This is a genomic window from Pantoea sp. SS70 (assembly GCF_029866845.1).
Lineage (GTDB): Bacteria > Pseudomonadota > Gammaproteobacteria > Enterobacterales > Enterobacteriaceae > Pantoea > Pantoea leporis.
The window spans coordinates 57672-115342 of record NZ_CP117199.1; the positions used below are offsets into that span (position 1 = coordinate 57672).

General features: G+C 56.9%; 52 protein-coding genes, 1 tRNA gene and 1 riboswitch (2 of these 54 cut by a window edge). Of the genes, 19 read left to right on the forward strand and 34 right to left on the reverse strand.

What is annotated here, in order from left to right; genetic code table 11:
• The 7 genes from PO881_RS00280 to PO881_RS00310 all read right to left on the reverse strand — a co-directional run.
• On the reverse strand, positions 1 to 1025 hold the 5' portion of the coding sequence (locus tag PO881_RS00280) for an amidohydrolase family protein (protein WP_280172281.1). Its footprint begins 352 nt before the window's first position; only the first 1025 of its 1377 coding nucleotides appear in the window; it begins with the start codon at positions 1023 to 1025; the stop codon falls past the left edge of the window.
• Positions 1022 to 1948 (reverse strand): ABC transporter substrate-binding protein, encoded by a 927-nt coding sequence (locus PO881_RS00285; protein WP_280172282.1) that lies wholly within the window; start codon positions 1946 to 1948, stop codon positions 1022 to 1024. The genes PO881_RS00280 and PO881_RS00285 overlap by 4 nt, the downstream gene beginning before the upstream one ends.
• On the reverse strand, positions 1948 to 2991 hold the full coding sequence (locus PO881_RS00290; protein ID WP_280172283.1) for an alpha-hydroxy acid oxidase: 1044 nt from the start codon (positions 2989 to 2991) through the stop codon (positions 1948 to 1950). The genes PO881_RS00285 and PO881_RS00290 overlap by 1 nt, the downstream gene beginning before the upstream one ends.
• Positions 2975 to 4504 (reverse strand): amino acid ABC transporter permease/ATP-binding protein, encoded by a 1530-nt coding sequence (locus tag PO881_RS00295; RefSeq protein ID WP_137384856.1) that lies wholly within the window; start codon positions 4502 to 4504, stop codon positions 2975 to 2977. The genes PO881_RS00290 and PO881_RS00295 overlap by 17 nt, the downstream gene beginning before the upstream one ends.
• Positions 4505 to 4559: 55 nt before the next feature.
• Positions 4560 to 5456, reverse strand: coding sequence for a transporter substrate-binding domain-containing protein (locus tag PO881_RS00300; protein ID WP_110867865.1), 897 nt, complete (start codon positions 5454 to 5456; stop codon positions 4560 to 4562).
• Between the two features lie 200 nt (positions 5457 to 5656).
• Entirely contained in the window at positions 5657 to 6628 is a 972-nt protein-coding gene (locus PO881_RS00305; protein WP_192414337.1) for a D-2-hydroxyacid dehydrogenase, read from the reverse strand.
• Complete coding sequence (locus tag PO881_RS00310; RefSeq protein ID WP_192414340.1) at positions 6628 to 7020, reverse strand: RidA family protein; 393 nt, start codon at positions 7018 to 7020, stop codon at positions 6628 to 6630. The genes PO881_RS00305 and PO881_RS00310 overlap by 1 nt, the downstream gene beginning before the upstream one ends.
• A gap of 347 nt (positions 7021 to 7367) precedes the next feature.
• On the opposite strand from PO881_RS00310, the gene glyQ reads away from it, so the two are divergent.
• On the forward strand, positions 7368 to 8279 hold the full coding sequence (gene glyQ / locus PO881_RS00315) for a glycine--tRNA ligase subunit alpha (RefSeq protein ID WP_008105242.1): 912 nt from the start codon (positions 7368 to 7370) through the stop codon (positions 8277 to 8279).
• 9 nt (positions 8280 to 8288) lie between these two features.
• Complete coding sequence (gene glyS / locus PO881_RS00320) at positions 8289 to 10358, forward strand: glycine--tRNA ligase subunit beta (RefSeq protein ID WP_192414342.1); 2070 nt, start codon at positions 8289 to 8291, stop codon at positions 10356 to 10358.
• A 64-nt stretch (positions 10359 to 10422) separates the two neighbouring features.
• Here glyS and PO881_RS00325 read toward each other — a convergent pair whose 3' ends face one another.
• The 9 genes from PO881_RS00325 to fdnG all read right to left on the reverse strand — a co-directional run bounded on the left by PO881_RS00325 (position 10423) and on the right by fdnG (position 20585).
• Positions 10423 to 10710 (reverse strand): type II toxin-antitoxin system RelE/ParE family toxin, encoded by a 288-nt coding sequence (locus PO881_RS00325; protein WP_246862543.1) that lies wholly within the window; start codon positions 10708 to 10710, stop codon positions 10423 to 10425.
• Positions 10694 to 10981, reverse strand: coding sequence for a type II toxin-antitoxin system ParD family antitoxin (locus PO881_RS00330; RefSeq protein WP_137386832.1), 288 nt, complete (start codon positions 10979 to 10981; stop codon positions 10694 to 10696). The genes PO881_RS00325 and PO881_RS00330 overlap by 17 nt, the downstream gene beginning before the upstream one ends.
• Positions 10982 to 11092: 111 nt before the next feature.
• Positions 11093 to 12946 (reverse strand): selenocysteine-specific translation elongation factor, encoded by a 1854-nt coding sequence (gene selB, locus PO881_RS00335; protein WP_280172284.1) that lies wholly within the window; start codon positions 12944 to 12946, stop codon positions 11093 to 11095.
• The gene (gene selA / locus PO881_RS00340) at positions 12943 to 14322 is read right to left on the reverse strand and encodes an L-seryl-tRNA(Sec) selenium transferase (RefSeq protein ID WP_192414344.1); all 1380 of its coding nucleotides are present in this window, start codon (positions 14320 to 14322) and stop codon (positions 12943 to 12945) included. Before selA ends, selB begins: the two co-directional genes overlap by 4 nt.
• 8 nt (positions 14323 to 14330) lie before the next feature.
• The gene (locus tag PO881_RS00345) at positions 14331 to 14942 is read right to left on the reverse strand and encodes a glutathione S-transferase (protein ID WP_101763839.1); all 612 of its coding nucleotides are present in this window, start codon (positions 14940 to 14942) and stop codon (positions 14331 to 14333) included.
• Positions 14943 to 15059: 117 nt separating this feature from the next.
• Positions 15060 to 15986: a formate dehydrogenase accessory protein FdhE gene (gene fdhE / locus PO881_RS00350; RefSeq protein WP_280172285.1), complete on the reverse strand. Its 927-nt coding sequence runs from the start codon at positions 15984 to 15986 to the stop codon at positions 15060 to 15062.
• Positions 15986 to 16627 (reverse strand): formate dehydrogenase cytochrome b556 subunit, encoded by a 642-nt coding sequence (gene fdoI / locus PO881_RS00355; protein WP_101763837.1) that lies wholly within the window; start codon positions 16625 to 16627, stop codon positions 15986 to 15988. The genes fdhE and fdoI overlap by 1 nt, the downstream gene beginning before the upstream one ends.
• Entirely contained in the window at positions 16627 to 17526 is a 900-nt protein-coding gene (fdxH, locus tag PO881_RS00360) for a formate dehydrogenase subunit beta (RefSeq protein WP_101763836.1), read from the reverse strand. Before fdxH ends, fdoI begins: the two co-directional genes overlap by 1 nt.
• A gap of 11 nt (positions 17527 to 17537) precedes the next feature.
• Complete coding sequence (gene fdnG / locus PO881_RS00365; RefSeq protein ID WP_280172286.1) at positions 17538 to 20585, reverse strand: formate dehydrogenase-N subunit alpha; 3048 nt, start codon at positions 20583 to 20585, stop codon at positions 17538 to 17540.
• A 171-nt stretch (positions 20586 to 20756) separates the two neighbouring features.
• Here fdnG and fdhD point away from each other — a divergent pair, with 171 nt between their 5' ends.
• Entirely contained in the window at positions 20757 to 21548 is a 792-nt protein-coding gene (gene fdhD, locus PO881_RS00370) for a formate dehydrogenase accessory sulfurtransferase FdhD (protein ID WP_280172287.1), read from the forward strand.
• Here the strand turns inward: fdhD and PO881_RS00375 are convergent.
• Positions 21545 to 22321, reverse strand: coding sequence for a DeoR/GlpR family DNA-binding transcription regulator (locus PO881_RS00375; protein ID WP_222234988.1), 777 nt, complete (start codon positions 22319 to 22321; stop codon positions 21545 to 21547). The genes fdhD and PO881_RS00375 overlap by 4 nt on opposite strands.
• Before the next feature lie 174 nt (positions 22322 to 22495).
• On the opposite strand from PO881_RS00375, the gene PO881_RS00380 reads away from it, so the two are divergent.
• Complete coding sequence (locus tag PO881_RS00380) at positions 22496 to 23836, forward strand: aspartate aminotransferase family protein (protein WP_110867874.1); 1341 nt, start codon at positions 22496 to 22498, stop codon at positions 23834 to 23836.
• A gap of 77 nt (positions 23837 to 23913) precedes the next feature.
• Here the strand turns inward: PO881_RS00380 and alsE are convergent, their stop codons facing one another.
• Genes alsE through PO881_RS00400 form a run of 4 tightly spaced genes read right to left on the reverse strand, consistent with a single transcriptional unit; the run spans position 23914 to position 26673 of the window.
• Positions 23914 to 24594 carry a D-allulose 6-phosphate 3-epimerase gene (gene alsE, locus PO881_RS00385; protein ID WP_101763830.1) on the reverse strand — a complete coding sequence of 227 codons (681 nt, stop codon included), beginning with the start codon at positions 24592 to 24594 and terminating at the stop codon, positions 23914 to 23916.
• Positions 24595 to 24644: 50 nt separating this feature from the next.
• Complete coding sequence (locus tag PO881_RS00390) at positions 24645 to 25904, reverse strand: PTS ascorbate transporter subunit IIC (protein WP_110867875.1); 1260 nt, start codon at positions 25902 to 25904, stop codon at positions 24645 to 24647.
• Positions 25905 to 25947: 43 nt separating this feature from the next.
• Positions 25948 to 26214: a PTS sugar transporter subunit IIB gene (locus PO881_RS00395; RefSeq protein ID WP_101763934.1), complete on the reverse strand. Its 267-nt coding sequence runs from the start codon at positions 26212 to 26214 to the stop codon at positions 25948 to 25950.
• Between the two features lie 15 nt (positions 26215 to 26229).
• Positions 26230 to 26673 (reverse strand): PTS sugar transporter subunit IIA, encoded by a 444-nt coding sequence (locus PO881_RS00400; RefSeq protein ID WP_137384868.1) that lies wholly within the window; start codon positions 26671 to 26673, stop codon positions 26230 to 26232.
• 295 nt (positions 26674 to 26968) lie between these two features.
• Between PO881_RS00400 and PO881_RS00405 the strand changes: the two genes are divergently transcribed.
• The 3 genes from PO881_RS00405 to PO881_RS00415 all read left to right on the forward strand — a co-directional run bounded on the left by PO881_RS00405 (position 26969) and on the right by PO881_RS00415 (position 29923).
• Entirely contained in the window at positions 26969 to 27994 is a 1026-nt protein-coding gene (locus PO881_RS00405) for a LacI family DNA-binding transcriptional regulator (protein ID WP_101763827.1), read from the forward strand.
• A 160-nt stretch (positions 27995 to 28154) separates the two neighbouring features.
• A complete protein-coding gene (sodA, locus tag PO881_RS00410) occupies positions 28155 to 28772 on the forward strand; it encodes a superoxide dismutase [Mn] (RefSeq protein WP_101763826.1) in 618 nt (205 codons plus the stop codon).
• 188 nt (positions 28773 to 28960) lie between these two features.
• On the forward strand, positions 28961 to 29923 hold the full coding sequence (locus PO881_RS00415; RefSeq protein WP_101763825.1) for a VirK/YbjX family protein: 963 nt from the start codon (positions 28961 to 28963) through the stop codon (positions 29921 to 29923).
• Positions 29924 to 29930: 7 nt separating this feature from the next.
• On the opposite strand, the gene PO881_RS00420 is transcribed toward PO881_RS00415, so the two are convergent.
• The 12 genes from PO881_RS00420 to PO881_RS00475 form a co-directional block, all read right to left on the reverse strand.
• Positions 29931 to 30293: a YibL family ribosome-associated protein gene (locus tag PO881_RS00420; RefSeq protein ID WP_007893377.1), complete on the reverse strand. Its 363-nt coding sequence runs from the start codon at positions 30291 to 30293 to the stop codon at positions 29931 to 29933.
• Positions 30294 to 30469: 176 nt separating this feature from the next.
• The gene (mtlR, locus tag PO881_RS00425) at positions 30470 to 31015 is read right to left on the reverse strand and encodes a mannitol operon repressor MtlR (RefSeq protein ID WP_206098224.1); all 546 of its coding nucleotides are present in this window, start codon (positions 31013 to 31015) and stop codon (positions 30470 to 30472) included.
• Positions 31016 to 31075: 60 nt separating this feature from the next.
• Positions 31076 to 32224 (reverse strand): mannitol-1-phosphate 5-dehydrogenase, encoded by a 1149-nt coding sequence (gene mtlD, locus PO881_RS00430; protein ID WP_101763824.1) that lies wholly within the window; start codon positions 32222 to 32224, stop codon positions 31076 to 31078.
• A 94-nt stretch (positions 32225 to 32318) separates the two neighbouring features.
• Positions 32319 to 34253, reverse strand: a complete 1935-nt coding sequence (locus PO881_RS00435; protein WP_101763823.1) for a PTS mannitol transporter subunit IICBA — start codon at positions 34251 to 34253, stop codon at positions 32319 to 32321.
• A 457-nt stretch (positions 34254 to 34710) separates the two neighbouring features.
• A complete protein-coding gene (locus PO881_RS00440) occupies positions 34711 to 35424 on the reverse strand; it encodes a DUF3053 domain-containing protein (protein ID WP_222185673.1) in 714 nt (237 codons plus the stop codon).
• Between the two features lie 173 nt (positions 35425 to 35597).
• Positions 35598 to 37196 (reverse strand): gamma-glutamyltransferase family protein, encoded by a 1599-nt coding sequence (locus PO881_RS00445; RefSeq protein WP_101763821.1) that lies wholly within the window; start codon positions 37194 to 37196, stop codon positions 35598 to 35600.
• A 9-nt stretch (positions 37197 to 37205) separates the two neighbouring features.
• Positions 37206 to 38087, reverse strand: coding sequence for an ABC transporter permease (locus PO881_RS00450; protein WP_101763820.1), 882 nt, complete (start codon positions 38085 to 38087; stop codon positions 37206 to 37208).
• A gap of 2 nt (positions 38088 to 38089) precedes the next feature.
• Positions 38090 to 39031, reverse strand: coding sequence for an ABC transporter permease (locus PO881_RS00455; protein ID WP_137384873.1), 942 nt, complete (start codon positions 39029 to 39031; stop codon positions 38090 to 38092).
• A 17-nt stretch (positions 39032 to 39048) separates the two neighbouring features.
• Complete coding sequence (locus PO881_RS00460; protein WP_192236854.1) at positions 39049 to 40566, reverse strand: ABC transporter substrate-binding protein; 1518 nt, start codon at positions 40564 to 40566, stop codon at positions 39049 to 39051.
• A 16-nt stretch (positions 40567 to 40582) separates the two neighbouring features.
• The gene (locus PO881_RS00465) at positions 40583 to 41644 is read right to left on the reverse strand and encodes an oligopeptide/dipeptide ABC transporter ATP-binding protein (protein WP_101763817.1); all 1062 of its coding nucleotides are present in this window, start codon (positions 41642 to 41644) and stop codon (positions 40583 to 40585) included.
• On the reverse strand, positions 41641 to 42636 hold the full coding sequence (locus tag PO881_RS00470) for an ABC transporter ATP-binding protein (RefSeq protein WP_210081031.1): 996 nt from the start codon (positions 42634 to 42636) through the stop codon (positions 41641 to 41643). The genes PO881_RS00465 and PO881_RS00470 overlap by 4 nt, the downstream gene beginning before the upstream one ends.
• The gene (locus tag PO881_RS00475; RefSeq protein ID WP_101763815.1) at positions 42633 to 43355 is read right to left on the reverse strand and encodes a FadR/GntR family transcriptional regulator; all 723 of its coding nucleotides are present in this window, start codon (positions 43353 to 43355) and stop codon (positions 42633 to 42635) included. The genes PO881_RS00470 and PO881_RS00475 overlap by 4 nt, the downstream gene beginning before the upstream one ends.
• Before the next feature lie 407 nt (positions 43356 to 43762).
• Positions 43763 to 43857, forward strand: a riboswitch (guanidine-I (ykkC/yxkD leader).
• A 63-nt stretch (positions 43858 to 43920) separates the two neighbouring features.
• Between PO881_RS00475 and PO881_RS00480 the strand changes: the two genes are divergently transcribed.
• The 7 genes from PO881_RS00480 (at position 43921) to PO881_RS00510 (ending at position 52140) form a co-directional block, all read left to right on the forward strand.
• Positions 43921 to 44979, forward strand: a complete 1059-nt coding sequence (locus PO881_RS00480) for a putative urea ABC transporter substrate-binding protein (protein ID WP_192236858.1) — start codon at positions 43921 to 43923, stop codon at positions 44977 to 44979.
• 14 nt (positions 44980 to 44993) lie between these two features.
• Positions 44994 to 45806 (forward strand): ABC transporter permease subunit, encoded by an 813-nt coding sequence (locus PO881_RS00485; RefSeq protein WP_101763813.1) that lies wholly within the window; start codon positions 44994 to 44996, stop codon positions 45804 to 45806.
• A 10-nt stretch (positions 45807 to 45816) separates the two neighbouring features.
• The gene (locus PO881_RS00490; RefSeq protein ID WP_277974345.1) at positions 45817 to 46563 is read left to right on the forward strand and encodes an ABC transporter ATP-binding protein; all 747 of its coding nucleotides are present in this window, start codon (positions 45817 to 45819) and stop codon (positions 46561 to 46563) included.
• Positions 46564 to 46574: 11 nt separating this feature from the next.
• Positions 46575 to 47282, forward strand: a complete 708-nt coding sequence (locus PO881_RS00495; protein ID WP_101763811.1) for an urea amidolyase associated protein UAAP1 — start codon at positions 46575 to 46577, stop codon at positions 47280 to 47282.
• Entirely contained in the window at positions 47282 to 47917 is a 636-nt protein-coding gene (locus tag PO881_RS00500; protein ID WP_277974346.1) for an urea amidolyase associated protein UAAP2, read from the forward strand. The genes PO881_RS00495 and PO881_RS00500 overlap by 1 nt, the downstream gene beginning before the upstream one ends.
• Before the next feature lie 79 nt (positions 47918 to 47996).
• Entirely contained in the window at positions 47997 to 51596 is a 3600-nt protein-coding gene (uca, locus tag PO881_RS00505) for an urea carboxylase (protein WP_280172288.1), read from the forward strand.
• A gap of 247 nt (positions 51597 to 51843) precedes the next feature.
• Entirely contained in the window at positions 51844 to 52140 is a 297-nt protein-coding gene (locus tag PO881_RS00510; protein ID WP_008104629.1) for an HTH-type transcriptional regulator, read from the forward strand.
• Between the two features lie 43 nt (positions 52141 to 52183).
• Here PO881_RS00510 and PO881_RS00515 read toward each other — a convergent pair whose 3' ends face one another.
• A complete protein-coding gene (locus PO881_RS00515) occupies positions 52184 to 52777 on the reverse strand; it encodes an HD domain-containing protein (RefSeq protein ID WP_101763808.1) in 594 nt (197 codons plus the stop codon).
• 62 nt (positions 52778 to 52839) lie between these two features.
• Here PO881_RS00515 and PO881_RS00520 point away from each other — a divergent pair, with 62 nt between their 5' ends.
• The 5 genes from PO881_RS00520 to dppA all read left to right on the forward strand — a co-directional run.
• On the forward strand, positions 52840 to 53304 hold the full coding sequence (locus tag PO881_RS00520) for a MarR family transcriptional regulator (protein WP_110867890.1): 465 nt from the start codon (positions 52840 to 52842) through the stop codon (positions 53302 to 53304).
• A 99-nt stretch (positions 53305 to 53403) separates the two neighbouring features.
• The gene (locus PO881_RS00525) at positions 53404 to 53832 is read left to right on the forward strand and encodes an organic hydroperoxide resistance protein (protein ID WP_101763806.1); all 429 of its coding nucleotides are present in this window, start codon (positions 53404 to 53406) and stop codon (positions 53830 to 53832) included.
• A gap of 269 nt (positions 53833 to 54101) precedes the next feature.
• Positions 54102 to 55793, forward strand: a complete 1692-nt coding sequence (gene eptB, locus PO881_RS00530) for a kdo(2)-lipid A phosphoethanolamine 7''-transferase (protein ID WP_192236864.1) — start codon at positions 54102 to 54104, stop codon at positions 55791 to 55793.
• 104 nt (positions 55794 to 55897) lie between these two features.
• A tRNA-Pro gene (locus PO881_RS00535) sits at positions 55898 to 55974 on the forward strand.
• Positions 55975 to 56931: 957 nt separating this feature from the next.
• Positions 56932 to 57671, forward strand: the 5' portion of a protein-coding gene (dppA, locus tag PO881_RS00540; RefSeq protein WP_137384883.1) for a dipeptide ABC transporter periplasmic-binding protein DppA. Its footprint extends 871 nt past the window's final position; only the first 740 of its 1611 coding nucleotides appear in the window; it begins with the start codon at positions 56932 to 56934; its stop codon lies off the right edge, out of view.

A 57671-nucleotide genomic window follows, 5' to 3' on the forward strand; every position in this document is an offset into this window, starting at 1 on the left:
CCGGTGAGGCCCATGCCCGCCTCCCAGATGCTGGCTTCACCCGCCTGTTTTTGTGCGGGCGTGTACGGACAATGGTCAGACGCGATCATGTCGATATCGCCGCGCAGCAGCACCTGCCACAGCGCATCCACCACCGGACGCGGGCGGATCGGTGGGCCGCAGCGCGCGTTGGGGCCGATGCGCACCAAATCGTCTTCGTCGAGCAGTAAATAGTGCGGACAGGTTTCGAAGCTGGCGCGTACGCGGGTTTTGGCAGCGACAATGGTTTCCGCCGCGCGCGCCGAGCTGACGTGCACGATATGGCAGCGCGCGCCGGTCTCTTCGGCAATCGCTAACACGCGTCCCACCGCTTCGATCTCGGCAATTTCCGGCCCCGCCAGCGCATGAGCGCGCGCATCTTTGCGTCCGGCGCGGCGCTGTTCGCTGCTGGCACCGATCAAAATCTCGTGATTCTCAGCGTGTACGCCAATCAGCCCGTCGAACGTGGCCAACTCGCGCATGGCGCGCAGCAGGCCGTCATCGTCGAGACGCGGCAAACCTTTCTCGTCGGTGGCGTCGCCGTTGGGTGCGCCGCTGCACAGGAAAGCTTTGAAGGCCAGCGCACCGGCCTGATTCAGCGCCGCCAGTTCATGCACGTTATTTCCATCTAACCCAGCCCACAGGGCGTAATCCACCGAGCAGTTGTCTGCCAGCCAGCTTTTTTTGGCGCTGAAGTTAGCCAGCGATGTGGCCGGTGGCAGAGAATGCGGCATCTCGACGATGGTGGTAACGCCGTGCGCCGCCGCACCGCGTGTGCCTTCACGCAGCTCCTGTTCGGGAAAATCGTGCGAGCCGGTGAAATGGGTATGCACGTCAATCGCGCCGGGCACGATGATCAAGCCACGTGCATCGATCACCTCGTCAACGCCGTCGGTAAGCGCGCCAGGCGTCAGCAGGCCGCTAATTTTGCCGTTTTCCAGTAACAGATCGGCAGGCGCCGCGCCATTTTCACCGACCACCAAACCGTTAATGATTAGCTGTTTCATTGCTCTGCTCCTGCCTGCGTCACCAGCGCCGCGTATGGCACCGGCTGTGAAGAGTCGAGCCAGCCGATAGCAGTTAACAGCTGGCTGAAATGCGTAAACTCAGCGCGCGGAATCACGCCATCTGGCGCAAACACGCCGGCCTGTTGATAGGCCGCGAGGCCGCGCACCAGCGCCTCACGCGGATAATCGGGGTAAAACGCCTGCACCTGTTGCGCCAGTGCAGTGGCGTCATGGTTGGCGATCCACGTCAGCGCCTGGGCAATGGCGCGGGAGAAGGCGGCGAAAGCGGTGGCTTTCTCCTGCAATACATCGGTGCGGGCGATGTAGGCGCTCCAGGGTACGTGGCCGCACACGCTGGCGAGGCTGCTGATGTTGTGGAGTTGTCCGGCGGCGATGGCGGGCGCCAGCATATGCATGGCGTGCAGCGCATAATCGGCTGCACCCTGGGCCACGGCGGTGAAATCCCGCGCCTGATCGCCGCTGCCAGCGATCAGCTCAACGTCATCCTGCAAACCGTGACGCGCCAGCAGCCAGCGGAACGTCAGCGTGGCGGTGCCGACATTACCGACATCCAGCACACGTTTGCCGCGCAGATCGCTGAGCTGAAAATCGGGCTGCGCCTGCGCCGCCGCAAGAAACCACGGATTGGCCGCCACCGAGGCGCAGAAACACTGCAACTCTGCGCCGTGCTGCTGAAAATGCTTCATCACCACCATCGGGCCGCCCAGCGTGAGATCGGCGTCGCGATTCAGCACTGCGGGAACCTGGCCGCCTTGTACCGTATGCCCGCCTGATTCGCTGGTGGTGAAGATCACCTGCAGCTGCTGTTCAGCGAACAGGCCGAGGCTGTGCGCCAGATAGTGCGCGCAGTAATAGATGCGGGATTCGCTGGCATCGCCTTGGTTGAAAATCAGTGTCTGCATCAGTAGCGCTCCTCGGTGATAAAGCTGCCGTTCAGCGCCGCCATATCGCTGACGCCGCACCAATGACTAATGGCCGTAACTTCATTGATCCAGCCGGAAAGCAGATCGAACACCGCACTCTCGCCACCGGCGACTAAAGCACTGATGATCGGGCGCACGCTGAGCGACAGCGACGCGCCAAGACAGCGCGCCACCACCGCATCGCTGCCGCAGCGTACGCCGCCATCCAGCAGCAGCGGCAATCGCGTCACCGCCTGCAAATCGGGCAGCTGATCGACCGGCGTAGCCCAGCGCGCGCTCTGGCGCAGGCCGATGTTTGAGGCAATCACTCCGCTGACGCCGTGCTGCGCGGCCTGCGCCGCATCGTCATGATGCAGAATGCCTTTTAGCCACAGCGGAAGCTGGCGATCGGCGCAGTGCGCCGCCACCTCATCAATCTCCTGCCAGCGCCACACCGGGAAAGCCGGCAGCGGCGCAACACCCGGCTGCGTGCCGCCGATGGTGTGCCAGCCGCGCTGTTTCAGGGCGTCGCCGATAGAGAAGCCGCCGGGCTGTAACCCGGCCACCGGATGCACCGGCGCCAGCACCGTGAGCACGATATTTTTGAATCCGGCCTGCGCGGCCTGGTCGATCAAAGCGTTGATGCGGCCGACATCGCCCGCCGCACGCAGTTGCAGCCAGCAGCGGTCGTATTCGGCACCAATCTGCTCCAGCGGCGTGACGCTCTCTTCGGAGATCACCAGCGGCAGTTGCAGACGTTTGCAGGCGCGCGCAATCGGCAGCACCCCTTCTTCATGGAAAATACGGTCACCGGCAAACGCGCCGACGCCAATCGGCGCGGACCAGTTTTGCTGGTGCAGGGAAATCTGCGTGTCGATGCTTTCATTGCCCTGCAGCACGCGCGGTAACAGACGAAAGCGGCGTAGCGCCTGCTGATTGGCATCGGGTTCATTACCCAGCGCATCGGCCGGTTGGCCCTGCATATAGCGGAACAGCGCCTCGCCGAGGCGCTCGCGTGCCGTGAGTTCAAAGCGCGTTGGCATGTGGCGCCTCCGCAGCATTTTCATGTTCAAGGAAGGTGGCAAACGCTGGCGTTTGCGGATTTTGCAGAATCGTCGGCGGGCCTTCTTCAATCAGCGCGCCATCCTGCAGGAACACCACCCGATCGGCAACGCCCGCCGCAAACGCGATGTCGTGGGTGCTGATGATCATGGTGATGCCGGTCTGTGCCAGGCTGCGCATGGTTTGGTTCACTTCGCGCACCAGTTCGGGATCGAGCGCGGAAGTCGGTTCATCAAACAGCAGGATTTGCGGTTCTGCCGCCAGCGCGCGCGCAATGCCGACGCGCTGTTTCTGTCCGCCAGAGAGTTCGTGCGGCAGCGAGGCGGCGAAATCACCGAGTCCTACCATTTTCAACGCGCGCATCGCTTTGCCGCGCGCGATTTCCGGCTGTGCGCCCTGCACGCGCAGCAGAATGCTCATCACGTTTTCCAGCGCGGTAAGGTGATCAAACAACGCGAAGTGCTGGAACACGATGCCAATGCCCGACTTGGCGCGGTTGACCGGCAGATGTCGCGGCGCCAGCGCGCGACCGTTTTCGTCGCTGCCCATGAAGTGGCCTTCGGTCTGAATGGTGCCGCTGCTGCGTGGCGTCAGCGCCAGAATCGATTTCAGCAGCGTACTTTTGCCCGAACCGGAGCGACCAAGCAGCACCACCACTTCGCCGCGACGGACGGTTAACGACAGCGATTTCAGTACCGCTTTACCGGCGTAGTCGACGCACAGCTGATTCACTTCCAGCACCGGCGCAGCGGTTTGCGTATCCCAGCGCCGTTTTGGTAGCTGCATCGGCATCACGTCTGCTTCCGGCGGCAGTTTCGCCAGGCGCGCGCGTGCCCGTCGCGCACGTTCATCAAGGTTGTAGAACTTCTCCAGCCACCACTGACCGCCCGCCAGCAGCGTGGAAAGAATCAGATAGATGCCGCCCGACGCGACCAGCACCGGAATAAACAGGAAGTTTTGCGACACAATCGCCTGGCCGCGCATCGTCAGCTCATTGACGCCCACCACCGAAGCCAGCGAGGTGGATTTCAGCAGCCCGACGGTTTCATTGCCCATGGTGGGCAGAATGGCGCGCAGCGCCTGCGGGATCACCACGTGAATCATCTCTTTGCTGCGCGAATAACCGAACGCCTGCGCCGCCATGCTTTGATCGCGATCGGTCGCCATAATGCCGCCGCGAATGATTTCGGCGCAGAAGGCGGTTTCGTTGATCATCAGGGCGATAAGCGCGCTGGTGAATGGGCTCAAACGCAGACCAAATTCCGGCAGCACGTTGTACAGCAAAATCAGCTGCAGCAGCACCGGCGTGCCGCGCAGCGTATAGATGTAGATTTTCACCGGCACGCGAATAAATCCGTGCTTTGAGCTGCTGGCTAACGCCAGGAAAAAGCCAATCACAATGCCGCCCGCCAGCGCGCCAATCAGCAGCTGCACGGCGATAACAGCGCCTTCCCACAAGTAGGGGAAAGTCAGGTACTTAAGAAAATCATCCAAGGCGTTATCCTCCTCAACGCCTCGGATTAGTCACCGAGGCGGCTGAGTTTATGCATTAACCACGCGCAACCACTGGACGCTCGGCAGCGCTGCCCTGGCCCCAGTAATCCAGCAGTTTTTTCTGTGCGCCGCTCGCCTGAATCACCTTCATCGCGTCCAGCACCGCCGCGCGCAGCGTGGCGTTGTCTTTGGCGATCGGGAAGCCCACCATGATCGGCAGATCCACGGTGAAGCCGCTTTGCAGCGATTTATCCGCTTTGGCGATAGCAACGGCGGAACCGGCTTCGGTCAGATAGACGTCCGCGCGACCGCTTTTCACCGCCTGAATGCTGTTGTCGGTGTTCTGCACCATCAACATGCTAACTTCGGGCTTACCGGCGGCGCTGCATTTGGCGCTTTGTTCCGGCACCAGTTTGTTGGCTTCGTACGAACCCGCAGCGGCGGCGACGGTTTTGCCGCACAGATCATCGACGCTGTTAATTTTCTTCGGATTGCCCTGTGCCAGCACCGAACCGTCCTGCACCTGCATCGAGGCGACGAAGGCGATCTGCTTCATGCGTTCTTCGGTGACGTACAGCATCGGACCGATATCCGCGCGTCCGCTGGCGATCGAGGTGAGCAGCACGTTGAACGAGCCACTTTGGTAACTGTGTTTCGCGCCGAGGCAGCTGCTGATGCGCTCGAACAGGGAAGGATCGAGACCTTCAATGATGCTGGGATCTTTTTCCGATGGCGCTTCAAAGCCTTTGGTGTAGCCGCCGAGGCCGACGACCAGATCTTTGCCTTTCAGCGAGGGATATTTGGTTTGCAGTGCTTTGCACTGCGCCATCGCCGCGAAGTCACTGGCGGCAGGCGTGATGGGATCGGTGCTGGCTGCGTGGGCGCTGGAGAGGCCCGCCAGTAAGCTGCCGCTGAGACCAGAGATTAATAAAGCAGTGCGTGCGAATTTCATAATAAGGTTCCCCTGATGCTGGTGAATGAGAAAGCGATGACCTTGTGATTTATGAACGTCTTTGGTGTTTGGGTGCTGCTGGTCCCTCACTCCAGCCCTCTTCCGCAAGCATGAGAGGGGGCCGATAGTGCGGGCTGGAAATCTCTTCATCCCCTCACCCATTTATGGAAGAGGGCTAGGGTGAGGGGAAAAGCGCACCCTTAATAACCGCGTGCCGGATCAACCTGATTACGCAGCGGTTGTCCGTGGCGGAAGCGCGCCAGGTTATCGATAAACACGTCAAGGCAACCGGCGAGGTAGGCGCTGTGATCGTCGAGGCTGCAGTGCGGTGTCATCACCACGCCGGGCGTGTGCCACAGCGGGTCGTCGGCCGGTAGCGGCTCTTGCGGATAGACATCCAGCACCGCGCCGGCCAGTTCGCCTACGTTGAGTTTTTCGCGCATCGCGCTGTAATCAAACACATCGGCGCGTCCAACAATCACGATACCAGCGCGTGCGGGCAGCAGATCGAGACGGCGGCGATCGAACAGATTGCGGGTTTGTGGCGTCAGCGGCAGCGTCGATACCACCACATCCACCTGCGGCAATACCTCGTCTAGCGCATCAATACGGATGCAGCGCGCCACGTTGGCATCGCACTGGCCGCTGCGCGTCACGCCAATCACGCGATAGCCTTGCGCCGTCAGCAGAGTTGCCGCTGCGGCGCCAATGCCGCCCACGCCCAGCAGCAGCACGATTTTGCCGCGTGCGCAGCCGCCAAAGGTCGGACGCCACACACGCTGCGCCTGATCCTGCAGAAAACCGGGAATGCCGAAGTTGAACATCAGCGCCGCCATCAAAATGAACTCGGCACCTTTATCGCCGTGTACGCCAGAAGCATTGGTGAGGGTCACGCCTTGCGGCCAGTGCGCCAGCCACTGCTCAACGCCAGCGGACATCACCTGCACCCAACCCAGACGCGGCGTGCTGAACTGATCGAGCGCCAGCTTACGTCCGCTCCACAGAATGTCGCAGCGGGCGAGAAAGTCGGCGGTCTGCGCCGGATCGCGGTTTTCGCTCAGCGTGAAGTGGCTGCGCAACGGCGGATGCACGTCGAGCTGCAGTTGCAGCTGCTCAACAGAGAGATGGAGTGCGCGCGGTGCGCTGGCGTCGTTCTCGATGTGAATATGCATCAGCGCATCGCCGTCACTTCCATCTCGACCAGCAGGTCAGGATGGTTGAGTTGAATGCCCACGGTGGCGCGCGCCGGGAAGGGGAACCGGAAGAATTCACTGTAAGCGGCATTCATCGCGCTGAACGTGCTGAGATCGGTCAGGTAAACAGTGACGCGGACCACGTTGTCGAAGGTCATGTTCGCTTCGCTCAGCAGATCGCCGACGTTTTTCAACACCTGACGCGTCTGGCTGGTGATGTCGTTGCCCATAATCTCGCCGCTGTAGGGATCAATCGCCACCTGGCCGGAAATGAACAACATCGGTTCATGCAGCACGGCGGCGGAGAGCGGCGCAGGCCCCATTGGGCGGTCGCTGGCGTTCATGCCGGGATAACTCAACGCAATCTTCATGGTGAAATCTCAAGCAAAACTGTTTCACCGCAATTTCGTATACGATTATACGAGTGTCAACGCGCGATTTTTAACCATTGGGTCAAAAAGGTGATATTCATCACGTAATAGGATTTGCTGATATATCGATCAAGCTTATGATATGTAAGATTTTAATGAAAATTTTATGTTGAGTGCTCGCGATGAGTGTGAATCGTATACGATTTTCTTATTGTTCTGTTTTTGCCCGCTAAACCTTGCCGTAATCGCCTGCGCATTGGCCTGGATTTCCGGCTGCACAATCCGCGGTCAAAGGGTATACTGGCGCACTCTTTTTTTAACCGATCCGTATCGCGTGCGAATTCAACATGCAAAAGTTTGATACCAAGACCTTTCAGGGCCTGATCCTGACCTTGCAGGATTACTGGGCGCGTCAAGGCTGCACCATTGTCCAACCGTTGGACATGGAAGTGGGCGCCGGCACCTCACACCCGATGACCTGTCTGCGTGCCTTAGGCCCAGAGCCGATGGCGACCGCTTACGTGCAGCCATCTCGTCGTCCAACCGATGGACGTTACGGTGAAAACCCGAACCGTTTACAGCACTATTACCAGTTCCAGGTGGTGATTAAGCCCAACCCGGACAACCTTCAGGAGCTGTACCTTGGGTCGCTGAAAGAGCTGGGTATGGATCCCACCATCCACGACATTCGCTTTGTCGAAGACAACTGGGAAAACCCAACGCTGGGCGCGTGGGGACTCGGTTGGGAAGTGTGGCTGAACGGCATGGAAGTGACGCAGTTCACTTACTTCCAGCAGGTTGGCGGCCTCGAGTGTAAGCCAGTAACCGGCGAGATCACCTACGGCTTAGAGCGCCTGGCGATGTACATTCAGGGCGTAGACAGCGTTTACGATCTGGTGTGGAGCGACGGTCCGTTCGGTAAAACCACCTACGGCGAAGTGTTCCATCAGAACGAAGTGGAGCAGTCGACCTATAACTTTGAATACGCTGACGTTGACTTCCTTTTCACCTGCTTCGAGCAGTATGAGAAAGAAGCGCAGCAGCTGCTGGCGCTGGAAAAACCGCTGCCGCTGCCGGCTTACGAGCGCATTCTGAAAGCGGCGCACAGCTTTAACCTGCTGGATGCCCGCAAAGCGATTTCGGTTACCGAACGCCAGCGTTATATCCTGCGTATCCGCACCCTGACGAAAGCCGTGGCGGAAGCCTATTATGCGTCCCGTGAGGCGCTTGGCTTCCCGATGTGCAATAAAAACAAGTAAGAGGCAGCCATGACCGATAAAACTTTCCTGGTGGAAATTGGCACCGAAGAGTTGCCTCCGAAAGCGCTGCGCAGTCTGGCGGAAGCCTTTGCTGCGCATTTCACTGCTGAACTTGATAGCGCCGGTCTGGCGCACGGCGAAGTGAGCTGGTTTGCTGCTCCGCGCCGTCTGGCGCTGAAAGTGGCCCAGCTGGCTGCCGCGCAGCCGGATCGCGAAGTTGAAAAACGTGGCCCGGCTATCGCCGCCGCGTTTGATGCCGATGGCAACGCCACCAAAGCGGCCGAAGGTTGGGCGCGTGGTAACGGCATCACTGTGGCGCAGGCCGAACGTCTGAGCACGGATAAAGGTGAATGGCTGGTGCATCGCGCTGCCATCACCGGCGAAAGCGCGCAGGCGCTGCTGCCCGCTATGGTGGCTACCGCGCTGAGCAAGCTGCCAATTCCTAAGCTGATGCGCTGGGGCGCGAGCGACGTGCAGTTTGTGCGTCCGGTGCACACCGTTACGCTGCTGCTGGGTGACGAGCTGATTCCCGCGAAGATTCTCGGTATTAAATCCGATCGCGTGATTCGCGGTCATCGCTTTATGGGCGAGCCAGAATTCACCATCGACAACGCCGATCAATATCCGCAGCTGCTGCTGGAGCGCGGTAAAGTGGTGGCGGATTACGCCGCGCGTAAAGCCAAAATCAAAGCGGATGCGGAAGCGGCAGCGCAGAAAATTGGCGGCATCGCCGATCTGAGCGAAAGCCTGCTGGAAGAAGTGACCTCGCTGGTGGAGTGGCCGGTGGTGCTGACGGCGAAATTCGAAGAGAAGTTCCTCGCGGTGCCAGCTGAAGCGCTGGTTTACACCATGAAAGGTGACCAGAAGTACTTCCCGGTGTACGACGCGGCGGGCAAGCTGCTGCCGAATTTCATCTTCGTCACCAACATCGAATCCAAAGATCCACAGCAGATCATCGCCGGTAACGAGAAGGTGGTGCGCCCGCGTCTGGCGGATGCCGAGTTCTTCTTCAACACCGACCGCAAAAAGCGTCTGGAAGATAATCTGCCGCGTCTGGAAACCGTACTGTTCCAGAAAGAGCTGGGTACGCTGCGTGATAAAACCGATCGCATTCAGGCGCTGGCTGGCTGGATTGCCGCGCAGATTGGCGCTGATGTGAACCACGCTACCCGCGCGGGCTTGCTGTCGAAATGTGACCTGATGACCAACATGGTCTTCGAGTTCACCGACACCCAGGGCGTGATGGGCATGCACTACGCGCGCCACGATGGCGAAGCGGAAGATGTGGCGGTGGCGCTGAATGAGCAGTATCAGCCGCGCTTTGCCGGTGACGATCTGCCGTCAAATCCTGTGGCCTGCGCCGTGGCGATTGCCGACAAAATGGACACCCTCGCGGGTATCTTCGGTATCGGTCAGCATCCGAAAGGCGACAAAGATCCGTTCGCACTGCGCCGTGCTGCGCTGGGCGTGCTGCGTATCATCGTGGAGAAAAATCTGCCGCTCGATCTGCAAACGCTGACCGAAGAAGCGGTGCGTTTGTACGGCAGCAAGCTGAGCAACGCCAAAGTGGTCGATGAGGTGATCGACTTTATGCTGGGCCGTTTCCGTACCTGGTATCAGGAAGAGGGCCACAGCGTTGACACCATTCAGGCGGTGCTGGCGCGTCGTCCAACCCGTCCGGCTGATTTCGATGCGCGCATGAAGGCGGTTTCGCACTTCCGTACGCTGGAAGCGGCCGCCACGCTGGCTGCTGCCAACAAACGTGTGTCGAACATCCTGGCGAAATCGACCGAAACCCTGAACGACAGCGTGCAGGCTTCCCTGCTGAAAGAGAACGAAGAGATCCAACTGGCGACCTTCGTGACCGCGCTGGGCGACAAGCTGCAGCCGTACTTTGCAGAAGGTCGCTATCAGGATGCGCTGGTTGAACTGGCGCAGCTGCGCGAAGCGGTAGATAACTTCTTCGATAAAGTGATGGTGAACGCTGACGATCAGGCGGTGCGTATTAACCGTCTGACGCTGCTGGCACAGCTGCGCCAGCTGTTCCTGCAGGTGGCGGATATTTCACTGCTGCAGTAATTGGCGTGGTCGCCATGAATGGTGATGCTATGAAAGAAAGGGGACGAGAGATCGTCCCTTTTTTTTAAAGCCAGTGAAGCTGAGTAAAATGAACTAAGACGTCTTGCGAATGATGTAGCACACGCACAATAAATACCTTTTCAACTTCCGAGCGGTAATAAATGACATGTTCCCGGTGCGGTAGTGCAAATACATTTTTGCCCAACTCTGCGCGCTTACGGCCTAACTCATTTGTGGCCAGCTGACTAAAACGTTGATGCAGCATGAGCACATATTGCTTCGCTTTTTTGCTGCCGAAGTTCCAATAGCCGTAAAACCAGATCGACTCTAAATCTTCATCGGCTTCCTTCATTATCTTGATCATCCTTTTCATCAATGCCTACCCTGGCTCTCATTCTGTTAAGAAAAACGTCTATGTCCCAGTCTTCAGCTACGCCACTATCCAGCCCTTGTTGAATCAGTTTTTTTAAATTCTCCAGCTTTGATTCAGCCTGCTTCTCACGCAGCAAGCGCAGCGAGTCGCGCACCACTTCGCTTTGCGTACGGTAGTCGCCGGATTCAACCAGAGATTCAACAAACTCGCGCAGTTCATCGCCTAAATCGATCGTCATGGTACGTGCCATCATCGTCATCCCGTGTAAGAGTATTTCTTACATTCTGGCACTTTTTTGCGCAACAGGGAATGCGCGTTGCAGCGCAGTTACAGGCTGAACTGCGAGGCAACACGAGAGATTTTAGGCAGATGAGACGGGAAACAGGCGGTCGTCGCGCAGCAGATGATCGTTACCACGGCGGCGGGTGAAGCCGCTGCGGTCGAAGAATTCCAGAATCTGTATCGCCACTTTGCGCCCGGTGCCAAGCTGGTTGCGGAAGTCGGCGGCGCTGGTGCTGCCCTCTTGCGCGGCACGGCTCCGAATCAGATCGGCGAAGATCTGGATCTGGTCGCTGCGATAGTAGCGATCGCGTACGATCGCGGTGATATGTCCGAGCCGGGCAGCAGTGAGCAGCAGCGAGCGAATCGCCTGTTCATCCTGCTGCAGCGCCAGCGCGATATCGCGCACCCACAGCGGCTGATCGCCAAACAGCGGGCCGACCTGCTGCCAAAGAGCTTCTTCCTGCGGATTAAAGCGCGGTTCGAAGTCGGGCAGATGCAGCCAGCCTTGTCGCTGTTGTAGCTGACCTTGCGCCAGCAGTTGATCAATCAGCGCTAACACCCATTCCGCAGGCTGATGCGGCATTGCCACACGACGCAAACGATCGTGGCCGATGCCTGGCACCTCGGGATGCTGCTGATGAAAATGCGCCAGTGATTCCAGCAGCTTTTGCCGCCATTGTGCTGCCTGCGCGGCACTCATTAGCGCGTTATCAAGCTGCACCGGCGCTGCATTCTTGATCAGTGCATCCAGCGCGGGCTCGGTAAGCTGGCGCGCCCACGCCAGGTCACGCCGTTCTGTCGGTTGATAGGCCAGATGCGCCTGCAGGCTGGCGTCATCATCTTGTGCTGCGGCCAGCTGCTGCAGCCAGGCAAGATACTCCGCCTGACGTTTGCCGCGCTTTTTACTGTTGAGCAGCAGCACGCGCGCGCCGCCCAGCGTGTGCTGTGCGTTGCTGTCGCGGATAATCAGCCGATCGTTTTCGGCCAGCCACAGCGGCTGATTCAGCACCAGTTCCGCGACATCATCCGCCAGCAGCGTAATGCGTCCAGTGACGTGGCTGGCGGCGTGGTGGAGATGAATCGGCTGCGACGCGCTCTTCAGCGGCTGCAGCAAGCGCAGCGCCACGGTTAAGCGCATGGTGCCTTCCGCTCTGGCCTGTGACAGCAGCCAGTCGCCGCGCGCGATCTGCGCTTTTTCCACATCGCCGACGATATTCAATGCGATACGTTCACCGGCCTGCGCGCGCGTCACCGATTGGTTCTGCGCATGCAGCGCGCGCACGCGCAGCGGCAGATTCAGGCTGCTAAGCCAAAGAGTATCGCCGACGTTCACTTCGCCCGACAGCGCGGTGCCGGTGACCACCAATCCGCTGCCTTTCAGCGTGAAGGCGCGATCAATAGCGAGACGGAAACGGTAACGAGAGTCGAAGGCCGGTTCCGCCAGCGTGCTGAGATGCTGGCGCAGCGCGTCGATGCCTTGCTGGGTGTGGCTGCTGGTAACAAATTGCGGCACCGCCGGCCAGCCGAGTTGCTGCGTGAGCTGCGCCACCTGCCGCTGGACTTCCGCGATGCGCGCTTCATCCACGCGATCGGCTTTGGTCAGCGCCACGCTGAGCGGCGGCTGTCCGGCCAGGCTCAGCAATTGCAAATGTTCGCGGGTTTGCGGCATCACGCCATCGTCGCAGGCCACCACCAGCAGCGCATGATGAATGCCGCCAATGCCCGCCAGCATATTGGCGAGAAATTTCTCGTGGCCCGGCACATCAATAAAGCCGAGCACGCGACCATCCGGCTGCGGCCAGTACGCGTAGCCGAGATCGATGGTCATGCCACGCCGTTTCTCTTCCGGCAGGCGATCGGCATCCACGCCGGTTAATGCCTGTAGCAGCGCGGTTTTGCCGTGATCGACGTGTCCAGCGGTGGCAATAATCATGACGCTAAGGCCTGAATCAGCGCGCTTTCATCATCAAGGCAGCGCAGATCCAGCCACAGTTTGCCTTCCTGGATGCGGCCAATCACCGGGCGCGCTAAGCTGCGCCAATGCTGTGACAAATTGACGAGCTGGCTACCGCGCCCATCGCTCGGCGCAAAGGTGATAGCGAAACTGGGAATACGTTCAACTGGTAGCGATCCGCTGCCGATTTGGGATGAACAGGGCGCAATCGCTAGCGAAAAATCCTCTCCATAAATCTGTTGTAACGCGGGCAGCAATCGTTCAGCTTGTTGCTGAATATCCTGCGCTGGACGGGTGAGCAGCCGCAGCGTCGGCAGGGCTTCACGCAGCGTTTCCGGCTGACGATAGAGCTGTAGCGTGGCTTCCAGCGCCGCGAGCGTCATTTTGTCGACGCGCAGCGCGCGTTTCAGCGGATGCGACTGGAGCTGATCAATCAGCGTCTGCTTGCCGACGATAATCCCCGCCTGCGGACCGCCGAGCAGTTTGTCGCCGGAGAAACTTACCAGACTGACGCCTGCGGCGATCAGCTGCTGCGGCATCGGTTCAGCCGGCAGACCAAATTCGGTCATATCGATCAGCGATCCGCTGCCAAGGTCGGTGATCACCGGCAATTGATAAGCGTCACCCAGCGCAACCAGCTCTGCTTCCGTTACCGCATGGGTAAAGCCCTGAATCTGATAATTGCTGGTGTGCACCTTCATCAGCAGGCCGCTGTTTTCCGCGATGGCGGCGCGATAATCTTTCAGGTGCGTGCGGTTGGTGGTGCCCACTTCCACCAGTTTGCAGCCCGCCTGGCGCATCACGTCAGGAATGCGGAAGGCGCCGCCAATTTCTACCAGCTCGCCGCGCGAGACAATTACTTCGCGCCCCGGCGCTAACGCGGCCAACATCAATAACACGGCGGCGGCATTGTTGTTAACGATACAGGCCGCTTCCGCGCCGGTTAACTCGCACAGCAGCGCGCTGACCGCACGATCGCGGTGGCCACGCGCCGCTTCATCCAGCGCGTATTCCAGCGTGACCGGCTGACGCAGGCAATTCACCACCGCGTCGATAGCGCGATCGCTCAGCTGTGCGCGGCCAAGATTGGTGTGCAGTACGGTGCCGGTGAGATTGAACACCGGACGCAGCGCACTTTGCTGCTGTTGCTGGATACGGCGCAGCGCTTCATCCGGCCAGTTCAGGTGCCACTCTGGCAAGGTTTGGTGCTGCTGAATGTGGTCGCGCGCTTCCTGCTGCATGCTGCGCAGCTGGCGCGTAGCGAAGGCGGTTCCGTGATCGGCAAGCAGCGGCTGCAGCGCGGGATCGCGCAGCAGGCTGTCGATAGCAGGTAATTGGCTGTACAGGGTTTTCATCGGGTGACTTACAGAGAGGGCGGAACGGTGCGGGCAAAGCTTTCGCGCGCAAACAGGTTTTCGGCCAGCTTCACCAGCGCCGGGCGATTTACGCACCAGTTTGGCAGCACGCGGCGGAAGTTGAGGTAACCAATCATGCAGCCGGTGGCGATATCGGCCAGATTGAGCGTGCCGCTATTGAGCCATTCGCCTTGGGCGGCGGCGGTTTCTAGCGCATCGAGGCCGCGTTGGATTTTGTCACGGTTGCGCAGCAGCACCTCTTCAGATTGCTGATCGCCGGGACGCATCTGCTCGCGCACGATCATCACCGCCGCATCGTTGATGCCGTCGGCCAGTTTTTCCAGCTGACGGATGTGCAACGCATGCAGCGCATCATCGGGCAGCAGCGCAGGCGCATCGCCGCGCAGTTCAATGACTTGCGCGATGATCGAAGAGTCGAACCAGGTGAGCTGGTTGTCGTCAATCAGCGCCGGTACTTTGCCCAGCGGATTGTACTGCGGTACATCGCTGTCATCGATCCACGGAGAGTGATTAACGAATTCGAAAACCAGGCCTTTTTCCAGCAATATCACTGATATTTTGCGGACAAAAGGGCTGGTGTAGCTGCCAATCAGTTTCATCGTGCGCCTCCGTGTTGAATGAAAATACGCGATAACAAACCGCACATATCCCTGGCGGCGCGCTGGCACAATGCGCGATAAATCGCGCCGCTGCGGACCGCAGAAACATGGGAAAAGCTAATCGCCGGGGAACATAAACGGATTTAGACTGCTGCGGGCGAATCCTTCCTGCTCCATGCGGGCATCCAGCACCAGCGAGGCCAAATCATCGGCCACCGGCTCTACGGCGGGATCCTTCTCCTGATACAACATCTTCAGGTAGGTACCGCAATCGCCGCAGCTCTCTGCTTTCACCGCCGCTTTTTCGCTGTCCAGCGACCAGTAATGCAGATCGCCGGTTTGTTCACAGTTGGAGCACTTGCTGCGCACCACATACCATTCGCTTTCACACAGATTGCAGTGCAGATAGCGCAGACCTTGCTGACCCACGCTCATGTGCACCACGCTGGTGACCGGCACGCTGGCGCATACCGGGCAGAACTGGCGATGCTCACCGTATTCGGCGCGCGCTTTGCCGGGAATTAATGCCGCCATCTGCGCCCAGTAAATCGACAACGCCGCCCAGATGAACGGCGATTTGTCGCTGCTCACCTGTGCGAAATCGCCTTCCAGCAGCGCATGTGCCAGATTTTCCAGTTCGGTAGTGGAGGATTTTTCCAGATTCTCCAGCACTGCCAGCGCCTGGCCGCTCATCTCTGGCTTCAGCTCGGCGATCAGCGAATGCAGCAAACGCTGCCAGTGCGCATCGCGCGGATAGGTGTGGATATCGAGCGGCGGTTTGCCCTGCTCGGCGCTCTGCGTCAGCCGCTGCTGCAGATCGAGCTGCAGCGGATGGTCATACAGCACGATCTCCTGCGCCTCGGCGATCACCGCGGCAAAGCGCAGGTAATCACCCAGCGGATTCTTCGCGGCCAGGTCGCGCAAACGTGCCGCACGGCGGCTATACAGATTTTTCAGCCGGGGGAAAAGTAACGGCGGAACTTGCTCCGCCGTGTGCTTTTCCCTTTTCTCCAGCTGGTCCTGCGGGATGATGCGAATACTCATCAGGGACGTTTTTCCTGTTGTGTTTGGCGTTGGCGCTGCTCGCGATACCAGCGTGGGTGATGTTTCTTCGCCCACGCGGCCGGAACCCAGCCCTCAACCATGGCGGTAATGGTGCCTTTTACCCACAAGGCGGCGTAAATGTGCACCATAATCACCACGATCAGCGCCACAGCTGAGACCGAATGCACCACTAGCGCGATGCGAATCAGCGGAATAGTAAAGGCACCGGCAAAGTACGGGCGCCAGATAACAATTCCGCTCACCAGCAGCAAGACTAAGCTGATGATAGCAGCCCAGAACACACACTTCTGCCCGAAGTTGTATTTGCCGGTATCGCCGACCTCTTCGTTTTGCACGATTTTGTGGATGTTTTTCGCCCACACCAGGTCTTCGCGATTGATCAGATTATGTTTCCAATAGCGTAAGAACATGATGATAAAGGCGGCAAACATCACCGTGCCAACAAACGGATGCAGGATACGCGCCAACTGCGGCGTGCCGAGCACGTGCATCAGCCAGTTAAATGACGGGAAAAAGAAACCCAGTCCGCTCAGCGCGGCGAGCACAAAACAGAACGCCACAATCCAGTGATTGATGCGTTCCGGTGCGCTGTAGCGCACCAGACGATCGCGTTTTTTCATTATTCGCGCTCCTCTTTTTCGTGCAGGTTCTCGTCCTCATCCTCTTCCACGCGGTTTGGCCCTACGCCAACGTAGTGGAACACGGATGCAGCAAAGGTAGCGGCAAAACCGATCGCCGCCAGCGGTTTCCAGATCCCTTTCCAGAACGTTACCGCCGGGCTGATGCTCGGATTATCCGGCAAACCGTGATAGAGCTGCGGTTTGTTGGCGTGGTGCAGCACGTACATCACGTGCGTACCGCCGACGCCTTCCGGATCGTACAAGCCGGCGTTGGCATAGCCGCGCGTGTTGAGTTCGGCCACGCGTTCACCGGCCAGCGCCTGCATATCGCTTTTGCTGCCGAAGTGAATCGCGCCGGTCGGGCAGGTTTTCACGCACGCCGGTTCCTGACCGACATTGACACGATCGACGCACAGCGTGCATTTATACACGCGGTTGTCCTCTTTATTCAGACGCGGCACATCGAACGGACAGCCCGCAATGCAGTAGCCGCAGCCAATGCACTGTTCTGACTGAAAATCGACGATGCCGTTGGCGTACTGAATAATCGCGCCTTCAGACGGACAGGCTTTCAGGCAGCCGGGATCGGCGCAGTGCATGCAGCCATCCTTGCGGATCAGCCACTCTAACTTGCCGTTCTCCTCCACTTCTGAGAAGCGCATCACCGTCCAGGATTTGGCGGTCAAATCGGCGGGATTGTCGTACACCCCAACGTTATGTCCCACTTCATCGCGGATATCGTTCCACTCCGAGCACGCCACCTGACACGCTTTGCAGCCGATGCAGGTGGTCACGTCGATCAGTTTCGCCACTTCCTGCTGATGGTTACGCGCCTGCGGGGCAGGCGTGAGTCCATTGGTGGCGGAGCGGCGGATAATGTCTTGAGATTGATAAGCCATATTCGTTCTCCTTACACCTTCTCGACGTTGACCAGGAACGCCTTAAATTCTGGCGTCTGCGTGTTGGCATCACCGACAAACGGCGTCAGAGTGTTGGCAATAAAGCCTTTTTTCGCCACGCCCTGATAACCCCAGTGAATCGGAATGCCGATGGTATCGACGATTTTGCCGTCAACGTTAAGTGGACGGATGCGCTTAGTGACCACCGCTTTGGCTTTGATGTAGCCGCGATTGGAGCTCACTTTCACTGTGTCGCCCTGCGCGATGCCAAGCTTATTGGCCAGCTTCTCGCCGATTTCAATAAACTGTTCCGGCTGTGCGATGGCATTGAGCCGCGCGTGTTTGGTCCAGTAATGGAAATGCTCGGTGAGGCGATAAGTGGTGCCGACATACGGGAACTGCTCCGCCTGGCCCATCGATGCCAAATCGTCCTTGAACACGCGCGCCGCCGGGTTGGATACCACGTTCGGATGCAGCGGGTTGGTGCCGATTGGCGTTTCAAACGGCTCGTAGTGTTCCGGGAACGGACCTTCGGCCATTTTATCGAGCGCAAACAGGCGGCCCATGCCTTCCGGCTGCATAATGAACGGCCCGACATCGCTGCCGGGTGCGGCGGCGCTGTAGTCCGGCACATCCATGCCCCCCCATTTGCTGCCATCCCACTTCAGGATCTGACGTTTCGGATCCCACGGATTGCCTTGCGGATCAGCCGAGGCGCGGTTGTAGAGAATGCGGCGGTTGAGCGGCCAAGCCCAGCTCCAGTTCAGCGTGTTGCCCAAACCGGTAGGATCGGTGTTGTCGCGGCGCGCCATCTGGTTGCCGTCCGGCGTCCAGCTGCCGGCGAAAATCCAGCAACCGCTGCTGGTGCTGCCGTCATCTTTCAGATGGGCAAAGGTACTGAGCTGTTGGCCTTTTTTCACCAGCAGCGTGCCTTTGTCATCGTATACATCCGCCAGCGCTTTGCCGTTGTTCTCCATCGCCACTTCTTCCGGCGCCGGATTTTCTGGCGTCAGGTAGTTCCAGCTCATGTTCAGCACTTGCTCAGGCAATGCACCGCCTTCACTGGCGTACATTTTGCGCAGGCGTGAATAGATGCCGGAAAGAATCTCGCCGTCATTCAGCGCTTCGCCCGGTGCATCCTGACCTTTCCAGTGCCACTGCAGCCAGCGGCCGGAGTTAACGATTGAACCGTTCTCTTCGGCGAAGCAGGTGGAAGGCAAACGGAACACTTCGGTCTGAATTTTTGACGGATCAACATCGTTAAACTCGTCGTGATTCTCCCAGAAGGTGGCGGTTTCGGTGTTGAGCGGGTCGATGGTGACGAGGAACTTCAGCTTCGACAGCGATGCGATCACTTTGCGCTTGTTCGGGAACGACGCCACCGGGTTGAAGCCCTGGCACAGATAGCCGTTGACCTTGCCTTGCGACATCATCTCGAAGTACTGCAGCACGTCGTAACCTTTATCCCACTTCGGCAACCAGTCGAAGCCCCAGCTGTTTTCCGCCTGGGCTTTGTCACCGAAGAAGGCTTTCATCTGGCTGACAAAGAATTTCGGGTAGTTGCTCCAGTAGTTTACCTGGCCCGGCAGCAGCGCTTTCGGCGTGTTAGCAGCAAGATAACTCTGCAGATCGGTGTGTTTTTCCGACGGCAAAGTCATGTAACCCGGCAAACTTTGCGACAGTAAACCGAGATCGGTCAGACCCTGAATATTCGAGTGACCGCGCAGCGCATTGATGCCGCCGCCAATCATGCCCATGTTGCCGAGCAGCAGCTGAATCATCGCCATGGTGCGGATGTTCTGCGCGCCGACCGAGTGCTGCGTCCAGCCGAGCGCATACAGGAACGAAGTGGTGCGATCGCGCGCGCTGGTTTCGCCAATCAGTTCACACACGAGCAGGAAGTCCGCTTTTGGCGTGCCGCAGATGCGTTCAACAATTTCTGGCGTGTAACGGCTAACGTGCTGCTTCAGCAGGTTCCATACGCAGCGTGGATGCGTGAGCGTGGTGTCGCGTTTGGCGAAGCCGTCGGCGTCCAGCTCGTAGTTCCAGCTGGTTTTGTCGTATTTGCGATTCTCTTCGTCGTAGCCGCTGAACAGGCCATCTTCAAAATGATAATCCTCGCGCACGATCAGGCTGGCATTGGTGTACGCCTGCACATATTCATGCTGGATTTTGTCGTTTTGCAGCAGCCACAGCAGGACGCCCGACAGGAAAGTGATGTCGGTGCCCGAACGAATCGGCGTATAGAAATCGGCTACCGATGCCGTACGCGTGAAGCGCGGATCGATAACAATCAGTTTGGCTTTGTTGTGAATCTTGGCTTCCATCGCCCAGCGGAATCCCACAGGATGCGCTTCAGCGGCGTTCCCGCCCATCACAACGATCAGATTGGCATTACGGATGTCGACCCAGTGATTGGTCATCGCACCGCGACCAAATGTTGGAGCAAGACTTGCTACCGTTGGTCCGTGTCAAACGCGTGCCTGGTTGTCGACCGCTAACATGCCGAGCGATCGGGTAAATTTCTGGGTTAAGTAGCCGGTTTCGTTGCTGGATGCGGAAGCACACAGCATGCCGGTGGAGAGCCAACGGTTTACCGTCACGCCCGCAGCGTTTTGCGCCACGAAGTTAGCGTCGCGGTCCGCTTTCATCAGCCTGGCGATGCGATCAAAGGCATCGTCCCAGCTAATGCGCTGCCATTTATCGGAGCTTGGCGCGCGGTATTCCGGGTATTGCAGGCGACTTTCACTGTGGATGAAGTCGAGCAGGCCTGCGCCTTTCGGGCACAATGCGCCGCGGCTCACCGGATGATCCGGATCCCCTTCGATGTGGAAAATGGTCTCTTTGGCGTTTTTCGCGCCGTCACCGAGGCTGTACATTAACAAGCCACAGCCAACTGAGCAGTAAGTGCAGGTGTTACGGGTTTCGCGTGCGCGCAGCAGTTTATACTGTCGCGTTTCCGCCAGCGCTACCTCTGGCGCAAAGCCAAGCAGCGCTGCCGTTGTCCCTGCCATACCGCCAGCACAGACCTTGAAGAATTTTCTTCGGCTGACGTTCATGGATTATCCTTTCAACATGAATGATTTTTACTTTTGCAGAGCAGTGAATCGGGCGTCACAATAACCCGACGAATATTGCGGCAATAGCGACCTAATATTACCACTACTTTAGTAAGGTTGTTATGTGAGGCGAAAAAAGTGACAGAGAATGAGCAGGAAAGTCACATTAATGTGAATAAGATCTCAGGAGCGGTGCAGGCGCAGGTGCATCAGCGGCGTGATATCAGCCTTGCGGAAACAGACTGGCTGGCGCAGGAAGTACCGGTAGCGCTGGTCTATAACGGCATTTCGCACGTTGTGATGATGGCGACACCCAATGATTTGGAAGCTTTTGCGATAGGTTTCTCGCTCTCGGAAGGCATTATTGCGCGCCCGGATGAAATCTACGGTATCGATGTGGTTTCGGGCTGTAATGGCATTGAAGTACAGATTGAACTCTCCAGCCGCCGCTTTATGGCGCTGAAAGAGCAGCGCCGCGCCATGGCTGGCCGCACCGGCTGCGGCGTGTGTGGCGTGGAGCAACTCGATCAAATCGGTAAGCCATTACAGCCGCTGCCGTTCAGCCAAACCTTTGATTTAGCCAATCTGGATAAAGGCCTGGCGCAGCTGCGCGATTACCAGCCGATCGGCAATCTCACCGGCTGCACGCACGCGGCGGCGTGGATGTCACCGCAAGGCGAATTGCAGGGCGGGTATGAAGATGTCGGTCGCCATGTGGCGCTGGATAAATTGCTGGGGAATCGCAGCCAGCAGCCGTGGCAGCAGGGCGCGGTGCTGGTTTCCAGTCGCGCCAGCTATGAGATGGTGCAGAAATCCGCCATGTGCGGCGTGGAGATTCTGTTCGCGGTGTCAGCTGCGACACAGCTCGCCGTTGAGGTGGCCGAACGCTGCAATCTCACGCTAGTCGGCTTTAGTAAACCGGGCCGCGCCACGGTTTACAGCCATCCGCAGCGGCTGCGTTAAACCACCTGCACCTGCGGCAGCGCCTGTTGCAGCGCCGTCAGCGCGCCGGGTTTTGCCGCGCCGCTGTCGCAGATCAGCAGATCGATTTCCGCAATCGCTGCATAAACGGTGCGGCTCATCACGCCGAGTTTGCTGTGATCCGCCAGTAAAATGGTGCGGTTCGCCTGCTGCACCATGGCGCGGGCAATCGCCGCTTCGTGGGGATGAAAACTGCTGGCACCGTTTTTAGCGTCGATGCCGACCGGCGAAAGCAGCGCCACATCGGCGCGATAACGATAAATTTCCCCAATCGTCATCTCCCCGCGCGTTTGCTGCGCGCCTGCCATCATCATGCCGCCAATTAAAATCACCTGATTATTCAGCGTCTCATGCTCTTCCGCTGCGCTCAGCGCCAGCGCGGCCTGCAGGCTGTTAGTGATGATGGTTAAACCTGACATGGTGCGCAGTTGTTCGGCCAGCATGGTGGTGGTGGTGCCGGCATCAAGGAACAGCGTTTGGCCGGGCTGGAGATGTTGCGCGGCAGCAACCGCAATTGCGCGTTTCTCTTTCGCCTGCGCGTTACGGCGCACCTGCAGCGGCGGCTCTGGCTGGCTATCGACGGCGACCAAACCGCCATGCACCCGCCGCGCCAATCCCTGCGCTTCCAGCTCAATAATGTCGCGCCGCGCGGTTTCGCGCGAGATGCCAAGCTCATTGATGATGCGTTCGGTGCTGAGCTGATGTTGCGTGGTCAGCAGCGCGCGAATGCGGTGTAAGCGGGTTTCCTGCAGCATGACTTTTCCCTGTGGCGTGTTCAACCTGGGCCTAAGCTTACCTGAGTGTCATTGCGCCGTCATGTGTATTTGGTTGTATTTGTGTATTTGGTTGCATTTGTCGCCAAAGCAGGCATGATATTGGCAAACGGCGATTTCGCATGCACCCCTTTCACCTTCGCAACGGGAGTTACCATGGCTACACGTTCTACCATCATGGATACCAACAGTTTTCGTGCTGAGCACGCCGACGGACTGGATGCGGCAACCCGCAAGCTAACCGACAAGCGCAGCAAAGTGTTGGGCGAGTCGTATCGCCTGTTTTACCGCAAGCCAGTGCATTTAGTGCGCGGCGAAGGGCAGTATGTGTGGGATGCCGCCGGTGATAAATATCTTGATGTGTACAACAACGTGGCGAGCATTGGTCACTGCCATCCGGCGGTGATTGAGGCGGTGAATCAGCAGATGAAGATGCTGAACACCCACACGCGCTATCTGCACGAACGCATTCTCGATTACACCGAAGAGTTGCTGGCGACCACGCCAGATGCCATCGATCGCGCCATGTACATGTGTACCGGTTCGGAAGCCAACGATTTGGCGATCCGCGTGGCGCGGGCTTTCAGCGGCGGCACCGGCATTATCGTGTCGCAGGAGGCGTATCACGGCACCAGCGATCTCACGTCAGGTGTGTCGCCCGCCCTCGGCAGCGGACAGCCGTTGGCGGCAACCACGCGTCTGGTTTCACCGCCGGATGCCTATCGCGTGAATGCGCCCGATCTCGGCGAGTGGTTTGCCAATGAAATCCAGCAGCAGATTGACGATATGAAAGCGCACGGCATTAAGTTTGCCGGCTTCCTCGCTGACTCGATCTTCTCATCCGATGGCGTATTGCCGAACCCGCGCGGTTTCCTGCAAAAAGCGGTCGATGTGGTGCATGCCAACGGCGGGATTTTCATTGCCGATGAAGTGCAGCCGGGCTTTGGTCGTACCGGCGATGCGTTCTGGGGCTTTGCGCGTCACGGCGTGGTGCCTGATGTGATCACCACCGGCAAGCCAATGGGCAACGGCATTCCGGTTTCGGGCCTGCTGGCGAAAAGCGATGTGCTGGCGGCGTTCAGCGATGAGATTCCTTACTTCAACACCTTTGGTGGTAATCCGGTGGCGATGGCCGCCGCGCAAGCGGTGCTGACGGTAATTAAAGAAGAGGGCTTGCAGGAGCACAGCCGCGTGGTGGGCGCCAGGCTGTTGAGTGAACTGCAGAAACTAATGGATCGTCACGAGTCGATCGGCGACGTGCGCGGTGCGGGCCTGTTTATTGGTTTCGAACTGGTGCAGGATCGCGCCAGTAAAACGCCGGATAAAGCGCTGGCGCTGGATTTGATCGAGAAACTGCGCGAACACCGCGTGTTGACGTCAGTGGCGGGACCTTACGGCAACGTGCTGAAGTTGCGTCCGCCGTTGGCGTTCCAGGAAGCGGATATCGATTGGCTGGTGGGCGCGCTGGATAAATCGCTGAGTGAGCTGGGGCGTTAACAGATCATTGATTGTGCACATTTTGTCGCGGCGCGATTTATCGCGCAATAAATTGCGCCGCTACGATATGTGCAGGTTTACGCAGCTGCGGTTTCCTCGGCGAAAATGCTCTCCATCTTCTGCCACGCCTGCGCGACATCGTCATCCAGATTAAACAAACCTGACGTGCCCACAATAAACACATCCACGCCTGAAGCAGCAATCTGCCGGAAGGTGCGCGCATTGCATGAACCATCAATTTCGGTCAGATAGTGATAACCGTGCTCTTCGCGCATGGCGATTAACTGGCGAATCTTATTGAGCGTTTGCGGGATAAATGTCTGCCCGGCGAAACCCGGATCCACTGACATCACCGTGACTTTATCCAGCAGGTGCGCATATTCACGAATAGTTTCTGCCGGTGTGGCCGGATTTAACACCACGCCGCAGCGACGGCCTGCGTCTTTAATTTGCGTCAGCAGGCGGAAAATTTTGTTATTAGCGGTTTCCGGGTGGAAGCTAATAATATCTGCGCCGGCCTCAATGCACATTGGGATAATATCTTCCGGATGATTTACCATTAAATGCACATCAATTGGTACATCAGTAATTTTACGCAGGTTCTCAATAAAGAACGGCGACAGCGTAATATTCTTCACATAGCTGCCATCCATAATATCGACATGATAAAAGGCAGCGGTGCTATTCATCGCTTCAACCTGCTCGCGAAAACGCGTGAGATCCATGCACATTAAGGAGGGGGAGAATTTGGCTTGCATAACTTATTTCCTCATTACAACAACAGCGCCCGCAGGCGCTGTTGATGACATCAATGGAAGAACGAAATAATGTGGCCGAGCACAATACCAACAATGCCGAAGTCGGCATCACCGAAGGTGGTGGAAGCGAAGCCGAGGTCGCCCATCAGCGGCAGCAGAATCGCTGGCAGGAAGGAGATCAGCAAGCCTTGCACAAAGGCGCCGATCACTGCGCCGCGACGTCCGCCAGTGATATTGCCGTAGACGCCGGCGGTCGCACCGCAGAAGAAATGCGGTACCAGACCCGGAACAATAACGCTTAGACCAAACAGCGGACACAGGAACATGCTGATCAAGCCGGCGGAGAAGCTCGACAGGAAGCCGATGATTACCGCGTTCGGCGCGAACGGGAACACGGTTGGGCAATCCAGCGCCGGTTTGGCGTTGGGTACCAGCTTATCGGCGATACCTTTAAAGGCCGGCACGATTTCGGCAATCACCATGCGCACACCGGCGAGGATGATATAGACGCCCGCAGCAAAGGTGATCGACTGAATGATGGCGAACACAATGTAGTTTTGGCCGCCACTGATGCTTTCGGTGAATTCTTTACCGGCAACCAGAACCAGCGCGATAAACAGAATCATCATGGTCAGCGAAATCGCTACCGATGAGTCGCGCAGGAAGTTGAGGGTTTTTGGCACCTTAAGCTCTTCAATCGACGGGCTGCCTTTACCGACCATTTTGCCCACTAACGCGGAGAGCAGATAACCGGTTGAGCCAAAGTGGCCGAGCGCCAGATCGTCCGAGTTGGTGATTTTGCGGGTGAATGGCTGCAGAATCGCCGGGCAAACCACCATCATGGTGCCGAGAATCAACGAACCAATCAGCACCAGCCAGAAGCCGTGAATGCCGCCTACCGACAGAATTACCGCCAGCATCGCCGACATATACAGCGTGTGGTGACCGGTCAGGAAGATGTATTTCAACGGGGTAATGCGCGCCAGCAAGATGTTCACCAGCATACCAAACACCATAATCATGGCGGTTTCGGTGCCGTAACTTTTCTGCGCCAGCGCGGCCATTGCATCCGTATTTGGCACTACGCCCTGAATATTAAAAGAGTGCTCAAACAGCTGACTGAAGATGGTCAGCGTGGCCGCAATTAAATTGGCCCCGGCGATGAGAATAACAAAACCCATGATGGTTTTAAGCGTACCGGAAATAACATCAGAAACCGGTTTCTTTTGCAGTAATAAACCAAACAGGGAAAAAAGGCCGACAAGTATAGCGGGTGTTCCAAGAACATCCTTAATTATAAACTGCAGCATAACTTACTCCATAGTGAGTAAAGTTTTTCGGGATAAACTGTTGTTAGATATTTTCAGCCAAAATTTCTTTAATCTTTGCATTATCCAGCAGGTTTGTCAGACCAACGACTTTCGCGCTGTGCCCGGCTAATTGGTCGGCAATATCTTTTGCGGCAATGATTAAATCAGCCTGTTCAGATTTCGCAGAGGTTAAATCGGTGTGGCCCACTTCCGCTTCTTTGCCTAATTCCGCCACAATCTTCTTCACGTTCATTTCAACAATAAAGCTGCTACCTAAACCATTTCCACACACAATCAGGACTTTTTTCATCATAGGGTTCTCTGGTTATTTATTCTCAATGACAGCTTCAATCGCTGACAGGGTAGAAGCCGACAGCAATTGCTGCAGGCGGGATTCGTCGCTGAACACGTCCGCTAAGGCGGTGATCATCTGAATGTGATCGTCACCAGATACCGCGCACAGCATGATGACCACATAAACCGGATCGTTTTCATCGGCCTGAAAATTCACGCCATTTTTCACATGCAGCAACGACAGGCCGTTTTTGCGCGCGCCTTGTTCCGGGCGGGCATGCGGCATCGCCAGGCCCGGCGCCAGCACGTAGTAAGGACCGAGTTCGGCATGCGAGGTGAAGATGGCATCGAGATAAGCCGGGCTGATCGCCCCAGCGGCCAGCAGCGGTTCGGCAGATAATCGCACTGCTTCCTGCCAGTCGCTAACCTGCTCGACTACCCGAATATGTTGCGGCGTTAGCCATTGAGTGAGCATCAGTCATTCCTGTTTATTCGTCGATGGAGTGCAATGTAGGTTATTTTCTCAGCGGTTTTCTGTGATGATTGTCGCAAAAGTTAGCGCTAACACCGTTATTGTTAAAAAACGTGTTATCGCTAACATTTCCTTGCTGTGCGTTTGTCTTGGTTGCAAGCACCTGACATGCTCAATCATTCTGAAAAGATCGCGGGGTGAGGCATGCCCGAAACTGTGGTTTTTCACATGGCGCGTTGACAGATTTGGTTTTAAGCTGCGTCCTGGCAAAAAAGTAGCGAGTAATGCAGGAGATCGCATGACAGAAAAAAAACGGCGCGGTACCGGTAAAAGCACTTTAGCCGATGTTGCCCGTTTGGTGGGCGTAAGCACCATGACAGCGTCGCGCGCGCTACGCATGCCGGAGAAAGTGTCGCCTGAAATTCGCGCCAAAATCGATGCGGCGGTGATTGAGCTCTCCTATGTGCCGAATGTGCAGGCGAGCAATCTGGCATCGGCCACATCACGCCTGATCACCATGGTGGTGCCATCTTTTGCCACGCCGGGCAGTGCAATTGTGTCCGAAGCGCTACAGGAAGTGCTGCGGCCGCAGGGCTATAACATGATGCTGGCTGAAGCCAACCATTCGGCGGCAGAAGAGAGCGAGCTGATCGAAATGTTGCTCTCCTATAATCCGGCGGCGATGGTGCATTTCAATTTCGATAACGCCGCCGAAGCGCATCGTCTGCTGAGCAATTCCGGGCTGCCGGTCATGGATATTGGCGGCGTGCATCAGGATTCGGCGGGGATCAGCATTGGTGTCGATTACGCCAAAGCGATTCGCCAACTGGTGCAAAGTCTGGTCGAGCGCGGCTATCGCAATCTCGGTTTGCTGTGCACGCAGAGTAATAACACCATCTTCCGCCAGCTGCTGAATGGCTGGCACAGCGGCATGCTGGCGATGAATCAGGCGCCGCATCGCGTGGTGACCTCGCCGAAAATGCCGACCTTTGCCGCCGGGCACAGCTTGCTGGCGGAAATTCGCCTGACCTGGCCGGAGCTGGATGTGCTGATTTGCACCAGCGACGAAGTGGCCTGCGGCGCCATCATGGCGTGCCATGCGGCGGGGATTGCGATTCCCAGCCAGTTGGCGATTGCCAGCATTGGCGGCGGTCCGCTAGCGGCAGTGTGTTCGCCGCCGCTTACCAGCATTGTGCTGCCGTATGAAGAGATGGGGCGCATGGCGGGTAAGCGTCTGCTGGCGGCGCTCAAAGGTGATGAGCCGCCAGCCATCAATGAACTGCCGGTGCAGCTTAAACTGCGCGCCAGCAGCCACAAGGTGTAGCCGTGCGTGCGCACCTTTTCCCAGATTCATCAAATCCTTATCAATTCTAAGGCATTGATAACCCTTTTACGGATCATGTTTTTAACTATAATGATCCGACTGCTTACGCGGCACACCCAGTGAGGTGGTGCTGCAAAACACTAAAATGGAGAGGAAGAACATGAGTTATTCACTGCCATCCCTGCCGTATGCGTACGACGCACTGGAACCGCACTTCGACAAGCAGACGATGGAAATCCATCACACTAAACACCACCAGACCTACGTTAACAACGCTAACGCTGCGCTGGAAGGTACCGAATTCGCTGACCTGCCGGTAGAAGAGCTGATCACCAAACTGGATCAGCTGCCAGCAGACAAAAAAGGTCCACTGCGTAACAACGCAGGCGGCCACGCTAACCACAGCTTCTTCTGGAAAGGTCTGAAGCTGGGCACCTCGCTGCAGGGCGACCTGAAAGCCGCCATCGAAAAAGATTTCGGTAGCGTTGAAGCTTTCCAGGCTGAGTTTGAGAAAGCCGCGACTACTCGCTTCGGTTCAGGCTGGGCGTGGCTGGTGAAAAAAGGCGACAAACTGGCTGTGGTTTCAACCGCAAACCAGGATAGCCCGCTGATGGGTGAAGCCGTTGCTGGCGTTTCAGGCACGCCGATCATCGGTCTGGACGTGTGGGAACACGCTTACTACCTGAAGTATCAGAACAAACGTCCTGATTACATCAAAGCATTCTGGAACGTAGTGAACTGGGATGAAGCTGCAGCACGTTTCGCTGCTGCGAAGTAAGTTCAGGCGATAGCCGCAACGCACTAAACCGGTGATCTCTTCACCGGTTTTTTTTCGCCTTTATAAACCCTTGCTAAACGACCTGAATATTCCCGCACACGACTATTCCGCTGCGAAAGCTATTAACCTGCCGTTGATAATTTGGGGCATATAGTGGCGATAATTTGTCTCGCCAAGCCTAAATAATCATGTCTACTATCACAACTTCTGTGACGAATAATGATTCGTCAGCACCGCTATTTTTGCCGTTAATAAGCGGAAAGTTCAGGCCAAATAAATTATGGAATAGCGGAAGATTTCGCGCGAAATTTGCCTTAAGATCGCTGGTCTTTCCTGTAACTACCTTTAATTACCTGCACCAGTTGGCGCAATTATCTGCGTTACCACAGCTGCTGACCATGCAGGGTTTGCTGCCGGCGAAGCCACATCGTCCTTATCTGCGTGCGGGATTCAGCGTGGCGCAGCGCGCACAGGCGATCATCGATCACTATACGTTGATGGATCAGTTAGATAATGCGGCGCTGCGTCAGCTGTTGCAGAGTCCGGGTGATAATTTACTGGCCAGCCTGAGCGGCAAAAATGATGAGACGTATGTGATTCACTGCTGTCCGGGCCGCTTTGACCGTGAAGGTGAAATTACTTTGGAATTGCGCTATGAAACGCAGTTAATTGCGTCGCTCTCTTTCTCAATTATTCGCGAACAGCAGAAGCGCACGTTATTAATTGGTGGATTGCAGGGGCCGCGTAAGCATATTTCTAACGATGTGATTCGCGATGCCACCAAAGCGGCGCACGGCGTATTCCCAAAACGCCTGCTGATGGAAGTAGTATTTAATCTGGCGGAACAGTGTGGCGTTGAGGCGATCACCGCCGTTGGCGATACCACGCACGTGTTTCGCAGCCTGCGCTACCGTCACAGTAAAGGTGATAAGTTCTTTGCCAGCTACAGCGAGTTTTGGTTGTCGTTGGGTGGCGTGGCGCGTGGCGATGAGCTATTTACGTTGCCGTTACGCGCGGAGCGTAAAGATTTGGAAGAGATTGCCAGCAAGAAGCGCGCCGAGTATCGCCGTCGTTATGCCTTGCTGGACAGTCTGAATGAACAAGTTCATCAGGCGGCGGGCATCCTACGCGACGTTTCACACGCCGCGTAAGTCAAGATTAGAACGGCTGCTTCGCGTAGCCGGTCATCACTTTCAGTCCCATCTCACGTCCGAGCGCGGTCATTGGGTGTACCACCACCAGGCCGCGCACGCTTTTCTTGAATGCGCCCATGTTGGCTTGTTCTTTTTTGGTGATTTCGCGGCTAAAGCCCAGCTTCTGCAGCTGTTGCGCTTCTTTGCTCAGCTTCTCGGTGCGCACACCGCGCAGGCGCTCAATTTCCAGCTCCAGCTTCTCTTTTTCACGCAGCAGTTCACCGAGCTTTTCGGCATCGCCAGAGGCTAACAGCGGGGCTTCTTTGCGGTTGAGCGCATCGAGCTGATCGCTCAGAAGTTTGATCTCGGCTTTTTCTTGTTCTTTCATTGGGGGAAAACTCGTTAAGGAAAACAGGCAAAGGATACATCAAATTCAGGCAACTTTGCAGCGCATGACTTCGCGCGATAAATCGCGCTGCGACAATGCGTGCTGATTTAACACGTAGATGCCTCACGCGCACTTATCCGCAGCGGCACGCTTCATCGCGCTTGTTCATACAAAAACTACAGCGCAGGCTTTTTAAACACCTGCTTATGCGAAATCCGTGAAATCAGCTCGGTGAGCGACAGCACCATGGTTGAACGCACCATCTGCAGATAGCGCTGTTGCTGCATGGAGCGCAGTTGGTCGTCGTCGCGGTTGAAGTCTGGCTGCGGTGGCCAGGCGGCCACGCAGTGCAGTTCGCCAAACGGGCCGAGGATCTCATCGTCGATAAAACGATAATCGCTGATATCGTGATTCAGCTCCTCACGCAGCGCCAGCAGCAGTTCACAATCTTCGTACTCATGCCGGTTGATCACGCCCAGGCCGTAAATCAGCTTGAGGCGAACCGAGAGTTCGCCCAGCGGACCATCACCCAGCAGCAGCGGTTCTACCGCGTATTTAACCGCGTAATCGTCCTTGCGAAACACTTGCAGCACCAGCAGGTTAACCGCTTCGGTCAGCAGCTCAACGGCGGCGATCAGGAAGCTTCTCACCGAACGACCGGCGTTCAGGCGCTCAAGCACCCGGTTTTCAAAAGCCTGCTTCTCTTCCATCATTGCCTGCATCGTTCAGCTACCGCCAGCGGGCACGCAAGCGCGCCCGAGTTAACCACTAAAGGGCGCGCATTATGCCATAGCGTTGTAAGCGCTCACCACTGAGGTGACCACTTCGCTGTTGGCATCCAGGCCAGAAATTTCCGCCAGCGTGGCTTGCGGGCCTTTTTCTGCCAGCAGCGCGACCAGTTCCTGCGCCTGCGGATCGGCTTCGCTGCGATAGTGCATCGCGGCGGCAATGCCCTGAACCAGATTATCGTGCGGCAGCTGATACTCCAGCGTGCCCAGCGTTGGCTTGATCAGGCGATCGCCCGCGCTCAGTTTACGCAGTGGCTGACGACCGACGCGCTCAACGTCATCTTTCAGGTACGGGTTTTCAAAGCGGGTGAGGATTTTCTGGATATAGGCAGCATGTTTATCGGCTTCAAAACCATAACGCTTGATCAGCACGGCGCCGCTCTCCTGCATCGCGCCTTGCACTACCGCACGCACGTTCTCATCGAGAATCGCGTCACGAATGGTAGCGTGACCAGCCAGCTGGCCGAGATACGCGGTGATGGCGTGACCGGTGTTAAGGGTGAACAGCTTGCGCTCAACGAATGCCATCAGGTTGTCGGTCAATTCCATGCCAGGAATGTTCGGCAATTCCCCTTTGAACTGGGTTTTATCAACAATCCACTCGCTGAAGGTTTCAACTGTCACTTCCAGCGGATCGGTGGTGCCCGCTTCGGACGGCGGCACGATGCGGTCTACCGCGGAATCCACGAAGCCAACATGCGTTTCAACCCATGCGTGATACTGCTCTGGCAGCGCTTTTAGCACGTGCTGTTTCAGCTGGCTGGTACCGCGCACCATGTTTTCACAGGCGATGATGTTGAGTGGACGCACATTACCGCTGTCGCTGCGTTTGGCCAGACCTTTCGCGACGCCACCGGCGATGCGCTCCAGAATCTGCGGACCAACCGCCGTGGTCACGATATCAACCTCAGCAATCAGCGTAACGATGTCATCGCTGGTGCTGTTGACGGCGCTCACGCCTGTTACGATTTCGACTTTTGCCTGTTCGCCAACCACATGAACCGGATACTCATGACGGGCGTTAAGGGCATCAAGTACCACCTGATTGACGTCAGCAAACACCAGCTCGATGCCGGCATCTGCCAGTAACTTACCGATAAAACCGCGACCGATGTTACCTGCTCCAAAATGTAACGCTTTCATAAATTTGACCCATATCAAATGACGAAAGGGCGGGCAAGTCCGCCCCGGAAATGTGGGACGGGCTTACCCGCCCCAGGGAAGGTAAAACGGGGTATTACGCTTTGACGGTGCTGCCCGAGAGCAGATCCAACACGTCCTGCACGCTGGTGGTATTGGCCAGCTTCTCAATCACGCTGTCATCATCCAGCGCGTTGGTCAGGCTGGTAATCACCTGAATGTGCTCGTTATTGCGAGCGGCGATACCAATCACCAAACGCGCCACGTCTTCTGGCTCATCACCAAACTGCACGCCCGCCGGATACTGGCAGAACACCACGCCGGTTTTGAGCACGCGGTCTTTCGCTTCTACAGTACCGTGTGGCACAGCAATGGATTCACCGAGGTAAGTTGGCGTCAGCTTTTCGCGTTCCAGCATCGCGTCAACATATTCCGGCTGCACGTAGCCGCCTTTCACCAGCTGCTCACCCGCAAAGCGAATCGCCTGCTCTTTATGGGTGGCACTCAAACCGAGGAACACGTTGTCTGCACCCAGTTTGAACAGGTGCGCGTTGCCTTCGTCGTAGCTGTCAGCCAGCGTGGTCTGCACGGTTTCACGACGCGCTTCGCTGCGGTTAGCGGCCACCAGACGTTCGGTCAGGTTGCTGTACAGCGCGCTATCAAGGAAGTTGTTCAGCGAAATGTGCTGCGCCTGCGGTGCCTGACGCATCGCACGTTCGGTCAGATCGCGGTGGGTAATCACCAGATCGACGTCGCCCGGCAGCGAGTTAATCGCCGTGTTGGTGACGGAGATATTGCTCAGACCTGCGTCCTGCACTTTCTTACGCAGCACGCCCGCACCCATCGCACTTGAACCCATACCGGCGTCACAGGCTACGATGATTTTACGCACGTGGTTCAGGTCAACGCTCATCGCATCGCCAGCAACTGGCGAACCGGCAACAGCCTGACCTTTTGACTGCGCTTTCATATCCTGCATGCGCTGTGTCGCCGCTTCGATATCGTCATCTTCTTTCACTTTGCTGGTTTTCAGCAGGATAGCTGAGACCACAAAGGAGACGGCAAACGCAGCGATAATGGCAGCGATATTCGCGAAGTAAGCGCCTTTTGGCGTCATCGCCAGCACCGCCAGTATGGAACCTGGAGAAGCCGGAGAGACCAGGCCGCCGTTCAGCAGTGTCAGGGTGAATACGCCAGTCATACCGCCGAGAATAACCGCCAGCAACAGACGCGGCGCCATCAGCACGTATGGGAAGTAAATTTCGTGGATACCACCAAGGAAGTGGATGATCGCTGCACCGCCTGCAGATTGTTTGGCGCTACCGCGGCCAAATACCATGTAGGCAACCAGCACGCCCATACCCGGACCAGGGTTGGCTTCAATCAGGAAGAAGATTGATTTGCCCGCCTCGCTCGCCTGCTGGATACCCAGCGGAGAGAAGATACCGTGGTTAATGGCGTTATTGAGGAACAGGATTTTCGCCGGTTCAACAAAGATTGAGGTCAGCGGCAGCAGGTTGTTCTGCACCATCAGATTCACGCCCGCGGCGAGAATGTGAGACAGGCCTTCAACCAGTGGACCGATAGCGACAAACGCCAGCAGCGCCAGCAGCATACCGATGATACCGGCCGAGAAGTTGTTAACCAGCATCTCGAAGCCGCTTTTGATCTTGCCATCAACAACGCGGTCAAAGGATTTGATTGCCCAGCCGCCCAGCGGACCGGCAATCATGGAGCCGAGGAACATCGGCATATCGGCACCGACGATCACGCCCATGGTGGTGATCGCACCGACCACGCCACCGCGATCGCCGCCAACCAGACGTCCACCGGTGAAACCAATCAGCAGTGGCAGCAGGTAGGTGATCATTGGGCCGACGAGTTTCGCCAGCGTTTCGTTTGGAATCCATCCGGTTGGGATGAACAGCGCAGTGATGATACCCCATGCGATAAACGCACCGATGTTAGGCATCACCATATTACTCAGAAAGCGACCAAAGCTCTGAACCTTGACCTTTACTGATGAGGACATAAACCCACCCCTTATTGAGACGCGCTGCAATAAGAGAGCGCGTTTGTTTTTGTTTGAACGTTACGGCGGGGGCCGTGGCATTACTGTATGCACGCGGACTCTAGCACTAGTTTATTACGCTGCGTAGAGCTGCACCTAAGTGTGATGCAGATCACGCTAATCTGGGGTGATTGGGGGGCGATAAGGTGACATCGATCACAAAAAGGCGCTGTAAGAAAGCAACGATGCTGAAAAATTAAGCAAAACAAGGCGATGAATGTGACTAAAGTCACCTTTTAAGGTGGGCGCTTTGTTGTGTAAGTGTGATCAATGTCACAAACTATTTTTGGTCGAAAATGCGCCAGATCACAATATGCTGCAGCAGATAAGTGAGCTGTAAGGAAGTGACGAAATTCTGAAAAGGGACAACAGACTTTCAGGGTCGCCAATGATGGCGACCACTAAAATAGTTCGACTGTTACAACCCGCCTTGCACCGCATTTTGCGCTTGCGTCAGCGCTTGCGCGTTGCTGGAGAGATTGCTCATCAGCGTGTTGTATTGCGTTGCCTGATCCTGGGTTGGGAACTGTACGCCGCCATCGTTGAAGGTTACGCGCGCGCCTTGCGATTGCAGATAGTCGCCGGTTTGCACGGCTGCCTGGCTCAGCGCCTGCAGCTGTGGCAGCAGCGGAATCAGCGTGCTCGCTGGCTGCGTCACGACTTTGACGTAGGCCGCGTCATACACTTTCTTCAGGTCATCCGGCTGCTTCAGGGTGGCTTTGCTGCTGTCCGCCTGCATTTTGGCGCTCTGAATCTGCTGGGTCAGCACGCTCAGATTGCCGCTGGCCTGGCGCAGGCTATCGCGACGCGTGAGGTAATCCTGCGGTACACGAATCGCTGCTAACTCATCAACCACCGGGCGCATACCTTGCTCAATCGCCTGATTGGTCTGCTGCGAGAAGCCATAAAGGATGGCGTAGTCGCTGGCGTAGTTGCCGAAGGTTTGCTTTTGGTTTTCACTCAGGCTTGGCAGATGTTCGCCGCTGCGCATCACCGTGTTCTGAAGGAAGTCACTGAACGCTTTACGCTGATCGCCCTCTTTGTCACCGCAGGCTGTGAGTTGCAGCACCACTAACGCGCTGACCATCAGCATGCCGGTACGCATCCAGATGCGAGAAATTCCTGACGCCATGATGAACTCCTGTTATGGCTAATTCGATTCGATGGGAATGGTCCTAAAGAATAGTGCAATGGCCTGACGGGTACAACGGGCGGCGTTTGCCTGGTGCGCATAAATGCGCACCCGATAAGGAAATGGCGAAATTCCAGGGTCACCCATTATGATGACCGTTTTAACACGTTAAATCAAAACACCAGCGCCTGCCCATCCTTACGGCTTTCAGTGGCGGCGATATAGAAGCCTTGCGGATCGCGCACAATCGCCTGCGCACCGCCGAAGTTATAGCCGAGCAAAGGATCTTCCAGCGTGATCTGGTGCCCCATCTCGCGCAGCTTCGCCAGCACGTTACGGTCGATGCCGGGTTCAACCACCACCGCACGTCCTTGCTCAACGCGCCAGCGCGGTGCATCAATCGCTGCCTGCGGGTTTTGCTTATGCTGCATGATGCGCAGCGCCATCTGCAAATGACCTTGCGCCTGCATCGGGCCGCCCATCACGCCAAACGACATCAGCGGCTGGCCGTCACCGTCGAGGGCAAACGCCGGAATGATGGTGTGGAACGGACGTTTGCCGCCGGCGACCACATTGGGATGCTGCGGATCGAGCGAGAAACCGCAGCCACGATTTTGCAGGCTAATGCCGGTGCCCGGCACCACTACGCCAGAACCGAAGCCCATGTAGTTTGACTGTATAAAGGACACCATCATGCCGCTGGCATCAGCGGTAGAAAGATAAACCGTGCCGCTCTGCTGCGGGGAGCCAAAGGTAAAATCTCCGGCCCGATCGGGATTAATCAACTGCGCGCGCTGTTTTAAATACTCATCACTGAGAAGCAATTCTGCCGGGAACTCGAGGTGATCGTAATCGCTGACATAGCGATCCAGATCGGCCAGCGCCAGCTTCATCGCTTCAATCGACAGATGCAGCCACGGCACCGAATCCGGTTCATAGCGACCAATATCCCACTGCTCAAGAATGCCCAACGCAATCAGGGTGGCAATGCCCTGACCGTTCGGCGGCAATTCCTGCACCGATCCGCCCGCAAACGGACGCGATAACAATTCTACCCAGTCGGCGCGATGATTTTTCAGATCATCAAGGCTCAGCGCCGCACCATGCTGCTCAGCAAACGCCACTATCTTTTCAGCCAGCTCGCCACGATAGAAGGCTTCACCGCGCGTTTCGGCGATTTTTTGCAGCGTTTCGGCTTGCGCCGGATTACGGAACAGCTCGCCGGCACGCGGCGGTCGTCCATCGGGCGCAAAGCACTCGACGAAGCCGGGCTGATCTTTCAGCTTGTGGTAGGCGCGCTGCCACAGATGACCAATCAGCGGTGAAACCGGGAAACCATCGCGCGCGTATTCGATGGCCGGTTGCGCTAGCGTGGTGAGTGGTAGCGTGCCAAAGCGTTCGGCCAGCTCCACCCACGCCGAAACCGCGCCCGGCACGGTGACCGCTTCCCAGCCAATTTCCGGCATGGCATCGCGCCCGGCAAAGCGTTCCGGGTTCCATGCGGCGGGCGAGCGGCCCGAGGCATTCAAACCGTGCAGCTGTTTGCCATCCCAGATAATCGCAAAGGCGTCACTGCCGAGTCCGTTGCCGCTAGGCTCCAGCACGGTCAACGCCATTGCACTGGCAATCGCCGCATCTACCGCATTGCCGCCCTGTTGCAACATACGCATCCCGGCCTGCGCCGCCAGCGGCTGCGAAGTGGCAACCGCGTTGCGTCCCATCATCGGTACGCGGTGTGAGGCATAGCTGACGTTAAAATCCAGTTCACTCATGATCGTTCCTTAGTGTGAGTCATCACGTGGGTCGAGCGCGTCGCGCAAACCGTCGCCCAGCAGGTTGAAGCCCTGCACGGTGAGAAAAATAGCCAGGCCGGGGAAAATCGACATCCACGGCGCCTGTTCGAGAAAGCCTTTGGCGGTATTCAGCATCGCACCCCATGAAGGCGAGGGCGGTTGCTGGCCGAGGCCAAGGAATGAGAGGCTGGCTTCGGTAATGATCGCCGAAGCAATCGCCAGCGTGGCCTGCACCAGAATTGGCGATAGCACATTGGGCAGCACGTAACGCAGGATGATCCAGCGATCGGGTAAGCCAATCGCTCGCGCGCCGTCAATGTACTCTTCGTGGCGAATGGCGATCACCTGGCCGCGCGTCAAGCGCGCGAAAATCGGCATCGCAGATAAACCGATGGCAATCATTGCATTTGATAAGCTCGGGCCGAGAAACGCTCCCAGCGCGATTGCCAGAATCAGAAACGGGCATGCCAGCAGCGCTTCGATAAAGCGCGAAATAATGCCGTCGCACCAGCCTTGCCAGTAACCGGCAATCAACCCAAGCGGCACACCAATCAGAATGGCGATCAGCACCGAAATGCAACCCGCCAGCAGCGAAGTACGCGCGCCCCACACCAGGCGAGACAAAATATCGCGCCCCAGCTCATCGGTGCCAAACCAGTGCAGCACCGTAGGTGCTTTACGCACCGCAAGGAAATTGGCTTTGATGGGATCAAACGGTGCCAGCCACGGTGCCAGCAGCGCCACGGCGACAAACAGCAGCACAATCACCGCACCAATCAGCGCACTTTTATTACGCAGGAACTTTTTCAGCACCCGACGATTCGGCTTTGCCACTGCAGGCAGTGCGCCAGCGGTTAATACCTCGCTCATGGTCAGCCTCGCATTTTCGGGTTAATGATCATATAGAGCACATCGGCCAGCAGATTGAGCAGCAAGAAGCCAATCGCCACCACCAGCACCACGCCTTGCACCACGGCGTAATCACGGTTGAATACCGCATCGACAATCATCTTGCCAAAGCCGGGCAGCGTGAAGACCTGCTCGGTCAGCACCGCGCCACCCAGCAACTCGCCAAACAGCAGCGTGGTAAGAGTAACAATCGGCATCAGCGCATTACGCAACGCATGCTTGAGCACCACTTTCTTTGCCAGCAGCCCTTTGGCGCGTGCGGTGCGAATGTAATCCGCTTTCAGCACGGCGATCATTGAAGCGCGAGTGTGGCGCATTAACGTGGCGGCCAGTCCGGTACCAAGCACCAGCGCCGGCAGCAGCAGCGTTTTCAGGTTCTGCGCCACATCCTCGCTAACCGGCACAAAACCCGATGCCGGCAGCCATTGCAGGTGTACTGAGAACAGCAGAATCAGCAAAATACCGAGCCAGAAGTGAGGCACTGAAATCCCGGAAAGCGCGACAAAGTTGGTGGTGTGATCGACCCAACTGTCTTTGCGCACCGCGGCGATGATGCCCATGCTGATGCCAATCACCAGCGCGATAATCATCGCCAGCAATGACAATTCCAGCGTGACCGGCAATTTGCTGGCGATCAGCGCCGTCACCGGCTCTTTGGTGCGCAGCGACATGCCCAAATCGCCGGTTAGCGCATTACCCATCCAGGCGAAATATTGCGCGGGAATCGGATCGTCCAGATGATATTCCGCCCGCAGCTGGGCGATAACCGCCGGATCGCGCTCTTCGCCCGCCATCGCCAGCACCGGATCGCCCGGCAGCAGCTTTTGCAGTGCGAACACCATAATGCTCACCAGCAGCAGCGTCGGAATGGCCAGCAATAGCCGTTTTACAATCAGTTCCAGCATCCTCGCTCCTTAGCGGTTTACTGCGCCAGACTTACGCCAGCCAAACGTACCAATCCGTCCGGCCAGGCTTTGAAGCCCTGCAGTTTTTTCGACATGCCAAAAATGCGTGGCTCAAAGTAGAGGTACGCAATCGGCATATCGCTTTGCAGTTGGTTCACCACTTGGGTGTAGAGCGCCTGACGCTGTGCCTGGTCGTTGGTGAGACGCGCGGCATTCAGCCACTCATCGACCTGCGCATTGCTGTAGCGTCCGTCATTGAGCGTGCCTTTGCTGTTAATAAACGAATAGATGCTGCCGTCCGGATCCGGACGACCAGACCAACCCGACAGGCTAAGCTGATAATCCCCGCGCTGCTGGCGATCCAACAGGGTAGCGAACTCACTCATTTGCAGATTGAGGTTGAAACCGGCTTCACCGACCATCGCCTGAATCACCTGGCCCACCTGCTGCGCGGTCGGGTTATTGCTGACCAGCAGCGTCAGATTCAGCGGTGTGGTAACACCCGCAGCCTTCAGCAGTGCTTTGGCTTTCTCAACATCGCGCGGTGCGATCGGTGTTTTGACGTGATACGCGCTGACCGGTGAAAACGCCTGATTGGCTGGCGTATATAAGCCTTCAAATGCCACCTGATTCAGCGCATCACGGTCAATCGCCAGTGAGAACGCTTCACGCACCCGCGCATCTTTCAGCGGACTATTAGCATCGACTTTGCCGTTGTTGATATTGAAAGTGATGCCCTGATAACCAAGACCTGTGACTTTTGCCAGCGCCAGTTTGCTATCGGCTTCAACGGTTTTCACATCGCTGGCGGCCACGCCTTCGGTGAGATCCAAATCGCCGGCACGCAGGTTTGCGAGGCGCACTGAAGCATCCGGGATCGGCAGGAAAATCACCTTATCGAAGTGATAGGCGCCTTTATTCCAGTAATTGTCATAGCGCTTCAGCACGATGCGATCCTGCTGAACACGGCTGTCGAACTGATACGGGCCAGAGCAGACCGGATGAGCGGCGAAATCGGGCTTTTTCGCCGCTTCCGGTGCCAGCATGGCTCCGGCGCGGTCGGTCAGCTGGCTCAGCAGCGCCGCATCCGGGTTTTTCAGGTGGAACTTCACCTGCATCGGGCCGCTCACTTCCACGCTTTCAATCGAGGAGATTTCACTTTTACGCAGCGAACCCGGCAGCGTTTGCGCACGTTCGATATTGAATTTCACCGCTTGCGCATCAAATTTTTCGCCATCGTGGAAGGTCACGCCACTGCGCAGATTCATGGTCAGCGTTTTGCCGTCCTCGCTCCACGCCCAATCGGTGGCGAGACCTGGCACCACTTTGAGATTTTGATCGACATCGACCAAACGATCGCACATGGCCGCAAACACAAAACGGCCGTAATAGGTGCGCGCCAGATGCGGATCGAGCATGTCGGGATCGGCGCCCAGGCCGATGCGAATCACGCTGTCAGCCTGGCTGTGGGCGCTAGCCCCGAGCAGTAACAGACCGCTGAGGGCGGTTAATAACGTATGACGAGCTTGCTTCACGGTGTATCTCCAGAGGTTAGGCTTGCTGATTCACCGCCTGCTCAAACAGGGCGCGGCGACGTAAAAAAGCGGCGGAAGGTGGCGCAAGGGTGATGACGCTGCGATCGCGATTAATCTCCTGCCAGCGGTGACAGGCAATTTGACGGCCGCCGCTCAGCACCTGATTAATCGGTTCAAACTGGCGACATTCCGCTGTGGCATAGGGACAACGGGTATGAAAACGGCAGCCGCTAGGTGGATCTGCTGGGTTGGGCAAATCACCCTGCAGCATGGGGATGGTGCGACTGACGCCCGGCTGCATTTGTGGCGCGGAGGCAATCAACGCTTGCGTATAAGGATGGAGCGGCGCATCAAAAATCTCATCGACGCTGGCCAGTTCGACAATCTGACCGAGATACATCACCGCCACGCGATCGCTCATATGGCGGATCACCGCCAAACCGTGCGCCACGATCACCATCGTCAGGCCAAACTGCTGTTTCAGGCTCTCAAGCAGATTCACCACCTGCGCCTGCACGGACACATCCAGCGCTGAAACCGGCTCATCGCCGAGCAGTAATTTCGGCTGTGAGGCCAGCGCGCGAGCAATACCAATGCGCTGGCGCTGACCGCCTGAAAACTCGTGCGGGTAACGTTCGGCCCAGGCCGCAGGCAGGCCAACGGTGCGCAGCAGTTCGGCGACGCGCGCGTGGCGCTGATCGCGGCTCATCTTTTCGTGCAGCCACAAAGGTTCGCCCACAATCTGCTGCACCGTCATGCGCGGATTGAGCGAGGCAAACGGATCCTGAAAGATAATCTGCAATTCGCGACGCAGCTGATTGAGTCGCGCGCCGCTGGCATCGGTGATGCTTTCGCCCTGATAGAACACGTCGCCGGCGCTGGCGGCTAATAAACGCAGCAGCAAACGTCCCAGTGTCGATTTACCGGAACCGGATTCGCCGACAATCGCCAGCGTTTCGCCCGGCATCACCTGTAGCGCAACGCGATCGACCGCCGTCACGCCGCGATTGCGTGAAAACAGCCGGTTGCCGGTGGAGAAGGTTTTGCTTAAATCGCGGCACTCTAAAATCGGCTTCATGCACTTTCTCCCAGCGTGACGTGTTGCTCTAACGGAGCGCGGAAACAGGCCACCTGATGATCGTTCGCCAGTGCGCGCAACGCCGGACGATGCTGGTGGCAGCGTATTTCGGCGAAGGGGCAGCGCGTGGCAAAGCGGCAGCCAGCCGGCATGTTTTCCGGCAACGGCACCTGGCCGGGAATGGTGGCTAACGCCCCTTCACGCGCGCTCAGGCTGGGAATTGAGCCCATTAGGCCAATGGTGTACGGATGCTGCGGATCGTTGAAAATACGCTCCACGCTGCCGCTCTCCACCACCTGACCGGCATACATCACCGCCACGCGCTGCGCCACTTCCGCTACCACGCCGAGGTCATGCGTGATCATCAATACTGCGGTGCCAGTGTCCTGTTTTAGGGTGTTCAACAGCGCCAGAATTTGCGCCTGAATGGTGACGTCGAGCGCGGTAGTGGGTTCATCGGCAATCAACAGTTTTGGCTGGTTGATCAGCGCCATGGCAATCATCACGCGCTGGCGCATGCCGCCGGAGAGCTGATGCGGATAGGCTTTCAGCCGCTGTTCCGCTGCTGGAATTTGCACTTTTTGCAGAATCGCCAGCGCCGCGTCCATTGCCTGGCGCTTACTCACTTTGCGATGGCGCATCACCGCTTCGCTCAGCTGATCGCCAAGCGTGAAGGCTGGATTAAGCGAGGTCATCGGTTCCTGAAAAATCATCGCCAATTGGTTGCCACGCAGGCTGGCGTATTCACTGCTGCTGAGTTGGCGCAGATCGCGGCCATCAAACAGCATGTCGCCCTGCAAGATTTGCGCACTGTCAGGCTGCAAACCCATCAACGTGAGTGAGGTGATGCTTTTGCCGCAGCCCGATTCACCGACCAGCGCCAGCGTTTCTCCCGCCTGTAGCTCCAGAGAAATATCATCCAGTACCGTGACCGGCGAGCCGCGAAACTGCACGCGCAGATTGCGCAGCGATAAAACGGGATGTGCGGTCATGGCGCTTCCTCCTGACGGGAATAGAGCGTTTCCATCAGCGCCTGTTGCAGCGCAAGCAGATGCTCACGCATCGCCGCTGCCGCTTCATGGGGCTGGCGCTGGGCGATGTGCATCACCAGCCGCTGATGATGGGTGTCATAGTTATCCAGGCGTGCCGGGGTACGCGCCTGCACCCGCAAATGCTGCCAGCCGGGATCGCGGCGCACCGCATCGACGGCATCAAACAGCCCGAGCATCAGGCGATTGCCCGCCGCTTCGGCGATGGCGCGATGGAAGGCGCTGTCCCACAGTTCATGCTGATCGCCATCTTCAGGCGGCGTGATGGCGTGCATGCGCTCCAGCAGGCGTTTCATTAAGGCGATTTGTTCTTTGGTGGCGCGCAGGGCGGCAAGACTTGCCAGCCCCGGCTCCAGCTGCAAACGCGCTTCCATCACTTCAAGCAGATTCGATTGTTGCGGCAGATCCTGTAGCACCAGCGGTTGCACTGGCGCGGAGGGCCCAACAAAGGTGCCTTTGCCCTGTTTACGCCAGATGCGGCCCTCTTCTTCCAGCACATCTAATGCCCGGCGAATTTCACGACGACCGATGCCAAACCGCTCGGCTAACTCACGTTCGGTGGGCAGCGCGCGATCGGGCGTGTGCTCCTGCTGCTGAATCAGCTGGCGCAGTTGCTCAAGTGCGGTGCTGGAGTTGCGGCTGGTTTCTGGCGTGTCATTCATAATTGGTTCGCCTGTTTATGCATCAGAAAAAGATCGGTAATCGCCGCGTATCCAGCACTTTTCCTGATGAAAGGCGAATTCGGCAGCTTTATTAGCCTAGGCAAGAAGTGAACCAATATTTAATTGGTTCGGATTGGCGTGTCATCAATGTGTAATAACCACATGATCGCAAAGCAAAAGTTTTTTCAGTGCCGGTTGTGAATTGCGAGAAGCGTCAACGTCCTCACCGGCATACTGCTTCACGGTGGTGCGCGCGCGCTGCTTATCTGTGCAATGCCAGCAGTGCGGCGACGCACGGTGGGTGAATAACCGATGGTTTTCAGCGGGATATAACCTTGGCATCTATTTTGTATGTGTTAACACAGATGCAGGAGCGATAGCGGGCAACCGAGGTCGCCAGACAATTTGCAATGGGTCACTAGGGTTCCGGTCGAAAGATGCTGGTCCGAGAGTGACCGACCGTCCTCTGACGGTTACACGGCGGGAAAAAAGCCCGGGAGGAAAGCGAGAACGTTGCTCGCCGCCTCCTGCTTTTTTTTCGTCCGTTAACGCCAGAGGAACCATCATGATCAAAGCCTGCCTTCGCCTGCTGTTGCTTTGCACCATCACGCTGTTCAGCGTCAACACGCTGGCCGCCGACAAACCCTCCTTTAAGATTTGCTGGTCGATCTACGCGGGCTGGATGCCGTGGGATTACGCGCAGCAGAGCGGTATCGTCAAAAAATGGGCCGACAAATACGGCATCGATATCCAGTTTGTGCAGGTTAACGACTACATCGAGTCGGTGAATCAATACACCGCCGGGGGTTTTGCTGGTTGCACCATGACCAACATGGATGCACTGACCATTCCGGCCACCGGCGGCGTGGATAGCACGGCGCTGATCGTTGGCGATTACTCCAACGGTAACGACGGCATTCTGCTGAAAGGCGCGGGCAACCTTTCAGCGCTGAAAGGCAAGCCAATCAATCTGGTCGAACTCTCGGTTTCGCATTACCTGCTGGCGCGGGCGCTGGAGAAATCCGGCATGAGCGAAAAAGACGTCAAAGTGGTGAACACCGCCGATGCCGATTTGGTGGCAGCGTTTGGCACCGCCGACGTCAACGCTATCGTTACGTGGAATCCGCTGCTCGCCGAAGCGGAGAAGCAGCCGAACAGCCATCTGATTTTCTCTTCCGCGCAAATTCCGGGCGAAATCCTCGATCTGCTGGTGGTCAACAGCGCCACGTTGCAGAAGTATCCGCAGCTCGGCAAAGCGCTGACCGGCGCATGGTATGAAACGTTGAAAACCATGTCCGGCCCAACCGACAGCGCTAAAGCGGCACGTACACAAATGGCGCAGGCTTCCGGCACCGATCTGGCGGGTTTTGACCAGCAGCTGGCCGCCACGCATCTGTTTAGCGATGCCAAAACCACCCTCGATTTCGTCCAAAGCCCACAGCTCAAAGCCACCATGCAGATGGTCGCCGAGTTCTCGTTCAAGCACGGTTTGCTGGGCGAGGGCGCGCCGAGCGCCGATGTGGTGGGCGTGGTAACGCCTGCGGGCAATTGGGGCGATGCGGGTAACCTCAAACTGCGCTTCACCGATGAGTACACCAAAATGGCCGCCGCCGGGCAGCTGTAAGCGAGGCGATGCCGATGCGTAAGTTGATCAACTACCAACCGCTGCCGCTGGGGCGCTTGCTGCTGGGCATTCTGCCGCTGCTGGCGCTGCTGCTGGTGTATCTGTTCGCGTCGGAGGCGCGTCTCAGTCTGAATGCGGCAGACAAGCTGTTGCCGGGCTTTAACGCCATGGGCGACGCCATCAGCCGCATGGCATTTCAGCCCAGCCCGCGCACTGGCGAATATCTGTTGTGGAGCGATACCGCCGCCAGTCTGCTGCGTTTGCTGTGTGGTGTGGCGATCAGCGCGCTATTGGCGCTGGCGCTGGGTCTGTTCACCGGCGCGCTGCCGGTGGTGCGTGCGGTGCTGGCGCCGCTGGTGACGCTGTTTGCGTTGGTGCCGCCGCTGGCGATTCTGCCGATTCTGTTTATCTGTTTTGGTCTCGGCGAAGTATCGAAAGTGGTGCTGATTGTCATCGGCATTACGCCGCTGATTGCCCGCGATTTGCAGCTGCAGGTGCAGAAGATCCCACGCGAGCAGCTGGTGAAAGCGCAGACGCTCGGCGCGCACAGCGCACAGATTTTATGGCGCGTGATCCTGCCGCAGCTGATGCCGCGCCTGTTGGATGCGGTACGGCTGTCGCTGGCGTCGGCGTGGCTGTTTCTGATTGCCGCCGAAGCCATCGCCGCCACAGAAGGCCTGGGTTATCGCATCTTCCTGATGCGGCGTTATCTGGCAATGGATGTGATTCTGCCCTACGTGGCGTGGATCGCGCTGCTGGCCTTCCTGCTCGACCTGTTGCTGCGGCTGATTAGCCGTCGCTGCTGGCCGTGGTATCACGCGAAATAAGGGGCGAGCGATGCCGTTACTGCAACTGAAAAACCTTGAGAAACATTACGGCCAGCAAGTGGTGCTGGAGCGCCTCAATATCGAGGTTGAAGAGGGCGAGTTTGTGGCGATTGTCGGTGCGTCCGGCTGCGGCAAGACCACCTTCCTGAATATGCTGCTCGGCACTGAAGCGCCCAGCAAAGGCCAGCTGTTGCTGGATGGCGAACCTATCCCCGACGAACCGGATGCGCATCGCGGCGTGGTGTTTCAGCGTTATTCCGTGTTTCCGCATATGACGGTGCTGGGCAACGTGATGCTGGGCGACGAGTTCAGCAGTGCGCGTTGGCTGGGCCGCGTGTGGGGAAAGAAACGCCAGACGATTCGCCAGCGCGCGCAGGCCATGCTGGCGCAGGTCGGGCTTGAACAGGCACAGAATAAATATCCGCATCAGCTGTCGGGCGGCATGCAGCAGCGTCTGGCGCTGGCGCAGGCGTTGATGAAGCAGCCGCGCATTTTGCTGCTCGATGAACCCTTCGGCGCACTCGATCCCGGCATCCGTAGCGAGATGCACCAGCTGATCACCCGTTTGTGGCAGCAGCATAACCTGACCATTTTCATGATCACCCACGATTTGAAAGAGGGATTTAGCCTTGCATCGCGTCTGCTGGTGTTCGACAAGCTGCGCCACGATCCGCACGCGCCTGAAGCCTGGGGCGCGACAATCACTTACGATCTGCCGCTGGATCGCGCACAGCCATCCGAACCGCAGGTCGCCTAAAGGAGAAAACCATGAAGCCTTATCAAACCTTGTTGCCGAGCGGCGCACACTGGTCGCTGATGATGCGCAGCGGCAGTGCGCTGACCCTCACCGATGTCGAAGGTGGCGCCAACGTCGGCCTGCTGTTTTACAACCCGGAAAACCTGCTGGAGCGCTATAACGCGCCCGATACCCTGAAGTGCCAGCACACTTTCCGCCTCACCGCCGGTCATTGTCTCTATTCAGATATGGGACGTATTTTCTGCGGCATCGAACACGACAGCTTCGGCTGGCACGAAAGCGTGTGCGGCACGCTGAATGCCGCACAAACCGCCGCGCGTTTTGGTGCCAGCACCTATCAGCAGGCGCGCAATCTGCGCCATCAAAATGGCTACGACAGTTTTCTTGTCGAGCTGGCCAAATATGGGCTCGGCCGGCGCGATATGGCGTCCTGCCTCAACCTGTTTGCGCAGGTGCGCGCCGACGACAGTGGCACTTTGCAGCTGGAACGTCAGGGCGCGGCGGGTGCCAGCGTGCGTTTACGTTTCGCGATGGACACGCTAGTGCTGCTGCACACTTGCCCGCATCCGCTCAGCGCATCGCAGGATTATCCGCGCCAGCCGGTGCAGATCGAACTGGATGCGCAACACGCGCCGCTGCCGGCGATGTGTCTCGAGCGCGACGAGAATCAGCGCGGTCTGCGCAATAACGCGCTGTATCAACTGCAAGGAGAAATGTGATGATCAATGAGAGTCAGCGCGATCCAGCCGAAGCGCGCTTCCAGCAGCAAATTGATGCCGGTGATTACTGGCTGCAGCGCATCGAGGCGGGCCAAACGCTACGCATCACCGATCTTGAAGGCAATCAAGCCGCCGATACGCTGTTTTTCAATGCTGAGGACACCGCCGAACGCTACAGCATGAGCGACACGCTGCGCGGGCAAAACAATGTTTTTCTGACGGCCGGCAGCGTGCTGCGCTCGAACTTTGATCGCCCAATGCTGACCATCACTGCCGATACCTGCGGCCGTCACGACACGCTCGGCGGCGCTTGTTCATGCGAGAGCAACACGGTGCGTTATGACCTGGAGAAGCGCCATATGCATTCGTGCCGCGATAGCTGGATGCTGGCGGTGGCGGAGCAGCCGGAGTTTGGCCTGACGCGCCGCGACATCACCCACAACATCAACTTTTTCATGAACGTGCCGGTGACGCAGGATGGCGGATTGACCTTTGCCGACGGCATTTCTGCGCCGGGCAAATATGTCGAGATGCTGGCACACATCAACGTGCTGGTGCTGATCTCCAACTGCCCGCAGCTCAACAATCCCTGCAACGGTTACAACCCAACGCCGATTTTAGTCAGCGTGTGGTGATTTTCTGACGCAACGGGACGACCCGTTTTCTGCCGTCAATGCTACGCAGGACGACCTGCCGCAACGAGAGTATTCAGTCATGATTGATCGCGTATTAATTGCCAACCGTGGCGCGATTGCCGTGCGCATTATTCGAACCCTGCAAGCCATGAATATCCGGGCGATTGCCGTGTATGCCGAAGCCGACCGTCATGCGCGCCATGTGCGTCTGGCGGATGAAGCCTGGTCGCTCGGTGAAGGTCAGGTGCGAGACACTTATCTCAATCAGGATAAATTGCTGGCGATAGCCGCGCAGAGTGGCGCGCAGGCACTGCATCCCGGCTACGGTTTTCTCAGTGAAAATCCGGAGTTTGTGACGCGCTGCGAAGCGGCGGGCGTGCATTTTCTTGGGCCGAGCGCCGAGCAGATGGCGGCCTTTGGCCTGAAACACAGCGCGCGTGCGCTGGCTGAACAGAATAATGTGCCGCTGCTGCCGGGCAGCGGCTTACTGTCTTCGCTGGCCGAGGCGCAGCAGATGGCGGCGCAGATTGGCTATCCGGTCATGTTGAAAAGCACCGCGGGCGGCGGCGGCATTGGCATGCAGCGCTGTGACGATGCCGAACAGCTAGACGCCGCATTCACCCGCGTGAAGCGCCTGGCAGGCAACAACTTCGCCGACGATGGCGTGTTTTTAGAGAAGTTTATTGCGCGTGCGCGCCATATCGAAGTGCAGATTTTTGGCGACGGCGCAGGTGAAGTCATCGCGCTCGGCGAGCGTGATTGCTCGGCCCAGCGCCGCAATCAAAAGGTGCTGGAAGAGACGCCCGCACCGGGCTTGAGCGCTGCGGTGCGCGCGCAGTTGCAGGCCACCGCCGTAAGGCTGGCGCGGGCGGTGAACTATCGCAGCGCGGGCACGGTGGAATATGTTTATGACGATGCCAGCCAGCAGTTCTGGTTCCTTGAAGTGAACACGCGCTTGCAGGTGGAACATGGCGTCACCGAAATGGTGTATGGCGTTGATTTGGTGCGCTGGATGGTAGAACTGGCGCAGCAAAGATTGCCGCCGCTGGCCGATTTGCAGCCGGTGGTGCAAGGTCACGCCATTCAGGTACGGCTTTACGCCGAAGATCCGGCTAAGCAGTTCCAGCCCAGCGCGGGATTGCTCAGCCATGTGCAGTTCCCGACTACGATTGAGGGCGCTACGCTGCGCATCGACAGCAGCGTTGAGAGCGGCATGGAGGTTTCGCCATTTTACGATCCGATGCTGGCGAAACTTATTGTACATGCCGCAGACCGTACCAGCGCGCTAGGCAGCATGGCGCAGGCGCTATCCGCCACCGAACTGTACGGCATCGAAACCAATTTGCTGTGGCTGCGCCAGCTGTGCACGCTGCCGGACGTGCAGCAGGGACGCATCATCACCGCCACGCTCGGCACCCTGCAGTGGCAGCCGCCAACGCTGGATATTCTCAGCGGCGGCACCTTAACCACAGTGCAAGATGCGCCGGGCCGCATCGGTTATTGGCATGTTGGCGTGCCGCCTTCCGGTCCATTCGACAGCCGCGCGTTCCAGCTGGGTAATCGCCTGTTAGACAATGATGCTCAGGCCGCCGGGCTGGAGATCACCTTGCGTGGCCCGACGCTGCGCTTCAACCAGGCCTGCAGTTTTGTCCTGACCGGCGCGCCGATTGCCGCGCAGCTTGATCAACAAACGATACCGATGCATCAGCGGCTGACGGCGCAGGTCGGGCAAACGCTGACGCTCGGCGAAGTACGAGATGGCAGCCGCAGCTATCTGCTGCTGGCCGGTGGCCTCAATACGCCGCGCTATCTGGGTAGCCGCAGCACTTTCACCCTCGGCAAATTTGGTGGTCATGCCGGACGCGCGCTGCGCGCCGGTGATGTGCTGCATCTCGCCGCGCCGCAGGTGCTGACAGCGGCCAGCTTGCCGGATAATTTGCTGCCGTCACTGAACGGCAGCTGGCAGCTGCGGGTGATTTACGGTCCGCATGGCGCGCCAACCTTCTTCACCGATGATGACATCGCGGAATTTTTTGCCGCTGAGTGGCAAGTGCACTACAACTCCAGCCGCACCGGCATTCGCCTGATCGGCCCCAAACCGACCTGGGCACGCAGCGATGGCGGCGAAGCGGGCATGCATCCCTCGAACATCCACGACAATGCGTATGCTTTCGGCACCGTGGATTTTACCGGCGATATGCCGGTGATCCTCGGCCCGGATGGCCCATCGCTGGGAGGTTTTGTTTGTCCGGCAACGGTGATCGAAGCCGATCTGTGGAAGCTGGGGCAGCTGAAAGCTGGCGATCGCGTCCAGTTCCAGCCGATCGAACTTGCCACCGCCGATCAACTGGCGCAGGCGCAGCGTGACGAGATCATCAAACTGCAATCTCAACCGATTACAGTGAACGTGGCGCTGCCCTTAATTGATCCGGTTCTGCACCATCATGCGGCAACGGAGCAACGTCCTTCGCTCTGTATTCGGGCGGCGGGCGACCGTTTTCTGCTGGTGGAATATGGCGATTTGCAACTGGATATCGCGTTGCGTTTTCGCGTGCATGCGCTGATGCAATGGCTGGAAGCGCACCCGCTGCCGGGGCAGTTGGAATTGACGCCTGGCATCCGCTCGCTACAAATTCATTATGACGCACAAATGTGTGCCAGAAGTGAGCGAGTGGCGCAAATATTGCACGCTGATTTAGCATTGGGTAGCCTGGCCGATGCGGCCGTGCCTGCGCGCACCGTCTGGCTGCCACTTAGCTGGGATGATGCGGCCTGTCGTGAAGCGATTGTGCGCTACGACCAATCCGTCAGACCGAATGCGCCGTGGTGCCCAAGCAATATTGAATTTATTCGCCGCATCAATGGGCTGGATAGCATTGAGTCGGTAAAAGAGATCGTATTTAGCGCCTCTTATTTGGTAATGGGATTGGGCGATGTCTATCTCGGTGCGCCGGTGGCTACGCCACTCGATCCGCGCCATCGCCTGGTGACCACCAAATACAATCCGGCGCGCACCTGGACGGCGGAAAATTCGGTCGGTATCGGCGGCGCTTATATGTGCGTGTATGGCATGGAAGGGCCGGGCGGCTATCAGTTTGTTGGACGCACTATGCAGATGTGGAACCGCGATCGACCCACAGCTGCGTTTACCCAGCCGTGGTTACTGCGCTTCTTCGATCAAATTCGCTTTTATCCGGTAGATGCCGACGAGTTGCTGCAGATTCGTGAGCGTTTCCCGTGGGGCGATTATCCGCTACGCGTGGAACAGGGTGAATTCCGCCTCGCCGAGTATCAGGCGATGCTGACGCAGCACGCGCAGGAGATTGATGCCTTCCAGCAGCAGCGCCAGCAGGCGTTTGATGAGGAGTTGGCGCGCTGGCGAGCGGAAGGGCAGTTTACCTTCGATAGCCAGCTGCAAGCGCAGAGCAGCGAAGAGAGTGTGGTGCCAGCCGGTTGTCATCCCGTTGAGAGCCAGGTGGCGGGCAGCGTGTGGCAATGGCTGGTGGAGGAAGGCAGTGAAATCAGTGCGGGGGCCACGGTCGGCATTCTCGAATCAATGAAGATGGAAATCCCGATCGTCGCGCCCGTCAGTGGAAAAATCCATAGTCTGACGCGGCAGTCTGGGCAGCAAGTGCAGGCAGGTCAATTGCTTATGGTGATCGACCCAAAAGTGGCATAAGAAAGAATAAAAAATAATCAGGAATCTGGCAGCAAAGTCGGGGATATGTCCCATACTTAGAAACCCGAACTATTGTTGCATTGCCCTGACATCTTTTGCAGTGCTCAACAGGCTGTGTCCCGCATCGGTTTGATAATAACTATGCGAAACCGCTTCGGGATACAGCCTGATCGTCCGGTTTCAGCGCCTGGTGGCGCTTACCTCTCTACTTTCACGTGCTTCATAGTGAGTTTTTAAGGAGTTCTCTATGGAATTAAAAGATCCCATGGTCGAGTTGCTCAGCAGCCTTGAGCAGATTGTTTTGACACGTGACGCGAAGCCATCCGTATCAGAAATTTCAATCAATCAGACTACAGTTCCCGAGCCGCAGCGTTTGCGCGAGATGACCGGCATGCAGGTTGACGAATTTGCCCGTGTGATGGGTGTTAGCGTTTCGTCAGTGAAAAGCTGGGAGGCGCAACGTACACGTCCTTCCGCTACGGCGCGTAAATTGATGAAGTTGTTGCAGGCCAACCCTTATTTAGGGCGCCAGCTGCTGGAGTAATCCCTTTTTGGGGATGATCCAACCCGCCTTGATGGCGGGTTTTTTAATTTATGGCGCCATACTTTGCTGCCTGTTTAACGAACCAGCTCTCCGGCACGCTGTACGGCGGTTGCGCTAACTGCGCAAGCCCTTGTTTGATGGTCTGCTCTGCCTGCCGCCAAAGATGGCTATCGCCCTGGCGTAACAGCTGAATCTGAATTTGCTTTTCCACCAGATAGACGCGCGCAAAGTCGGCATCGTACTGCACGATGGCGCGGGTGTTGTCGATGATGTCGGCCAGCTTGATGGTTTGCGCTTCGGGCGAGGCATCGGCGGTGTGGCGAAAATGCGCCAGCTTGCGTGCGGCGCGGTTTTTTGCCGCAGGCTGCGCGCTGTCGGTGAGCTGGTCCACCAGTTCCGCCACGCGCGGGCCGAAATGGCGTTCGATATCGTCAATGGTGCTGGGTGTGTCTTCTACCGTGTCATGCAGCCAGGCGGCGGCAATCATCTGTTCATCATCGGTAACGCTACGCACTAATTCGGCGACGGCAGCCGGATGCACAATGTAAGGCTCGTCAGTGTATTTGCGACGTTGACCCGCAGCGGCATGCGCCTCAGTGGCATAACGGCGCGCTTGCTCTTCCAGTGAATCTCGCATATTTCACTCTCCCCGAGAAAAGTCGCTTGCAATTATCTAGCGCGCTATTTATATTGAAACCCATGAACAGTAATCAAGATGACAAAAAAGTGAAGCAGGCGCCACTTCAGTTAGATCAGCAGCTCTGCTTTGCACTGTATTCGGCGAATCTCGCGATGCACAAAGTCTATCGCCAGCTGCTATCAAAGCTGGAGATTACCTATCCGCAATATCTGGTGATGCTGGTGCTGTGGAATCAGGACGATGTGACGGTCTCTGAGATTGGCGAGCAGCTGTTTCTTGATTCAGCCACGCTGACGCCGCTGTTGAAACGTCTGGAGAGCGCGGGTTTATTGCATCGCCAGCGTTCCCGTCAGGATGAGCGTCAGGTTGTGGTAACGCTGACCGATGAAGGTCGTGCGTTGCGTGACAAAGCAGAAAGTATTCCGGAAGCCATTCAGTGCGCAACAGCCTGCGATGATCAGGTGATGGCATCTCTGAAAGCTCAGTTAGACGAGTTGCGCGATAGCCTTTACCGCGCCAATTAATAAACAGGGGAAGTCGCTGTCCCGACAACCCAAAAGATGACGTTCAGGTTTGCGCATAATAAGTAGTGCGCGATTATATAGCGAATTAATGAGGTTATTATGTCTTTAGAAAAAGTTGTTTACACTGCAAAAGCTAAAGCTACCGGCGGTCGTGATGGTCGTGCTACTTCTTCCGACAACGTACTGGATGTAAAACTGGGCGTGCCAAAAGAGATGGGCGGCGCAGGCGGTGAAGTGACTAACCCAGAGCAGCTGTTTGCTGCAGGTTATTCAGCGTGTTTCCTCGGTGCGATGAAGTTTGTGGCTGGCCGCGACAAGATTTCGATGCCGAAAGATGCGTGGATTGAAGGCGAAGTTGGCATTGGCCCAATCCCGAACGGTTTCGGTATTGAAGCCAAACTGAATATTCATCTGCCAGAGATGGATGCAGCTGAAGCGCAGAAGCTGGTAGATGCGGCACACATCGTTTGCCCATACTCAAACGCAACGCGTGGCAATATCGACGTGACGCTGAACATCATCAACTAATTGATGTTGTTCACGATAACAGGCTCCTGCGGGAGCCTTTTTCACATCTGAATAAAACGCTAACCGGTTCGATTAGAAAATTTATCTGGTCTTACCATTGGTTAAATGTTCTACTGCTCGGCTTCGCGCCATCGCCCTTTCGCCAGTCGGAATCGTCCCGATCCTGCATCTTGCGTCACGCTTTTACTGCGGTTTAGCGAACTCTGCTGTCTTTAAACAGTCACATAACGGTTGATACAACGACACCAGGTCGGGAATAGAAAATTTTCATGAATTATATTAAAAGTTTAACGCAGCAAAAGCTGTCTCTGCTGCTTGCGTTATATCTCGGTATCTTACTGAATTTACCGATATTTTATCGCCGCTTTGACGGCTTCTTAACGAAATCCAATATCTCTAACTGGCTTTCTGCAGCGGCGGAAGTGATGGCAGCTGTACTACTGACTTTCTTCCTGATGCGCTTGCTGTCGCTGGGCGGCAAATGGGTTTACCGCATTCTCGCCACACTCACCGTGATCATCTCTGTTGCCGCCGCTTATTACATGGCGTTCTTCAACGTGGTGATTGGCTACGGCATTATCGCCTCGGTGATGACCACCGATATCGATCTCTCTAAAGAAGTGATTGGTCTGCATTTCGTGCTGTGGATGGTGCTGGTGAGTGCGTTGCCGCTGCTGCTTATCTGGCGCAATAAGCTTAGCCAGACACTGATTGAACAACTTAAAACGCCTGGCCAACGTCTTAAGCCGGTAGCCGTTATGCTGCTGAGCGTGGCGCTGGTCTGGCTGCCGATTCGCTATTTCGACAAGCTGCAGAAGGTGAATGAAGAGATCACCAACATCGATTTGCCGAGCTATGGCGGCGTGGTGGCGCACTCGTATCTGCCATCCAACTGGATTGCCGCGCTGGGCCTGTTCGCCTGGACCAAAGTTGATGAAGAGTGGGATGGCCAGAAGTTACTCGATCCGGCAAAAGAGTTTACTTACGTCGCGCCTGCGGGCATCGACGATACCTATATGGTGTTTGTGATTGGCGAAACCACGCGTTGGGATCACATGGGCATGCTCGGCTACGATCGTGATACCACGCCGAAGCTGTCGAAAGAGAAGAACCTGGTCGCGTTCCGTGGTGAATCTTGTGATACCGCCACCAAGCTGTCGCTGCGCTGCATGTTCGTGCGCGAAGGTGGCACCATGGATAATCCGGGCCGCACGTTGAAAGAACAAAATGTTTTCGCCGTGTTGAAAGAGCTGGGCTTCACGTCTGAGCTGTTCGCGATGCAGAGCGAAGTGTGGTTCTACGATAACGCTGACACCAATAACTTCTCGTTCCGCGAGCAGATTGGTTCAGAGAAGCGTAATCAGGGCAAAGCGGTCGATGACATGCTGTTAGTGCCGGAGTTGCAGGCATCGTTACAGCGCTTCCCGAAAGGCAAGCACGTGGTGATTCTGCACACCAAAGGCTCGCACTACCTTTATTCTCAGCGTTACCCGCGTGATTTCGCTCGCTATCAGCCGGAATGCATGGGCGTTGATGAGAAGTGCAGTAAAGCGCAGTTGATTAACGCCTACGACAACTCGATTTTGTACGTGGATACCATGCTGGATAGCGTGCTCGATCAGTTGCGAGATAAGAAGGCGATTGTGTTCTACGCCTCCGATCACGGTGAATCAATCAGCGAGAATATGCACTTGCACGGTACGCCGCGCGAGATGGCGCCACCGGAGCAGTTCCGTGTACCGATGATGGTGTGGGCTTCTGATAAGTATCTTGAAGATCCAACCAACCGCAGCAACTTCGAACGTTTACAGGCGCAGCAGCGCGTGGGTAAAACCCATCGCCATGTTGAGCTGTTCGACACCATCATGGGTTGCCTCGGCTACACCTCGCCGGACGGCGGAATTAAAGACGCAAATAATTGGTGTTCAGCACCAGCGGCCGCGCCTGCTAAAGCGCTGTGATTTTTTTGGGGTTGTTGACCGCTGCTTGCTTTCCAGGCGATCAGTTGGGTTTTCAGTAAAAGGCATTGACGCTTTTTTAGCAGCGCAGTAATATGCGCCCCCATCGGCGAGTAGCGCAGCTTGGTAGCGCAACTGGTTTGGGACCAGTGGGTCGGAGGTTCGAATCCTCTCTCGCCGACCATCTTTGAAGAAACCTGCTTTTATAAGCAGGTTTTTTTTCGTCTGTAATTTGTTGGGTCTTGTGCCGATCAGGCTGAAATACAGGGCCGCTCCGTAAAGTCGCCGTGGACACATCCCTGTGGGCTCTGCCGGCGCATCCCTGCGCCGGAAGCTTTACTCCGCGGCCCTGTATTCCATCCTTCTTCAAACTCCTCTGCATTTTTTTAACAGCAAAACAGAAGCCAACCTGGCGATGGGAAGGCGGCTCGTTTAGCAAAGCGTCCGCCGCAGGGATGCGGCGGTCGAGGCTACGGGGACGTATTCACGCCGACTTTGCGTTCGAGCCGCCTTTCCTGAGCAACGCACCGAGCGAATAGCAAAACCCCTAAATATACCCATTCCATCCCCTAAACCAGCAATACTCACCATTATCTCCACTAACTCCCGCGTACCCCACGCCAAATCGAACCCGCGCGCTTAATTCGCGAAACATTCTTCTTATGACCGGTTTATGCATCATGCTGATTTCTTATGCCATTTCCCTAGCACATTCCGCTGCCTGAACGTCATAACGCACGCAGAATCGTTCAGATATTCAACATTTACCAATAAGTTTTGTGTGTTTTTTAGCGGTGATAATCACTGCTATTTGACTACATAGCCAGATAATCACGCGGCATTGAGCGCTTTATCACCTTTTTTAATTTTGGCTTAGGCTGAGAAGGGTGTTTTTTATCGTTGCTTGCACTTAGTCACACTCTATGTAAATAACCCCACACTGTATTGACGTTCATTGCAACTGTTGACAAATTGATGCGTCAATAAAATGTAGAGAAGGACGTGTCTGACAGATTCCACGGTGCCAGCACAAAAAAATAACCGCTCACATTTTGCTTACTCTTAATTGACCTGCCCGAACCGCATAAAAAAATCAGAGGTCGGGCGACGCACACAACATCACATCACAATGGAGCAAAACATGATCAACTCCCTGGCTAAATCCAGGATGCTGAAGGTCGGTCTCAGCCTGATTGCTATGACCGTTGCCGCTGGTGTCCAGGCGAAAACCCTCGTTTATTGTTCAGAAGGTTCGCCGGAAGGCTTCAACCCGCAGCTCTTCACATCGGGTACCACCTACGACGCAAGTTCGGTACCGATCTACAACCGTCTGGTTGAGTTCAAAACCGGTACCACCGAGCTGCAGCCAGGTCTGGCAGAAAAATGGGATGTCAGCGCGGACGGTAAAACTTATACCTTCCACCTGCGTCAGGGCGTGAAGTGGCAAACCACCAAAGACTTCAAGCCAACCCGCACCTTCAATGCCGATGACGTCGTGTTCTCCTTCGAGCGTCAGCTCGACAAAAACAACAAATATCACGGTGTTTCTGGCGGCAGCTACGAATACTTCGAAGGCATGGACATGCCTAAGCTAATCGCCAAAATCGAAAAAGTTGACGATTACACCGTACGCTTCACGCTGACGCGTCCAGAAGCGCCGTTCATTGCTGACCTCGGCATGGACTTCGCCTCAATTCTGTCAAAAGAGTACGCCGACAATATGCTGAAAGCGGGCACGCCTGAGAAGCTGGACCTCAATCCAGTGGGCACCGGTCCGTTCGTACTGCAGCAGTATCAGAAAGACTCGCGCATTCTGTATAAAGCTAACCCAGACTTCTGGGGCACTAAGCCGAAGATTGATCGCTTAGTGTTCTCCATCAC

Excerpts from the sequence above, each read along its gene's own strand:
- fdhE (WP_280172285.1), bottom strand. The coding sequence starts at position 15,986 with ATGAGTATTCGCATCATCCCGCAGGACCAGCTGGAGAAAAGGGAAAAG.
- alsE (WP_101763830.1), bottom strand. The coding sequence starts at position 24,594 with ATGCAAGCCAAATTCTCCCCCTCCTTAATGTGCATGGATCTCACGCGT.
- PO881_RS00450 (WP_101763820.1), bottom strand. The coding sequence starts at position 38,087 with ATGAGCGAGGTATTAACCGCTGGCGCACTGCCTGCAGTGGCAAAGCCG.
- PO881_RS00405 (WP_101763827.1), top strand. The coding sequence starts at position 26,969 with ATGACAGAAAAAAAACGGCGCGGTACCGGTAAAAGCACTTTAGCCGAT.
- PO881_RS00415 (WP_101763825.1), top strand. The coding sequence starts at position 28,961 with ATGTCTACTATCACAACTTCTGTGACGAATAATGATTCGTCAGCACCG.
- PO881_RS00330 (WP_137386832.1), bottom strand. The coding sequence starts at position 10,981 with ATGGCACGTACCATGACGATCGATTTAGGCGATGAACTGCGCGAGTTT.
- PO881_RS00520 (WP_110867890.1), top strand. The coding sequence starts at position 52,840 with ATGAACAGTAATCAAGATGACAAAAAAGTGAAGCAGGCGCCACTTCAG.
- glyQ (WP_008105242.1), top strand. The coding sequence starts at position 7,368 with ATGCAAAAGTTTGATACCAAGACCTTTCAGGGCCTGATCCTGACCTTG.
- PO881_RS00380 (WP_110867874.1), top strand. The coding sequence starts at position 22,496 with ATGGCTACACGTTCTACCATCATGGATACCAACAGTTTTCGTGCTGAG.
- PO881_RS00400 (WP_137384868.1), bottom strand. The coding sequence starts at position 26,673 with ATGCTCACTCAATGGCTAACGCCGCAACATATTCGGGTAGTCGAGCAG.
- PO881_RS00290 (WP_280172283.1), bottom strand. The coding sequence starts at position 2,991 with ATGCCAACGCGCTTTGAACTCACGGCACGCGAGCGCCTCGGCGAGGCG.
- PO881_RS00515 (WP_101763808.1), bottom strand. The coding sequence starts at position 52,777 with ATGCGAGATTCACTGGAAGAGCAAGCGCGCCGTTATGCCACTGAGGCG.
- PO881_RS00500 (WP_277974346.1), top strand. The coding sequence starts at position 47,282 with ATGATCAATGAGAGTCAGCGCGATCCAGCCGAAGCGCGCTTCCAGCAG.
- PO881_RS00475 (WP_101763815.1), bottom strand. The coding sequence starts at position 43,355 with ATGAATGACACGCCAGAAACCAGCCGCAACTCCAGCACCGCACTTGAG.
- PO881_RS00345 (WP_101763839.1), bottom strand. The coding sequence starts at position 14,942 with ATGAAACTGATTGGCAGCTACACCAGCCCTTTTGTCCGCAAAATATCA.
- glyS (WP_192414342.1), top strand. The coding sequence starts at position 8,289 with ATGACCGATAAAACTTTCCTGGTGGAAATTGGCACCGAAGAGTTGCCT.
- selB (WP_280172284.1), bottom strand. The coding sequence starts at position 12,946 with ATGATTATTGCCACCGCTGGACACGTCGATCACGGCAAAACCGCGCTG.
- mtlD (WP_101763824.1), bottom strand. The coding sequence starts at position 32,224 with ATGAAAGCGTTACATTTTGGAGCAGGTAACATCGGTCGCGGTTTTATC.
- PO881_RS00310 (WP_192414340.1), bottom strand. The coding sequence starts at position 7,020 with ATGAAGATTGCGTTGAGTTATCCCGGCATGAACGCCAGCGACCGCCCA.
- selA (WP_192414344.1), bottom strand. The coding sequence starts at position 14,322 with ATGAAAACCCTGTACAGCCAATTACCTGCTATCGACAGCCTGCTGCGC.
- PO881_RS00480 (WP_192236858.1), top strand. The coding sequence starts at position 43,921 with ATGATCAAAGCCTGCCTTCGCCTGCTGTTGCTTTGCACCATCACGCTG.
- PO881_RS00305 (WP_192414337.1), bottom strand. The coding sequence starts at position 6,628 with ATGCATATTCACATCGAGAACGACGCCAGCGCACCGCGCGCACTCCAT.
- PO881_RS00395 (WP_101763934.1), bottom strand. The coding sequence starts at position 26,214 with ATGAAAAAAGTCCTGATTGTGTGTGGAAATGGTTTAGGTAGCAGCTTT.
- PO881_RS00435 (WP_101763823.1), bottom strand. The coding sequence starts at position 34,253 with ATGTCCTCATCAGTAAAGGTCAAGGTTCAGAGCTTTGGTCGCTTTCTG.
- uca (WP_280172288.1), top strand. The coding sequence starts at position 47,997 with ATGATTGATCGCGTATTAATTGCCAACCGTGGCGCGATTGCCGTGCGC.
- eptB (WP_192236864.1), top strand. The coding sequence starts at position 54,102 with ATGAATTATATTAAAAGTTTAACGCAGCAAAAGCTGTCTCTGCTGCTT.
- PO881_RS00390 (WP_110867875.1), bottom strand. The coding sequence starts at position 25,904 with ATGCTGCAGTTTATAATTAAGGATGTTCTTGGAACACCCGCTATACTT.
- PO881_RS00470 (WP_210081031.1), bottom strand. The coding sequence starts at position 42,636 with ATGACCGCACATCCCGTTTTATCGCTGCGCAATCTGCGCGTGCAGTTT.
- PO881_RS00510 (WP_008104629.1), top strand. The coding sequence starts at position 51,844 with ATGGAATTAAAAGATCCCATGGTCGAGTTGCTCAGCAGCCTTGAGCAG.
- PO881_RS00300 (WP_110867865.1), bottom strand. The coding sequence starts at position 5,456 with ATGAAATTCGCACGCACTGCTTTATTAATCTCTGGTCTCAGCGGCAGC.
- PO881_RS00325 (WP_246862543.1), bottom strand. The coding sequence starts at position 10,710 with ATGAAGGAAGCCGATGAAGATTTAGAGTCGATCTGGTTTTACGGCTAT.
- PO881_RS00485 (WP_101763813.1), top strand. The coding sequence starts at position 44,994 with ATGCGTAAGTTGATCAACTACCAACCGCTGCCGCTGGGGCGCTTGCTG.
- fdxH (WP_101763836.1), bottom strand. The coding sequence starts at position 17,526 with ATGGCTTATCAATCTCAAGACATTATCCGCCGCTCCGCCACCAATGGA.
- PO881_RS00375 (WP_222234988.1), bottom strand. The coding sequence starts at position 22,321 with ATGCTGCAGGAAACCCGCTTACACCGCATTCGCGCGCTGCTGACCACG.
- PO881_RS00445 (WP_101763821.1), bottom strand. The coding sequence starts at position 37,196 with ATGAGTGAACTGGATTTTAACGTCAGCTATGCCTCACACCGCGTACCG.
- PO881_RS00440 (WP_222185673.1), bottom strand. The coding sequence starts at position 35,424 with ATGGCGTCAGGAATTTCTCGCATCTGGATGCGTACCGGCATGCTGATG.
- fdoI (WP_101763837.1), bottom strand. The coding sequence starts at position 16,627 with ATGAAAAAACGCGATCGTCTGGTGCGCTACAGCGCACCGGAACGCATC.
- PO881_RS00495 (WP_101763811.1), top strand. The coding sequence starts at position 46,575 with ATGAAGCCTTATCAAACCTTGTTGCCGAGCGGCGCACACTGGTCGCTG.
- mtlR (WP_206098224.1), bottom strand. The coding sequence starts at position 31,015 with ATGCAGGCAATGATGGAAGAGAAGCAGGCTTTTGAAAACCGGGTGCTT.
- sodA (WP_101763826.1), top strand. The coding sequence starts at position 28,155 with ATGAGTTATTCACTGCCATCCCTGCCGTATGCGTACGACGCACTGGAA.
- PO881_RS00465 (WP_101763817.1), bottom strand. The coding sequence starts at position 41,644 with ATGAAGCCGATTTTAGAGTGCCGCGATTTAAGCAAAACCTTCTCCACC.
- PO881_RS00490 (WP_277974345.1), top strand. The coding sequence starts at position 45,817 with ATGCCGTTACTGCAACTGAAAAACCTTGAGAAACATTACGGCCAGCAA.
- PO881_RS00525 (WP_101763806.1), top strand. The coding sequence starts at position 53,404 with ATGTCTTTAGAAAAAGTTGTTTACACTGCAAAAGCTAAAGCTACCGGC.
- PO881_RS00420 (WP_007893377.1), bottom strand. The coding sequence starts at position 30,293 with ATGAAAGAACAAGAAAAAGCCGAGATCAAACTTCTGAGCGATCAGCTC.
- PO881_RS00285 (WP_280172282.1), bottom strand. The coding sequence starts at position 1,948 with ATGCAGACACTGATTTTCAACCAAGGCGATGCCAGCGAATCCCGCATC.
- PO881_RS00455 (WP_137384873.1), bottom strand. The coding sequence starts at position 39,031 with ATGCTGGAACTGATTGTAAAACGGCTATTGCTGGCCATTCCGACGCTG.